51 protein-coding genes and 1 pseudogene (1 of these 52 running past the window's edge) are annotated in these 57,671 nt (G+C 59.5%); 25 read left to right on the top strand and 27 right to left on the bottom strand.

Annotation, left to right across the window (positions count from 1 at the left end):
* Positions 1-1,126 carry the 5' portion of an FAD-dependent monooxygenase gene (locus tag ACCD02_RS20175; protein WP_413305574.1) on the bottom strand. The gene continues 23 nt to the left of window position 1, outside the view, so the window shows 1,126 of its 1,149 coding nt (coding positions 1-1,126); the start codon lies at positions 1,124-1,126; its stop codon lies off the left edge, out of view.
* A 350-nt stretch (positions 1,127-1,476) separates the two neighbouring features.
* On the opposite strand from ACCD02_RS20175, the gene ACCD02_RS20170 reads away from it, so the two are divergent.
* The 4 genes from ACCD02_RS20170 (at position 1,477) to ACCD02_RS20155 (ending at position 7,394) form a co-directional block, all read left to right on the top strand.
* Positions 1,477-2,520 (top strand): 2,5-dihydroxypyridine 5,6-dioxygenase, encoded by a 1,044-nt coding sequence (locus tag ACCD02_RS20170; protein WP_413305571.1) that lies wholly within the window; start codon positions 1,477-1,479, stop codon positions 2,518-2,520.
* A gap of 150 nt (positions 2,521-2,670) precedes the next feature.
* Positions 2,671-3,129 (top strand): MarR family winged helix-turn-helix transcriptional regulator, encoded by a 459-nt coding sequence (locus ACCD02_RS20165; RefSeq protein WP_413305568.1) that lies wholly within the window; start codon positions 2,671-2,673, stop codon positions 3,127-3,129.
* A 204-nt stretch (positions 3,130-3,333) separates the two neighbouring features.
* Complete coding sequence (locus ACCD02_RS20160; RefSeq protein WP_413305565.1) at positions 3,334-3,840, top strand: (2Fe-2S)-binding protein; 507 nt, start codon at positions 3,334-3,336, stop codon at positions 3,838-3,840.
* The gene (locus tag ACCD02_RS20155) at positions 3,837-7,394 is read left to right on the top strand and encodes a molybdopterin cofactor-binding domain-containing protein (RefSeq protein ID WP_413305562.1); all 3,558 of its coding nucleotides are present in this window, start codon (positions 3,837-3,839) and stop codon (positions 7,392-7,394) included. The genes ACCD02_RS20160 and ACCD02_RS20155 overlap by 4 nt, the downstream gene beginning before the upstream one ends.
* 144 nt (positions 7,395-7,538) lie before the next feature.
* Here the strand turns inward: ACCD02_RS20155 and ACCD02_RS20150 are convergent, their stop codons facing one another.
* The 3 genes from ACCD02_RS20150 to ACCD02_RS20140 form a co-directional block, all read right to left on the bottom strand.
* Entirely contained in the window at positions 7,539-8,180 is a 642-nt protein-coding gene (locus ACCD02_RS20150) for a TetR family transcriptional regulator (RefSeq protein WP_413305560.1), read from the bottom strand.
* Between the two features lie 2 nt (positions 8,181-8,182).
* Entirely contained in the window at positions 8,183-9,526 is a 1,344-nt protein-coding gene (gene pssA, locus ACCD02_RS20145; protein WP_413305557.1) for a CDP-diacylglycerol--serine O-phosphatidyltransferase, read from the bottom strand.
* Between the two features lie 243 nt (positions 9,527-9,769).
* Positions 9,770-10,927 carry a glycerophosphodiester phosphodiesterase gene (locus ACCD02_RS20140; protein WP_413305555.1) on the bottom strand — a complete coding sequence of 386 codons (1,158 nt, stop codon included), beginning with the start codon at positions 10,925-10,927 and terminating at the stop codon, positions 9,770-9,772.
* Positions 10,928-11,168: 241 nt separating this feature from the next.
* Here ACCD02_RS20140 and ACCD02_RS20135 point away from each other — a divergent pair, with 241 nt between their 5' ends.
* From ACCD02_RS20135 to ACCD02_RS20120, 4 genes are all read left to right on the top strand, one after another.
* Positions 11,169-12,512 (top strand): diguanylate cyclase domain-containing protein, encoded by a 1,344-nt coding sequence (locus ACCD02_RS20135; RefSeq protein WP_413305552.1) that lies wholly within the window; start codon positions 11,169-11,171, stop codon positions 12,510-12,512.
* A 65-nt stretch (positions 12,513-12,577) separates the two neighbouring features.
* Complete coding sequence (locus tag ACCD02_RS20130; RefSeq protein ID WP_413305549.1) at positions 12,578-13,513, top strand: 2-hydroxyacid dehydrogenase; 936 nt, start codon at positions 12,578-12,580, stop codon at positions 13,511-13,513.
* A 206-nt stretch (positions 13,514-13,719) separates the two neighbouring features.
* Positions 13,720-14,415 carry a fumarylacetoacetate hydrolase family protein gene (locus ACCD02_RS20125; protein WP_413305546.1) on the top strand — a complete coding sequence of 232 codons (696 nt, stop codon included), beginning with the start codon at positions 13,720-13,722 and terminating at the stop codon, positions 14,413-14,415.
* Positions 14,416-14,585: 170 nt separating this feature from the next.
* Positions 14,586-15,500, top strand: coding sequence for an AraC family transcriptional regulator (locus ACCD02_RS20120; protein WP_413305544.1), 915 nt, complete (start codon positions 14,586-14,588; stop codon positions 15,498-15,500).
* Here the strand turns inward: ACCD02_RS20120 and ACCD02_RS20115 are convergent.
* Positions 15,478-16,347: a LysR family transcriptional regulator gene (locus tag ACCD02_RS20115; RefSeq protein ID WP_413305542.1), complete on the bottom strand. Its 870-nt coding sequence runs from the start codon at positions 16,345-16,347 to the stop codon at positions 15,478-15,480. The genes ACCD02_RS20120 and ACCD02_RS20115 overlap by 23 nt on opposite strands.
* 98 nt (positions 16,348-16,445) lie before the next feature.
* On the opposite strand from ACCD02_RS20115, the gene ACCD02_RS20110 reads away from it, so the two are divergent.
* Together ACCD02_RS20110 and ACCD02_RS20105 are read left to right on the top strand one after the other, a co-directional pair.
* A complete protein-coding gene (locus ACCD02_RS20110) occupies positions 16,446-17,165 on the top strand; it encodes a CTP synthase (RefSeq protein ID WP_413305539.1) in 720 nt (239 codons plus the stop codon).
* Positions 17,159-17,485, top strand: a complete 327-nt coding sequence (locus ACCD02_RS20105; RefSeq protein WP_413305536.1) for an antibiotic biosynthesis monooxygenase family protein — start codon at positions 17,159-17,161, stop codon at positions 17,483-17,485. The genes ACCD02_RS20110 and ACCD02_RS20105 overlap by 7 nt, the downstream gene beginning before the upstream one ends.
* A 201-nt stretch (positions 17,486-17,686) precedes the next feature.
* Here the strand turns inward: ACCD02_RS20105 and ACCD02_RS20100 are convergent, their stop codons facing one another.
* From ACCD02_RS20100 to ACCD02_RS20090, 3 genes are all read right to left on the bottom strand, one after another.
* The gene (locus ACCD02_RS20100) at positions 17,687-19,105 is read right to left on the bottom strand and encodes a short-chain fatty acid transporter (protein ID WP_413305534.1); all 1,419 of its coding nucleotides are present in this window, start codon (positions 19,103-19,105) and stop codon (positions 17,687-17,689) included.
* 146 nt (positions 19,106-19,251) lie between these two features.
* Entirely contained in the window at positions 19,252-19,908 is a 657-nt protein-coding gene (locus tag ACCD02_RS20095) for a CoA transferase subunit B (protein ID WP_259111190.1), read from the bottom strand.
* 33 nt (positions 19,909-19,941) lie between these two features.
* A complete protein-coding gene (locus tag ACCD02_RS20090) occupies positions 19,942-20,643 on the bottom strand; it encodes a CoA transferase subunit A (RefSeq protein WP_413305530.1) in 702 nt (233 codons plus the stop codon).
* A 128-nt stretch (positions 20,644-20,771) separates the two neighbouring features.
* Here ACCD02_RS20090 and ACCD02_RS20085 point away from each other — a divergent pair, with 128 nt between their 5' ends.
* The 13 genes and pseudogenes from ACCD02_RS20085 to ACCD02_RS20025 all read left to right on the top strand — a co-directional run bounded on the left by ACCD02_RS20085 (position 20,772) and on the right by ACCD02_RS20025 (position 32,273).
* Positions 20,772-21,671: a LysR family transcriptional regulator gene (locus tag ACCD02_RS20085; protein ID WP_413305528.1), complete on the top strand. Its 900-nt coding sequence runs from the start codon at positions 20,772-20,774 to the stop codon at positions 21,669-21,671.
* 130 nt (positions 21,672-21,801) lie between these two features.
* Entirely contained in the window at positions 21,802-23,172 is a 1,371-nt protein-coding gene (locus ACCD02_RS20080) for a gluconate:H+ symporter (RefSeq protein ID WP_413305525.1), read from the top strand.
* A gap of 220 nt (positions 23,173-23,392) precedes the next feature.
* Positions 23,393-23,668, top strand: coding sequence for a hypothetical protein (locus ACCD02_RS20075; RefSeq protein ID WP_413305522.1), 276 nt, complete (start codon positions 23,393-23,395; stop codon positions 23,666-23,668).
* 126 nt (positions 23,669-23,794) lie between these two features.
* Positions 23,795-24,403, top strand: a complete 609-nt coding sequence (locus ACCD02_RS20070; RefSeq protein WP_413305520.1) for a LysE family translocator — start codon at positions 23,795-23,797, stop codon at positions 24,401-24,403.
* Positions 24,404-24,647: 244 nt separating this feature from the next.
* Positions 24,648-26,684, top strand: a complete 2,037-nt coding sequence (locus ACCD02_RS20065; protein ID WP_413305518.1) for a type VI secretion system tip protein VgrG — start codon at positions 24,648-24,650, stop codon at positions 26,682-26,684.
* Positions 26,685-26,723: 39 nt separating this feature from the next.
* The gene (locus ACCD02_RS20060; RefSeq protein ID WP_413305515.1) at positions 26,724-27,224 is read left to right on the top strand and encodes a hypothetical protein; all 501 of its coding nucleotides are present in this window, start codon (positions 26,724-26,726) and stop codon (positions 27,222-27,224) included.
* Positions 27,225-27,451: 227 nt separating this feature from the next.
* Positions 27,452-29,113 (top strand): hypothetical protein, encoded by a 1,662-nt coding sequence (locus tag ACCD02_RS20055; RefSeq protein WP_413305512.1) that lies wholly within the window; start codon positions 27,452-27,454, stop codon positions 29,111-29,113.
* Positions 29,100-29,666 (top strand): hypothetical protein, encoded by a 567-nt coding sequence (locus ACCD02_RS20050; RefSeq protein ID WP_413305509.1) that lies wholly within the window; start codon positions 29,100-29,102, stop codon positions 29,664-29,666. Before ACCD02_RS20055 ends, ACCD02_RS20050 begins: the two co-directional genes overlap by 14 nt.
* A 74-nt stretch (positions 29,667-29,740) precedes the next feature.
* Positions 29,741-30,301, top strand: coding sequence for a hypothetical protein (locus ACCD02_RS20045; RefSeq protein WP_413305507.1), 561 nt, complete (start codon positions 29,741-29,743; stop codon positions 30,299-30,301).
* A gap of 70 nt (positions 30,302-30,371) precedes the next feature.
* Positions 30,372-30,932: a hypothetical protein gene (locus ACCD02_RS20040; protein ID WP_413305504.1), complete on the top strand. Its 561-nt coding sequence runs from the start codon at positions 30,372-30,374 to the stop codon at positions 30,930-30,932.
* 73 nt (positions 30,933-31,005) lie between these two features.
* On the top strand, positions 31,006-31,566 hold the full coding sequence (locus tag ACCD02_RS20035; protein ID WP_413305502.1) for a hypothetical protein: 561 nt from the start codon (positions 31,006-31,008) through the stop codon (positions 31,564-31,566).
* Between the two features lie 295 nt (positions 31,567-31,861).
* A pseudogene (locus tag ACCD02_RS20030) lies at positions 31,862-31,963 on the top strand (type II toxin-antitoxin system RelE family toxin); the annotation flags it as partial.
* On the top strand, positions 31,947-32,273 hold the full coding sequence (locus ACCD02_RS20025; RefSeq protein WP_413305499.1) for a helix-turn-helix domain-containing protein: 327 nt from the start codon (positions 31,947-31,949) through the stop codon (positions 32,271-32,273). The pseudogene ACCD02_RS20030 and the gene ACCD02_RS20025, both read left to right, overlap by 17 nt.
* A 36-nt stretch (positions 32,274-32,309) precedes the next feature.
* Here the strand turns inward: ACCD02_RS20025 and ssuE are convergent, their stop codons facing one another.
* The 17 genes from ssuE to ACCD02_RS19940 form a co-directional block, all read right to left on the bottom strand.
* Positions 32,310-32,891, bottom strand: a complete 582-nt coding sequence (gene ssuE / locus ACCD02_RS20020; RefSeq protein WP_413305496.1) for an NADPH-dependent FMN reductase — start codon at positions 32,889-32,891, stop codon at positions 32,310-32,312.
* Between the two features lie 255 nt (positions 32,892-33,146).
* Entirely contained in the window at positions 33,147-34,232 is a 1,086-nt protein-coding gene (locus tag ACCD02_RS20015; RefSeq protein WP_413305494.1) for a polysaccharide biosynthesis/export family protein, read from the bottom strand.
* Positions 34,233-34,376: 144 nt separating this feature from the next.
* Complete coding sequence (locus ACCD02_RS20010; protein ID WP_413305491.1) at positions 34,377-35,789, bottom strand: undecaprenyl-phosphate glucose phosphotransferase; 1,413 nt, start codon at positions 35,787-35,789, stop codon at positions 34,377-34,379.
* A gap of 13 nt (positions 35,790-35,802) precedes the next feature.
* Positions 35,803-37,020 (bottom strand): glycosyltransferase family 4 protein, encoded by a 1,218-nt coding sequence (locus ACCD02_RS20005; RefSeq protein WP_413305489.1) that lies wholly within the window; start codon positions 37,018-37,020, stop codon positions 35,803-35,805.
* Between the two features lie 31 nt (positions 37,021-37,051).
* Positions 37,052-38,083, bottom strand: a complete 1,032-nt coding sequence (locus ACCD02_RS20000; protein ID WP_413305486.1) for an acyltransferase family protein — start codon at positions 38,081-38,083, stop codon at positions 37,052-37,054.
* Entirely contained in the window at positions 38,080-39,180 is a 1,101-nt protein-coding gene (locus ACCD02_RS19995; protein WP_413305483.1) for a glycosyltransferase family 4 protein, read from the bottom strand. The genes ACCD02_RS20000 and ACCD02_RS19995 overlap by 4 nt, the downstream gene beginning before the upstream one ends.
* Before the next feature lie 135 nt (positions 39,181-39,315).
* Entirely contained in the window at positions 39,316-40,605 is a 1,290-nt protein-coding gene (locus ACCD02_RS19990; protein WP_413305480.1) for a hypothetical protein, read from the bottom strand.
* A gap of 8 nt (positions 40,606-40,613) precedes the next feature.
* Positions 40,614-41,840 (bottom strand): glycosyltransferase family 4 protein, encoded by a 1,227-nt coding sequence (locus ACCD02_RS19985; RefSeq protein ID WP_413305477.1) that lies wholly within the window; start codon positions 41,838-41,840, stop codon positions 40,614-40,616.
* Positions 41,837-42,838, bottom strand: a complete 1,002-nt coding sequence (locus tag ACCD02_RS19980) for a glycosyltransferase (protein WP_413305475.1) — start codon at positions 42,836-42,838, stop codon at positions 41,837-41,839. Before ACCD02_RS19980 ends, ACCD02_RS19985 begins: the two co-directional genes overlap by 4 nt.
* Positions 42,839-43,029: 191 nt before the next feature.
* Positions 43,030-43,536, bottom strand: a complete 507-nt coding sequence (gene rfaH / locus ACCD02_RS19975) for a transcription/translation regulatory transformer protein RfaH (RefSeq protein WP_413305473.1) — start codon at positions 43,534-43,536, stop codon at positions 43,030-43,032.
* The gene (locus tag ACCD02_RS19970) at positions 43,533-44,330 is read right to left on the bottom strand and encodes a WbqC family protein (RefSeq protein ID WP_413305470.1); all 798 of its coding nucleotides are present in this window, start codon (positions 44,328-44,330) and stop codon (positions 43,533-43,535) included. The genes rfaH and ACCD02_RS19970 overlap by 4 nt, the downstream gene beginning before the upstream one ends.
* A 47-nt stretch (positions 44,331-44,377) precedes the next feature.
* Complete coding sequence (locus ACCD02_RS19965) at positions 44,378-46,591, bottom strand: polysaccharide biosynthesis tyrosine autokinase (RefSeq protein WP_413305468.1); 2,214 nt, start codon at positions 46,589-46,591, stop codon at positions 44,378-44,380.
* Positions 46,592-47,044, bottom strand: a complete 453-nt coding sequence (locus ACCD02_RS19960) for a low molecular weight protein-tyrosine-phosphatase (protein ID WP_413305465.1) — start codon at positions 47,042-47,044, stop codon at positions 46,592-46,594. It lies immediately after the preceding gene.
* Positions 47,034-47,969, bottom strand: a complete 936-nt coding sequence (locus ACCD02_RS19955; protein ID WP_413305462.1) for a glycosyltransferase family 2 protein — start codon at positions 47,967-47,969, stop codon at positions 47,034-47,036. Before ACCD02_RS19955 ends, ACCD02_RS19960 begins: the two co-directional genes overlap by 11 nt.
* Before the next feature lie 3 nt (positions 47,970-47,972).
* A complete protein-coding gene (locus ACCD02_RS19950) occupies positions 47,973-49,493 on the bottom strand; it encodes a lipopolysaccharide biosynthesis protein (protein WP_413305460.1) in 1,521 nt (506 codons plus the stop codon).
* Positions 49,493-50,614 (bottom strand): DegT/DnrJ/EryC1/StrS family aminotransferase, encoded by a 1,122-nt coding sequence (locus tag ACCD02_RS19945; RefSeq protein ID WP_413305457.1) that lies wholly within the window; start codon positions 50,612-50,614, stop codon positions 49,493-49,495. Before ACCD02_RS19945 ends, ACCD02_RS19950 begins: the two co-directional genes overlap by 1 nt.
* A gap of 863 nt (positions 50,615-51,477) precedes the next feature.
* Positions 51,478-52,575, bottom strand: a complete 1,098-nt coding sequence (locus tag ACCD02_RS19940; protein WP_413305455.1) for a contractile injection system protein, VgrG/Pvc8 family — start codon at positions 52,573-52,575, stop codon at positions 51,478-51,480.
* Positions 52,576-52,864: 289 nt separating this feature from the next.
* Between ACCD02_RS19940 and ACCD02_RS19935 the strand changes: the two genes are divergently transcribed.
* Both ACCD02_RS19935 and ACCD02_RS19930 read left to right on the top strand, forming a co-directional pair.
* Positions 52,865-54,043 (top strand): aminotransferase class V-fold PLP-dependent enzyme, encoded by a 1,179-nt coding sequence (locus tag ACCD02_RS19935; protein WP_413305452.1) that lies wholly within the window; start codon positions 52,865-52,867, stop codon positions 54,041-54,043.
* 53 nt (positions 54,044-54,096) lie between these two features.
* A complete protein-coding gene (locus tag ACCD02_RS19930; RefSeq protein WP_413305449.1) occupies positions 54,097-55,905 on the top strand; it encodes an aminopeptidase P family protein in 1,809 nt (602 codons plus the stop codon).
* A gap of 44 nt (positions 55,906-55,949) precedes the next feature.
* On the opposite strand, the gene ACCD02_RS19925 is transcribed toward ACCD02_RS19930, so the two are convergent.
* Together ACCD02_RS19925 and rhtA are read right to left on the bottom strand one after the other, a co-directional pair.
* The gene (locus ACCD02_RS19925; protein WP_413305447.1) at positions 55,950-56,255 is read right to left on the bottom strand and encodes a hypothetical protein; all 306 of its coding nucleotides are present in this window, start codon (positions 56,253-56,255) and stop codon (positions 55,950-55,952) included.
* Positions 56,256-56,430: 175 nt separating this feature from the next.
* Positions 56,431-57,318 carry a threonine/homoserine exporter RhtA gene (gene rhtA, locus ACCD02_RS19920; RefSeq protein ID WP_413305444.1) on the bottom strand — a complete coding sequence of 296 codons (888 nt, stop codon included), beginning with the start codon at positions 57,316-57,318 and terminating at the stop codon, positions 56,431-56,433.
* Positions 57,319-57,671 lie beyond the last annotated feature (353 nt).

Raw genomic sequence — 57,671 nt, 5'->3', positions numbered from 1 at the left:
GTTCCTGACCGTAGAGGTCATAGCCATAGACCCAGGCCGGATCTTCCTGGGTGCGCAGCCAGGTGTTGGCGTTGGAAACCGCCTGGACTCGCGATGCACGTTCCTTGCGGTTGGCTTCGTAGAGGGCGAAGGCGGTGCGGTAGTCGCCCAGGCCGGTTTCCTGCAGGCAGCGGGTGAGCATGGCCGCGTCTTCGATGGCCATGCCTGCGCCCTGGGCCATGTGGGGTTTCATCGGGTGGCAGGCATCGCCCAGCAGGACCAGGCGGCCGCGGCTCCACAACGGCAGCGGGTTGCGATTGAGCAGCGGCCATTTGGTCACGCTGTCGGTGGATTCGATCAGGGCCTGGACGGTGGGGTGATAACCGGCGAACGCCTCGTACATTTCATCCTGGCTGCTGTCCACCCAGTTGCCCTGGAAGTCCCAGGCCGCATGGGGCACGCCGGTCACGTAGTAGTACTCATCGCGCTTGCCGGTGGTGTGATAGACCATCATGTGACGGTCTTCGCTCCACCATTTCACGCAGTTCTCGAAGTCCAGGTTGTACTTGCGCAGCACGTCGCTGGAAATCAGTGCGCGATGGGCGACCCAGCCGCTGTACAGCGGCTTCTCTGCACCCAACAGTTCTTCACGAATCTTCGAATTGATGCCGTCGGCGCCGATGACGATGTCGGCCTGGGCGGTGGTGCCATCGGTAAAGCTCAGGCGCACACCGGTATCGGTCTCTTCGAGGCGGTCCAGGCACTTGCTGAAATGCACGGTGCCGGGGGCGATGGTGGACATTTGCAGGGCATGCAGGTCGCCACGGTGCACGGTGATATAGGCCGCGCCGTATTCCTTGACGGCGAATTCGCCGAGGGCAATGCGTGACAGGTAGTCACCGCTGGCCCCGTCGCGGCTGAACCAGTAGTCCGGGTGTGAGCCCATGCCGCTGAGTGCCTGCTCGATGCCCATGCGACGGAAGATTTTCATGATGTTGGGACCCATGTGAATCCCGGCGCCGATCCGTGAGAACTCCGGTGCCTGCTCGTAAATATCGACCGTGAAACCGGCCTGCTGCAACAAGGTGGCAGCGGCGGCGCCACCCAGGCCGGCGCCGACGATTGCGATTCTTGGTGTGCTGGGCATGGGCATTTCCTTCATCTGTTCGTGTGGCTGTTCATGTTCGGTGGCGAGGTGAGCTCGCTGCGTTTTTAAAGTGTATACGCTGTTTTTTCGAAATTGAAATAGCACGTTTGAAAAATAATAAATCCCCTGTCAATGACCTGTGTCACGCAAGGTAACCTTATTTTATTGGGTTTGTGTTGATGGGTAACGAAGTGGTCTGGCTCTTGCAGACGGCGTTGATTTGATGTCTGATCGTTTATAAATGGTGTGTACACTATAAAAACGCACCGACCTGATGCGCCCATGCCTTGCTTTGGTGCGAATGTTCACCGCGCCGGGGCCACTGTTCAGTCGAAGAAGGAGACAAGAAGATGCCAGTCAGCGATTGCCAACTGACCCAGATGTTCGAACACGTGTTGACGCTGTCGAAGGTGGATGCGACCCAGAGTGTCGCCGTTCTTAAAAGCCACTATTCCGATGCCCGCACTGTGCGTTCGGCCATGGAGGCGGCGCAGCGCCTGGGCGCCAAGGTCTACGCGGTGGAGCTGCCATCGTTCAATCATCCCAAGGCCATGGGCAACGACATGACCGCCTACTGCGGCGATACCGCCCTGACCGGCAATATCGCCGCGCAACGGGCCCTGGAAGCGGCAGATCTGGTTATCGACACCATGATGCTGCTGCATTCCCCGGAGCAGGAGCAGATTCTCAAGACCGGCACGCGCATCTTGCTGGCCGTGGAACCCCCGGAAGTTCTCGCGCGGATGCTGCCGACTCTGGCCGACAAGGAGCGGGTGCTGGCTGCCGAGAAGCGCTTGAAACAGGCGCGCTCGATTCAGGTGAAATCCAGGGCAGGCAGTGATTTCCGCGCGGCGCTTGGGCAATACCCGTCGGTGACCGAGTACGGTTTTGCCGACGAGCCGGGGCGTTGGGATCACTGGCCCAGTGGCTTTCTGTTCTCCTGGCCCAACGAAGAGACTGCCGAGGGCGTGCTGGTGGTGGACGTCGGTGACATTCTCCTGCCGTTCAAGAACTACTGCAGGGAAAAAATCACCCTGGAGATCGAAAAAGGCTTTATCACCTCGATCCACGGCGGCTTTGAAGCCGAGTATCTTCGCGACTACATGAAGTACTTCAATGACCCCGAGGTCTACGGTATTTCCCATATCGGCTGGGGCCTGCAACCCCGTGCGCAATGGACCGCCATGGGTCTGCACGACAAGAACGACGGCATGTGCATGGATGCGCGGGCGTTCGAGGGCAACTTCCTGTTCTCCACCGGGCCCAATACCGAGGTCGGCGGCACGCGCAAGACGCCATGCCATATGGATATTCCGCTACGGCATTGCGATGTTTATCTGGATGATTCGGCGGTGGTGTTGGGCGGCCAGGTGGTGGAGACAATTGCCGGTTGACCCCCGTAGGAGCGAGGCCTGCCCGCGAAGGCGATGTCTCGGACAGCAAAAATGTCTCGGCTGTACCGGCCTCTTCGCGGGCAAGCCTCGCTCCAACGGTCCTACACGGTTAAGGTATGCACCTTCTTCAACCGGTTGACTGAGCTAATCGTGTCCCCCAATAACAATGACTCTAACGCAGACGCTTACGCTTTTTCCGAGCAGGTCGGCCATTTGCTGCGCAAGGTCTACCAGCGGCATATGGCGATCTTCCAACAGAATGTCGGCGACTCTCAGCTGACCGCCGTGCAATTCGTCACCCTTTGTGCTGTGCGTGATCGGGGCCCCAGTTCCCTGACCGAGCTGGTCAAGGCCACGGCCGTGGACCAGGCCACCATTCGCGGTATCGTCGAGCGGCTCAAGGCCCGCGACCTGATTACCCTGGAGCCGGACCCGGAAGACCGACGCAAGGTCATTGTCGGCCTGTCCGATAGCGGTCGGCTGTTGGTCGAAGAGACGGTGCCCCATGCCGCCCGCATCAGCGAACTGACCCTGAGCAATCTCAACCCCGGCGAACGGGTGGCGATGCTCTATCTGCTGCGCAAGATGCTCGACGACAAAGACGAGTAAACGCCCGGTCACAACGTCTGTATCGCTCCTGGATCCAGTGCCATTTTACAGATGGCACAGTTCCTGCTCTTGTTTCATGAAGTAACCACTACACAAAATGTGCGAATCACGGCGCGGCCCTGATTGCGCCTGTTTTATGAAGTGTTTACTTCATCAAATGCCTCGCACCGCCACGGTGCGGGCGGTAACACTGGGGAGTGGGGCATGAGTGAGCATCGGCTGGCGCCGGAGAAAACCCTGGCGTTGCGAGTCAATGGCCAGGTCAGCACGGTGACGGCCATGGCCGACACGCCACTGCTGTTAATACTGCGCAATGATCTGCAGCTCAACGGGCCGAAATATGGCTGCGGTCTGGGTGAATGCGGCGCCTGCACGGTGCTGATCGATGGCGTCGCCGCACGTTCCTGCGTGTTTCCCCTGGCCGGGGCTGAGGGCCGCGAGATCACCACCCTGGAAGGTATCGGCAGCCGCGAATATCCGCACCCGGTGCAACAGGCATTCATCGATGAGCAGGCCGCGCAATGTGGCTACTGCATGAACGGCATGATCATGACCGCCAAGGCCTTGCTCGATCGTAACCCCCATCCCAGCGAAGCCGAGATCCGCAACGAACTGTCGGCCAACCTCTGTCGCTGCGGCACCCATATTGAAATTCTTCGGGCCGTGCTGCGTGCCGCCCGCCAACCGTTTTGCCCGGATCCACGCCCATGACTGAAGCAACGCCTACCCGTGATCAACTGCTGGCCCGTAATGGCGTGCTGCTGATTGTCGACCAGATTCAGCCGCCGTCCGGCCCCGTGGCCAAGGGCGCGACCGCCCAGCTCAAGCCCAAGGAGCTGGGGCTGTTCATTGCCGTCTGTGACGATGGCCGGGTCTATGGCTTCAATGGTCATGTCGACCTGGGCACCGGGATTCGTACGTCCCTGGCGCAGATCGTTGCCGAGGAACTGGACCTGCGCATGGACCAGTTGACCATGGTCCTGGGCGATACCGGCAGCGTGCCGAACCAGGGTGCAACCATCGCCAGTGCCACCCTGCAAATCTCCGCGATCCCCTTGCGCAACGCTGCCGCCGAAGCCCGGCGCTATCTGTTGCAACAGGCGGCGAAGCGCCTGGCGGTGGATATCGCCGGCCTGCGCATCGACGCGGGTATCGTCCATGGCGAAGACGGTCGGCACCTGAGTTTCGCCGAGCTGGTGGCGGGTCAACATGTCGAGCTGAGTATTTCGACCACCGCGCCGCTCAAGGCTGTGGAGGACTATCGGCTGGTCGGCAAGGGCGCGGCACGGGTCGATATTCCTGGCAAGGCTACCGGCGAGCTGACCTACGTCCACGATATGCGCCTGCCGGACATGCTCCACGGTCGGGTGGTGCGTCCGCCCTATGCCGGGCTCGACAGCGGCGAGTTTGTCGGCACCAGCCTGTTATCGGTGGATGAGTCGTCCATCAGCCATATCCCTGGCATCGTCCAGGTCGTGGTGATAGGCGACTTTATTGGCATCGTCGCCCTGCGCGAGGAGCAGGCAGCCAAGGCGGCCCAGGCCCTGCAGGTCAGTTGGAAAGACTGGAACCACAAGCTCCCGGACATGAGCGACGTGGCCCAGGCGATTCGCGACAACCCGCGGATCGAGCGGGTGGTGCTGGACAAGGGCGATATTGGGTCTGCCCTGGAAAACGCCAGTGAGCGCATGACCCGCAGTTATTTATGGCCTTATCAGATCCACGGCTCCATTGGCCCGTCCTGCGCCCTGGCCGACTATCGCGAGGATGGCATTCGTGTGTGGTCCGGCTCGCAGAACCCCCATCTGCTGCGCGCCGATCTGGCCTGGCTGCTGGAGTGCCCGGAAGAGCGCATCGAGATCATTCGTATGGAGGCGGCCGGTTGCTACGGGCGCAACTGCGCCGATGATGTCTGTGCCGACGCGGTATTACTGTCCCGCGCCGTGGGCTTGCCGGTGCGGGTGCAACTGACCCGGGAGCAGGAACACCTGTGGGAACCCAAGGGCACGGCGCAACTGATGGAGGTCGATGGCGGCATCAATGCCGATGGCGGCGTGGCTGGTTATGACTTCCAGACCAGTTATCCGTCCAACGGTGCGCCGACCCTGGCGCTGCTGCTGACCGGGCGGGTTGATCCGGTGGCGACCCTGTTCGAAATGGGCGACCGCACTTCGATCCCGCCCTACGACTTCGAGCATATGCGCGTCACCATCAACGATATGTCGCCCATCGTCCGCGCGTCGTGGATGCGCGGGGTGTCGGCGCTGCCCAATACCTTTGCCCATGAATCCTATATCGACGAGCTGGCCTTCGCCGCCGGGGTCGATCCCATCGAGTACCGCCTTCGCTACCTGAACGACGAGCGTGCGGCCGAGCTGGTCCGATCCACCGCTGCCCGTGCCGACTGGAAGCCGCGCACTGCGCCGATGCAGACCCCGGCCGAAAACAATATCCTGCGTGGCCGCGGCTTTGCCTACGCGCGCTACATTCACAGTAAATTCCCTGGCTTCGGCGCCGCCTGGGCGGCCTGGGTCGCTGATGTGGCGGTAGACAAGATCAGCGGCGAAGTCTCCGTGACGCGGGTGGTGATCGGCCATGACGCCGGCATGATGGTCAACCCGGACGGCGTGCGCCATCAGATCCATGGCAACGTCATTCAGTCCACCAGCCGGGTGCTCAAGGAGCGGGTGACCTTCGAGGAGTCCACTGTGGCGAGCAAGGAGTGGGGCGGTTATCCGATCCTGACCTTCCCCCAGGTGCCGCAGATCGACGTCATGATGATGCCGCGCCAGAGTGAACCGCCCCTGGGTGCGGGCGAGTCGGCAGCGGTGCCCAGTGCGGCGGCGATTGCCAACGCCATCTATGACGCCACCGGGATTCGTTTCCGCGAGTTGCCCATCACCGCCGAGCGGGTGCTGGCGGCTCTGAAAGGCTCGGCCGACACGGCTAACGACAACCCGCAACAGTCACCTGAACGCAGACGTTCGAAATGGCTGTCTGGTTCGCTATTTGCCGCGTTCGGCGCCATCCTCGGCATGGCGGCAACCGCCTTGCCCTGGCGCGCCGAAATCGCCTCGATCAGTCGCCCGGCCAGCGATACCTGGTCGGCGGCGACCCTGGAGCGGGGGCGGCTGCTGGCTGCCGTGGGGGACTGCGCTGTGTGCCATACCGCGCCGGGTGGCGCGGTGAACGCCGGTGGCCTGGCCATGGAAACACCCTTTGGCACCCTCTATAGCAGCAACATCACACCTGACGAAAAGACCGGCATCGGTAACTGGTCCTATCCGGCGTTCGAACGAGCGATGCGTGACGGTATTGGGCGCGATGGCCGACATCTGTATCCAGCGTTTCCCTATACGGCTTTTCGCAATATCAATGACAGCGACATGCAGGCGCTGTACGCCTACCTGATGACCCAGGAGCCGGTCAGCCAACCGGCCAAGGCCAATGCCATGCGCTTTCCGTTCAATTATCGACCGTTGATGGCGGGCTGGAATACGCTGTTTTTGCGTCAGGGCGAGATTCAGCTGCAACCTGAGCGCAGCGCGCAATGGAATCGTGGGGCTTATCTGGTCAATGGTCTGGGCCACTGCGCGGCCTGTCATTCGCCGCGCAACTTGCTGGGCGCGCAGAAGGGCGGCGCGGCGTTTCTTTCCGGTGGCCTGGTCGATGGTTGGGAAGCCCCGGCGCTCAACGGCCTGTCGAAGGCGCCGACGCCCTGGACCGAGGATCAATTGTTCAATTACCTGAGCAGCGGTTACTCCGCCGAGCACGGCGTTGCCGCCGGGCCCATGGGGCCGGTGGTCAGCGAGCTGGCGAAACTGCCCAAGACCGACGTACGGGCCATGGCGGTGTACCTGGCATCCCTCAATGAATCGGCCCAGGCCCAACCAGTCACTGAAATCGTGCCTCAGGCGCAGCCGCTTTCCCTTGAGAACGGGCGGCGGGTGTTTGAAGGTTCCTGCCAGGGCTGTCATGCCGATGGCAAGGGACCCAAGCTGTTTGGTGTCAGCCCGGCCCTGGGCAACAACAGCAATGTGCACAGTTTGCTGCCGGACAATTTGATCAAGGTCATCCTGCAAGGCATCACCACCCCGGCGACTCCCGACCTGGGCTATATGCCGGGGTTCAAGGACAGCCTGTCCGATACCCAGATTGCCGAGTTGACGGCTTACCTGCGTAGCCGCTTCGCTCCGGCGCAGCCAGTGTGGGAGGGGCTGCAGAACAAGGTTGCGCATCTGCGGGCGAATCCGGGGACACATTGATAGTGCGGTCGTGCGGCAAACACAGATCTAATGTGGGAGCGAGGCTTGCCCGCGAAGAGGCCTGTATGTTCGACGCATTATTTCAAGCTAAAAAACCGCATTCGCGGGCAAGCCTTGCTCCTACAGGGAAGGTGATTTGTTATTTCAGCCGATCTTCATCACGCCACGCACCACCAGGTCGCTGATAAACCCCAACCAGTCCTGCTGCGGCTCGCGGGCGCCGAGGTCTTCGTCGAGAAACGAGCTGAGGGTGTGGAGGTTGGAGTTATAGAAGTAGCAGAGCGAGGCGATCATCAGGTAGACGTGCTTGAGGTCGATATCCTCGCGAAACAGACCCCGGGCCTGACCCGCTTCGATGATCGGCTGCAGCACGCCCACGGCTTCCCCGGACAGCCGCCGCAGCTCACCGGACTGACGGACATGCTTGCCCTTGTGCAGGTTCTCGATGCTGAGGATGGCGACAAATTCCGGATGCTCGACGTAGTAACGCCAGATGAAAGCCACCAGGGTCTGCAGCGCCTGTACCGGCGCCGAGACATCCAGACGTAGCTGGCTTTCGGCCTTGTTGAATTCTTCGTAGGTGTGTTCAAGCACCTTGATGAACAGTTTCTCTTTACTGGCGAAGTAGTAGTAGATCATCCGGTCGTTGGACTGGGCTTCGCTGGAAATCTGCTCGATGCGCCCGCCCGAGTAGCCATCGCGGGTGAAGACCTTGATGGCTGCCTTGAGGATGCGGGCGCGGGTTTCTTCCGCCTGTTGTGCGCGGATGCCGGTTTTTTTGCTCACCCTTAGAGGATCCGATAGAGCAGGCGTTCGATACGTACCCGGCTGACCCGGCGCAGGAAGGTACTGACCGCTGTCGGGTATTCCTTCAGAGTATCGAGTTCGTCGTATTTTTCGACGCGCCGGGTGTTCTGCATCAGGCGCTCCAGCTCGGCCGCCCGGGGTTCGGCCCACTCTGCCTTGGGATCGTCGATCAGCAGGGCGTTTTCCAGGTCCAGATTGAAGGCTCGCGGGTTGAGGTTATTGCCGGTCAGCAGGGTATAGCGTTGGTCGCACCACATGCCCTTGAGGTGAAAGGTGTTGTCGCCGTCCTTCCACAGGTGCAGGTTGAGCTGATTGCGTTTGATTGCCTTCTGATGCTTCTGGGCGAAATGGCGCAGGCTGATTTCGTACAGGTAAGGCAGCGCCGAGATCACCTTGAAAGGCTCATCCGGTGGGATAAAGAAGTCGTTGGCGGTCTTGTCGCCAATGATGATATCGACCTTGACCCCGCGCTTGAGCGCCCGGTTGATCTCGCGTTTCACCGCCAGGGGCATATTGAAGTAAGGGGTGCAGATGGTCAGCTGCGTCTCGCTGGCCGCGATCAGGTCGCAGATGGCCCGATTCAACGGGTTGCGCGGGCCGACGCCGAGCAGCGGGATCACGCGCATTTCACCGTTTTCCAGCTCGCCACGCGTCGTGTCGTAGCTGCTGCGCTTGAGATGGCTGCGGAAGAGCTTGATCTCGCCGCGCAGGCTGCGTGAAGTCGGTGGTGACGGCAGGTCCAGCCGGTGTACGGCCCGGGACGGCAGGATGTCGCGCTGCACCAGTTGCTCGAAGGCATCGGCCAGGGCCGGGCTGTGCAGCAACTGGTAGCGATCCAGGCGGTACTTGTCGAGTTTATGCAGGTAGACGTTATTGATGCTGGCGCCGGTATAGATCACGCAGTCATCGATCACGCTGCCCTTGAGATGCAACACGCCGAACAGCTCGCGGGTCTGCACCGGTACGCCATAGACGGGCACTTCCTGGTCGTATTCCAGGTTCTGTGCCTGATACCAGGTCGAGTTGCCCGGCTGGCGACCGGCTCCGATCAGGCCGCGCTGGGCGCGAAACCAGTCGACCAGGACTACGACTTCAAGCTCTGGCCGTGCGGTCTTGGCGGCATACAGGGCATCGAGGATTTCCTGGCCGGCTTCGTCCTGTTGCAGGTACAGGGCAATGATGTAGATGCGCCGGGTAGCGCTGGCGATCTTCTCCAGCAGGCAGCGGCGATAGTCGGCAGCCGTGGGCAGAATCGAGACTGCATCGGGGCTCAGGGCAAAGCCGCGCAGCGCTGCAAGGGTAGAGCGTCGGAAGTTGGACCGCATAAGCCTCTCGAAGGGGTCAATCAGCAGCGCACGAGCTTACACCAGAGTCTGACGCTGTAGGAGCGAACTTATTCGCGAGGCGACGTTTCCTGGCTGGCGAGTGCAGCCAGATATTGCGGGAGCGAATTCATTCGTGAAGGCGATGTTTTACACGCAACACTTGTGTCGGATGTTTCGGCCCCTTCGCGGATGAATCCGCTCCCACAATTGCCCTTGTCTCGTGTTCAGACTCTCATTTTCGGCTCAGTAACCATTACGCTTGAGGATGGTATCGATACTGTCCTTGCTCGGCCGGCCATAGAACTTCAGCAGCACCGAGGCGCGGTTGGTGAAGAAACCGTCGGCGCCCTGAGCCTTGAGGGCCTTGAAGTCGACCGGGTCGTCCACGGTATAGGGATGGATCACCAACCCCTTGTCGTGGGCCATTTTGGTCATCCAGGGCTTCATCATGTCCATGTAGCTCTGGTCACCGCCGTGGGTGAGTTTCGACGCCGGACCGATGCCGTTGGCGCCGTGGGCCTTGGCCCAGTCCAGCCACGCTTCGAATTCGGCCGGGGATTTGACCTCCTGGGCCGCGTAGAAACTGGCGTAGTCCTTGTAGCCGGAATCCTTGTAGGCCACGTTGGACTTGGCTTCCATGTAGCCATCACCGATCCACAGCAAGAGGATCTTGGGCACGTTGGGCATTTCTTTCTGCAGCAGTTCCAGGCTCGGTTTTTCGAAGGTTTGCAGGATCACCCGGCCCGGCGTGCTGGCGACGCTGACATGGCCCTTGGCCGCTGCCGGACGCTGGCTCAGCCAGCCGCCTTTTTCCAGTACCTTGTGTACATCGGCCTCGATGCCGGGAAACTGCGCCGGGACCTTGGTTTCCACGTACAGCCCCGGCTTGTTGGCACCGCCGTCGGCGATGGCCATGACTTCTTCCAGGGTCAGGATCTTCAGGCCGACAAAGCCAGGGCGGGCGCGCTCGGGGTAGGCCTTGTTGAACCAGGAACCGGCGTCCAGTTGCTTGAGTTCGGCCAGGGTAAAGGTGCTGACCGGATCCTTGGCGCGCTCCGGGAACACTTCGGCAATGTTGGTGGTGCGGCCGAGTTTGTCGTCATGCAGGGCGATCAACACGCCGTCCTTGGTGCGCTGGATGTCCATTTCCAGGTAGTCGGCGCCCAGATCACGGGCCAGGGTGTAGGAGGCGATGGTCTCTTCCGGGGCATCGTAGGAAGCGCCGCGATGGCCGATCACCGCAGGCCAGGGCAGGCCCAGCTTGCTGCTGATGATCTTGCCGGGGGCTTCGGCGGCCATGGCCGGGGTCGCGCAAAGCAGCGCGCCAGCCAGGGCCAGGCTGGCGAAGGCTTTGGCCAACGGCGTCTTGTGCAAGGCGGTGAAGGTCGTTCCGTTCAACATGAGGGCAATATTCCTTGATTGGCGTTCAAAAGCGTTGCGGCGACCAGCATTAGCAGCATCGATACGGGCCAGCAAGCCGCCTGTCGCTCAGTGATCAGTTGTGTCGCGGACGAAGGTATTGTTCAGCACGGGTGATGGCTGAAAGCCACGCAACAGGGCACTATGGCGATCGATTCCCGGCAGTTTGCTCAACTAATGCGACGGGCGCGTGAACGCTTCAATTTTCCAGGCAGTCCCGATTATGCAAACAGACACTTGCGCGGCCCTGATGGGCTTTGTCGACATGTTGATGGATGCCATTTGCGTGGTCGACAGTGAAGGGCGCTACGTCTTTGTCAGCGCAGCGGCCGAGCATATTTTTGGTTACGCCCCCGACGAACTCATCGGTCGACAAATGCTCGAACTGGTCCATCCCGAGGACCGCGAGCGCACCCTGGTCGCTGCGGCGGACATCATGTCCGGCAACCCCAAGCTGCACTTCGAGAACCGCTACCTGCGCAAGGACGGCAGCATCGTTCACATCATGTGGTCGGCGCGCTGGTCGGCGGTGGACCGTCTGCGCATTGCGGTCGCCCGGGATATCACCGAGCGCAAGCGTGCCGAAGTGATGCAGGTCGCGCTGTTTGGCATTTCCGAGGCGGCCAACAGTGCCGAAGACCTGTTGAGCCTGTATCAGCATTTGCACCAGATCATCGCGCAGCTGTTGCCTGCCCGGAGTTTTTCAGTGGCGCTGTACGACACCGTGCAAGAGCAGTTGCTGTTTCCCTATCACGTGGACGAGCAGGACCCGACGCGCCAGGACCCGACTGCCGGAGCACTGGCCAGTGAAATCGCCGCGAGTGGCCAGGCGCTGTTGCTTTGCCCGAGGAATCGCGAGCGGCTCCCTCAGCACCTCAATTGCCTGGTCAATGCCGATTCCCTGTGCTGGCTGGGTGTGCCGCTCAATACCCAGCGTGGCACCATCGGCGCCCTGATGATCAAGAGCCATGTCGGCGGCGCGCCCTATACCGACAAGGATCAGGAGCTGCTGCAGTTTGTTTCCAATCAGGCGGCCGCGGCCATCGAGCGCAAGCAGATGCACGAGCGTTTGCAGCATATGGCGCAATACGACCAATTGACCCGTTTGCCCAACCGTATGTTGCTGCAGGAGCGTCTGCTCGGCGCCCTGAACCGGGTCCGGGCCGATCAGGGCTTGCTGGCAGTGCTCTATCTGGACCTGGACAAATTCAAGCTGGTCAACGATACCTTCGGCCACGCCGCCGGGGACCTGCTGCTGCAGGAGGTCGCCTGGCGTCTGAGCCAGTGTGTGCGCGAATCCGACACTGTGGCGCGAATCGGCGGTGATGAGTTTGCCGTGTTGCTGGAGCGCATCAGCAAGGTCGAGGATGCTGCGCGGGTTGCGGAAAAAATCCTCGAGAAAATGAATGCGCCCATGCTGTTCGGCGACACTGAATGGCCGATCCGGCCGAGCATCGGTATTGCTCACTTCCCCGGCAATGCCGCCGATCTTGCCCAGCTGTTCAAATACGCCGACGAGGCCATGTATCAGGCCAAGAAAGCCGGAGGTAATCGATTTCAGGATTGAGCCAGGGCTCTAAGTCGCGCTACTGTCACATTTTGTGACCTCTTTAGCCCTGCCTGGAGCAATGCATGACAACCTCGGTGCTGGTGTTGGTGGAAAACCTCAATGCGTATTTACCGATCCTCGAGCAGAGCGGTTTCCACCTGATTCTTGCCCAGACCCCGGCCGCTCGCGCCGAAGCCCTGGCGACCCGACGTGAAGATATCGTCGCTGTAGTCACTCGCGGTCCGCTGGGGTTCTATGCCGCGGAAATGGATGCCTTGCCCAACCTGCGGATCATCTGCGTCAGTGGCGCGGGTTACGAGAACGTCGAGTTGCCCGCTGCCGAGGCCCGAGGCATCACCGTGACCAACGGCGCCGGGGTCAATGCCTCCACTGTGGCCGATCATACGATGTCGCTGTTGCTGGCCCTGGTGCGGGACATCGCCCAGGCCGATGCCTCGGTGCGCCGTGGCGAATGGCGCAAGTTGATCCGGCCGTCGTTCGAGGGCAAACGCATCGGTATTCTTGGCCTCGGCGCCGTGGGTATGGCGATTGCCCGGCGTGCCCTGGGGTTCGGCATGTCCGTCAACTATCACAGCCGCTCGCCGCGCCAGGGCGTGGACTTTCACTATTGCCCGTCGGCTTTGGCCCTGGCCCTGGAGTCGGACTTCCTGATTCTCGCGACCCCGGGCGGCGCCGGAACGCGGCATATGGTCAATGACCAGGTGCTCGAAGCCCTCGGCCCGGAAGGCTTTGTGGTCAATATTGCCCGAGGCAGTGTGATCGACACCGCCGCCCTGATCGCCGCCCTGCAACAGCGGCGTATCGCCGGCGCCGCCCTGGATGTATTCGACGACGAACCTCGGGTCGATGACGCCTTCAAAACCCTGGACAACGTGCTGCTGTCGCCTCACGTAGGCGGTTTCTCGCCTGAGGCGTCGGAAGACAGTGTGCGGCTGGTAGGCAAGAACCTTACGGCTTACTTTGCCGGTGAACCGGTGCTGACGCCGATCCATAGCTGAGTTGTTTCGTCCAAGAGTGTGGTGGTTACGTACAAGCCCGTGCAAAGCGGGTCATTCACAATGGCACCCATGACGTGGTGGTACCGGCTTTGGCCGGGAAGGAGCCGGGATATACGCTGGATTTTTAAGCTCTGCGCCGCCGCTTTCCCGGCTAAAGCCGGTACCACAAAAAAGCATCTTGAGTGCATTAATGAAGAGAACGGACCATGACTGACTTTGTAATTGCCCCCGTTGCCACCCCATCCCTGGCGGTACAAGGTACCTCTGAGCGTTTCCCCATTCGTCGGGTGTTCTGTGTCGGCCGTAACTATTCCGAACACGCCCGGGAAATGGGCCATGACCCGGATCGCGAGCCGCCATTCTTCTTCATGAAACCGGCCGATGCCGTAGTCCCGGCCGAGGGCACCATTGCCTACCCGCCGCTGACCCAGGATCTGCATCACGAAATCGAACTGATCGTGGCCATCGGCAAGGACGGCGTCGATATCGACCCTGAACAGGCGCTTGAACATGTCTGGGGCTACGGCGTCGGTCTGGACCTGACTCGCCGCGATTTGCAGGCCCAGGCCAAGAAAATGGGTCGGCCATGGGAGTTCGCCAAGGCTTTCGACCAGTCCGGCCCGGCCACGCCGCTGCTGCCCGCCAGCCGTATCGGCCACCCTGACAAGGGCCTGGTCTGGCTTGACGTCAACGGCGAACAACGTCAGCGCGGCGACCTGGCCGATCAGATCTGGTCGGTCAAGGATGTGATCGCCTACCTGTCCCAGTCGGTCGGCCTCAAAGCCGGGGACCTGATCTACACCGGTACTCCGGCAGGCGTGGGCGCGTTGCAGAAGGGCGATGTGGTGACCGGCGGGGTCGAGGGCGTCAGTCAGTTTTCCCTGACTATCGGTGCTCGCTGATTGCCGCCCTCCGTTGGAGCGAGGCTTGCCCGCGAAGGGCTCACTGGGGTGTACTTGATGCACCGCATCGCCTGATTCGCGGGCAACCTCGCTCCAACGGGCCCTCGGTGTTGGTCCCGCTGCGGCTCATGCCCTACCATGCACCGGTCAGGGCACAGTGAGCTTGAGAGATGGTTGATTTATCCCGCGTCCCCACCTACGACATGCAGCAACGCAGCGACCGTCCGGACTTTTATATCCGCGACAAGTCGGCGCGTCCTGCCCTGACTTCGCCCCATCGGCATGAATACTTCCAGATCCAGATCAATCTGGGCGGCGACACGGTGCAGCATATCGGTGGCGCCGTGCGGCCATTTCCGCGCAATACCCTGGCCTTTATCCTGCCCCATCGCCTGCATGTGATTCCTCATCCGGAAGACGGCAATTTCGTGCTGATCAACTTCTCTCAGGAGTTTTTCCTGCAACAGATGCAGTGCGATCCGCTGGATCTGGAAGACGTGTCCATCAACGACGCGCCGGAGCTGGCGCCGTTCCGTTTTCAGGAGCATCTGGACTTCATTCTCGACGATCAGGCCTTCGCGGCGGTCTTGCAGTTGCTCGATGCCATGCGCGAGATCGACCGTGAGCGTCACCTCGGTTCGGGACTGATCCTGCGCGGTCTGCTGCTGCAACTGATCGGTCAGGTCTGCAACCTGTTTCATGAGCCGCTATGGGCGCTGTCGGCGAGCAAGGCGCACAAGCGCGGGCGCCGGGATGCGTTGGGGCGCGTGATGGACTACATCCGCGAGCATATCGCCGACCCTGGCATGACCCTCAAGGACGCCGCAGCGGCCGCGTTTCTCTCGCCCAACTACCTGACCCACCTGTTGCGCAAGGAGACCGGCCACACTTTCTCCGAGCTGGTGCTGGAGCGACGCATGCGCCTGGCCCGCACCCATCTGATGAACAGCACCCAACCCATCAGCCATATCGCCCAGGCCTGCGGTTTTGCCGACGAAGCCTACTTCTCCCGGCGTTTTCGCCAGGCCAATGGTCTGCCGCCGGGGCAGTTCCGGCGTAATCTCAGTGCGGCGCCGACAACCTGATATTGCGCGTCAGCTCGCTGAACAGCGTCGCCACCGAGCGCAGGGCGCGGCAATCGGGGCGGGTCAGCAGCCACAGCGCCGTGTCGTAGCCCTGCAGCGGTTCGCTCAGGCGCTCCAGATCACTGAGCAGAAAGTCCGGCAGGGCCGCTACGCCCATACCGGCGCGGACCATTTCCGTCACCGTGATCATCGAGTTGCAGCGGTAGTTCGGTACCACGCCAGGGAGTGCCTGCCGACGCCAGGCCACGGTCTCGTGATCGGGTAGGAAGTCGTCAGGGGCTATCCAGTCCATGGCAGCCAGCTCGCGGTGCCCGCAGCGTTGCAGATAGGCCGCGCTGGCGCAGACCACGAAACTGACGCTGCCGAGACGATTCCCCACCAGGTGCTCCGGCGGCGTGCTGGTCAGGCGCATGGCGATATCGGCGTCGCGACGGCTGAGGTTGGCGAAGGCGCTGGACGTGGTCAGTTCCAGGCGCAAGGCCGGGTAGCGCGGCATGAAGCGGCTCAGGGCGGGGAGCAGCAGGCTTTGCAGCATGGTCCCGGCGCAGGTCACGCGCACCGTACCGCTGACGGTTTCCCGACCCTGTTCGAGGCTGATCTGCGCCAGCTCCAGGGCCTGCTCGGCACTTTCCGCTTGCTGCGCCAAAGCCAGCGCGGCCTGGGTCGGCTGATAGCCGCTGCGGTTTTTCTCGAACAATGACGTGCCGAGTGCCGCCTCCAGTTTGCGCACCGAGCGAAAAACCGTGGAGACATCGACCTTGAGCAGTTCGGCGGCCCGGGCCAGGGTTTTGCCCCGCACCAGGGCGAGGATCAGGCAAAGATCTGAGTGGTTGATTCGATAGTGCATGGCTGCATAGATCACTTGTCTGAATGCCAATTTTTAATGCGCAGGCGCAATCATATAGTTCCACCCGAAAGACAGCCAATACAACATCGGGGTGGGACATGAGCGGCATCGGACGGGAAGTGCGGGTGGCGTTGATCGGGGAACAGAACCAGGGTGTGGCGGCGCATCGGGCGATCCCCATGGCGCTGGAGGGGGCGGCAAAACTTGCTGGAGTCAGGCTGTCGGCGCAGTGGTTAAGCACCGAAACCATTGGTACTGAACAGGCATTGGAGGGTTTCGACGGTATCTGGTGCGTACCCGCCAGCCCTTATCGGGATATGGACGGTGCGCTTCGGGCGATTCGCTATGCCCGTGAACAGCAAGTGGCCTTTCTTGGCACCTGCGGTGGTTTTCAGCATGCACTGATCGAATATGCGCGCAATGTACTGGGCTGGAAAGATGCGGAACACGCCGAGACCCGTCCGGATGCCGAAGAAGCGATTATCACGCCCTTGGCCTGCGCCCTGGTCGAGGCCTCGGCGGCGATTCGCTGCACGCCTGATTCGCGCCTGGGCAGGGCCTATGGCAGGAGGGAGATCGTCGAGCGCTATCGCTGCAGTTATGGCCTCAAGCCGGGCGTCGAAGCGGCGCTGATAGAGTCCGGCATGCTGATCAGCGGGCGCGATCCGGTGGGCAGCGTGCGGGCGGTAGAGTTGCCGGGGCCGGGGTTCTTCGTCGCCACCCTGTTCCAGCCGGAGCAGGCTGCGCTTCAGGGGCATGTGCCGCCGCTGGTCTCGGCTTTTGTTGTGGCTTGTGCGGGGGAGGGTGCGCCATGCTGACTGCGACCTTTGCCACGCCTTACTACGCCGTGATCTTTACCTCGCTGCGGGTCGCTGATGACGGTCACACCTATGAAGAGGCAGCGCAGCGCATGGTTGAACTGGCGCGCGAGCAGCCGGGTTTCCTCGGGGTTGAATCGGCCCGGGGCAGTGATGGCCTGGGGATTACAGTGTCCTACTGGACCGATGACGCCGCCATTGCCGCCTGGAAGAATCACGCCGAGCACAGTGAGGTCCGACAGCAGGGGCGCAAGGATTGGTATCGCGGGTTTACTACGCGAGTGTGCAGGGTTGAGCGCAACTATGCGCAAACATCCTGACTTGAAATGAAATCCCGTAGGAGCTGGCTGCGGGCAATGGCATCAGGTCAGACACTGGGTCCATTGCGAGCGCTTCGCACTCGATCGCCACCAAGGCTGCTCCTACAGGATCGTATTCCAGATGCACAAATAAAAACGCCGAGGGTCGTGGCCTCGGCGTTTCTATTTCAGCGGCTTACCGCCAAAGGCTTGCAGCTGCTTTTAAGGCATTACCGGCGGCAAATAAGCCAGGGTAGTACCGAGGAACCACAGCAGGAACAGCACCAGCGGTGTATGCACCAGCAATTGCACGAAGGAGAAACCGATCAGATCGCGGGCCTTGAGACCGAGCACACCGAGCAGCGGCAGCATGTAGAACGGGTTGATCAGGTTCGGCAACGCTTCGGCGGCGTTGTAGATCTGTACCGCCCAGCCGAGGTGGAACTTCAGATCATTGGCCACTTGCATCACATACGGCGCTTCGATAATCCACTTGCCGCCACCGGACGGAATGAAGAAGCCGAGGATCGCCGAGTAGACGCCCATCAGCAGGGCATAGGTGTCATGGGAGGCGATGCTGGTGAAGAAGGTCGAGATATGGTGAGCCAGGGTCTGGGCGTCGCCGCCTTTGACCGTGGTCATCAGTGCGGCAATGGAGCCATACAGCGGGAACTGGATCAGCACGCCGGTGGTGGTCGGCACGGCGCGGGCCACGGCATCGAGGAAGCTGCGCGGGCGCCAGTGCAGCAGGGCGCCGGCCATGATGAACAGGAAGTTGTAGGTGTTCAGGCCGGAAATCGCGGTGATCGCCGATTTGGTCGAGAACTCGTTGAACAACCAGCCGCCAGCCAGCAGCACCATCAGGATGATCAGCAGCGGGCTGTATTCCAGCCATTCGCCGGGACGCGAGCGCGGTGGCAGCGGCGGCAGGTTGAAGCTTGGGTCGACGCCGCAGGCCTTGGCATCACGGGCGCTGTTCGGGCCGGGGGCGGTGGCGTAGGCGACGATGATCGAGATCACCACCAGGGCCGCCAGCATGACGCCGGACTGCCAGAGGAAGATGGTCTGGGTGAACGGAATCACCCCGGTGATCGCCAGGATCGATGGCGGCAGGCTGGCCGGGTTGGCCTGCAACTGCGCCGCCGACGACGACAGACCCAGAGCCCATACGGCGCCAAGACCCAGGTAGGCAGCGGCGCCGGCGGCGCGATAGTCCATTTTCAGATCGGTGCGGCGGGCGAGGGCGCGAACCAGCAGACCGCCGAATACCAGGGACAGGCCCCAGTTCAGCAGCGACGCGACCATGGAAATCAGCGCAACCCAGGCCACGGCCGAGCGGCCGTTTTTTGGAATCCGAGCCAGGCGGTCGATCAGCTTGACTGCCGGTGGCGAGCTGGCGACCACATAGCCGCCGATGACCACGAAGGCCATCTGCATGGTGAAGGGAATCAGGCTCCAGAAACCGTCGCCGAAAGCCTTGGCGGCATCGGCGGGCTTGGCGCCCATGGCCAGGGTGCCGACAGTGACGATGACCACGGCCAGGGCGGCGAACACCCAGGAGTCGGGAAACCAGCGTTCGGCCCATTTGGCGCAACGCAGGGCAAATCGGGCATAGCGGCTTTCTTCAATATCAGCGGCCACGTGTGTTACCTCTTTGGAATTATTTTTGGAGAGCTTTTTAGTGTTGGCAGGTGACGCAAAAAACGGCTGTGGTTAAAACGCAGGCTGCCCCTTCGTATCCGAAGAGGCAGTCATATGCAGCATGAAGACCCAATATTACAGCGGTATCAGAAGCTCATTTCCACAACATCGTCAGGCACGATCAGCTTGCCGGCGGTCTTGGCGATGATCTCTTCAACGCTGACACCAGGCGCTCGTTCGCGCAGGATGAAAGCACCGTTTTCGATTTCCAGGTAGGCCAGGTCGGTCAACACCTTGCGGATGCAACCGGCGCCGGTCAGCGGCAGGCTGCAGCGCGACAGCAGTTTGGACTCGCCGTCCTTGGACGCGTGGGTCATGGTGACGATGATGTTATCGGCACCGGCCACCAGGTCCATCGCGCCGCCCATGCCCTTGACCAGCTTGCCAGGGATCATCCACGAGGCGATGTTGCCCTCGACGTCCACTTCGAAGGCGCCGAGCACGGTCAGGTCGACATGGCCGCCACGGATCATGGCGAAGGATTCGGCAGAGGAAAAGATCGACGCGCCTTTACGGGCGGTCACGGTCTGTTTGCCAGCGTTGATCATGTCGGCATCGACGGTTTCTTCGGTGGGAAATTCGCCCATGCCAAGCAGGCCGTTTTCCGATTGCAGCATCACGTCGATGTCATCGGGTACGTAGTTGGCGACCAGGGTCGGGATGCCGATACCGAGGTTGACGTAGTAGCCGTCCTTCAGTTCGCGGGCGACGCGCTGGGCCATTTGTTCGCGGGAAAGTGCCATGGTCTGAAATCTCTTTGTTGTTATGGACAGTGATCAGGCTTTCTTCAGGGTGCGCTGTTCGATGCGCTTCTCGAAGGTGCCCAGGATCACGCGGTCGACATAGATGCCAGGGGTATGGATTTCAGTCGGCAGGAGCACGCCCGGTTCGACGATTTCTTCCACCTCAACCACCGTGATGCGGCCTGCGGTGGCCACGACCGGGTTGAAGTTCTGCGCTGTGTGGCGGTAGACCACATTGCCGAAATGGTCGGCTTTCCAGCCCTTGACGATGGCGAAGTCACCGGTGATGGCTTCTTCCAGAATCACGTTGCGGCCGTTGAACTGACGGGTTTCCTTGCCTTCGGCAACGGGGGTGCCGTAACCGGTGGCGGTGTAGAAAGCGGGGATGCCGGCACCGCCTGCGCGCAATTTTTCCGCGAGAGTGCCTTGGGGGGTGAGTTCGACTTCCAGCTCGCCGTCGAGCAACTGGCGCTCGAACAGAGCGTTTTCGCCGACGTAGGACGAGATCATCTTGCGGATCTGCCGGTCTTCCAGAAGGATACCGAGGCCGAAGCCGTCGACGCCGCAGTTGTTGGAGACCACGGTCAGCCCCTTGACGCCCATGCGCTTGATCTGGGCAATCAGGTTTTCCGGGATGCCGCACAGGCCAAAGCCACCTGCCAGTACGGTCATGTTATCGGTCAGCCCGGCAAGGGCTTCTTCGTAGGTTGCAACTCGTTTGTCGAGTCCGGCCATGATGATCTGCCTTTTCTATTTATTAAATGACCAACAGGTCTGTCGGTGGGGCGTTGGTTGCATCTTCTCTCGCACGCAATGATTTGTTAATTTTGTTTTTTTGATCAATTGATAAGAAATCTAAATATATGAACGTCAAGCAACTGCGTGCATTTCTGGCTGTGGCCCAAAGCCTGAGCTTTGCCCAGGCCGGGGAGCGTCTGCACCTGTCGCAACCGGCCCTGAGCCTGACGATCAAGGCCCTGGAAGAAGACCTGGGCGGCCAGTTGCTCAGCCGCACCACCCGCAGTGTCAGCCTGACCCCGGAGGGTGAAACCCTGCTGCCCCTGGCCCGGCAACTGCTGGCCGACTGGGACAATACCGAGGAACTGCTGCGCCAGCGTTTCACCCTGCAACTGGGACGGGTTTCGGTGTCGGCCATGCCGTCGTTTGCCGGGACCTTGCTGCCAGCGGCTCTCAAGGTGTTTCGCGGGCGGTTCCCGCGGGTCAATGTCGCAGTGCATGACGTGATCAACGAGCAGGTGCTGGAAATGGTTCGCCATCGCCGGGTCGAGCTGGGGATCGGTTTCGAACCGGAGTCTAGCAACGAGCTGTTGTTCACGCCGTTCTACATGGACCGCTTCGTTGCTGTGGTGCCCAGGGAGTCGCCGTTGGCCGGGCGTGGGGAAGTAACCTGGAGTGAATTGCTCAAGGAGGATTTCATCGCCCTGCAACGCCCCTCTGCCGTGCGTCTGTTGCTTGAGGAACATGTCCAGGCGCAGCACGGCAAGCTGTCCGTGGCGTTCGAAAGTCATCAGCTGTCGACAGTCGGGCGCATGGTCGCCAATGGCTTGGGGGTCAGTGCGGTGCCATCACTGTGCATCCAGCAAATGCAGGAGCTGGGCGCCTGTTGCGTGGCTTTGTCCGAACCGCGTATCGAACGACGCATCGGCCTGATGATGCTCGCCGATCATCAGCTGTCGGCAGCTGCCCAGGCCTTGCGCGAGGTCTTGATCGAATGTGCGCATAATCCCGGAGAAACCCTTTAGATAGAGGGGTTAAAGCCAATCTTTATGTAAAGAATTTCCTGTAATCGTTAGGGGATAAGGTATCGTTTCGAAAAAAAAACTATAACTAAATGTTTCCGTCGAAACCCACACAACGATAAGGAGTCATCCCTTGGATGTATCGTCTGCTGCCTGGTTGGTGCATGACACCCGTCTGATCATCTGTTGTCTGGTGGCCATTGCCACCATCATCGTACTGATCAGCCTGACCAAGCTCCCCCCCTTTCTATCGATCCTGATTGGTACTTTCATTGCCGGTATTGGCGCTGGTTTGCCCGCTGAAGCGGTGGCCAAGGCGTTCAGTAAAGGCGCGGGCGGCATTCTCGGCGAGGCCGGGATCATCATTGCCCTGGGCGCCATGCTCGGTGCGTTGATGGCCGAGTCCGGCGCTGCCGACCGTATTGCCAGCACCCTGCTGGGGCTGGGCAAGGGGCGCATGCTGCCTTGGGTCATGGCCCTGGTGGCCATGGTCATCGGTCTGCCGCTGTTTTTCGAAGTCGGTTTGGTGATGATGGTGCCGATCATCTTCGTCATGGCCCGGCGTTCCGATCAGCCGCTGCTGAAAATCGCCATCCCGGCGCTGGCGGGGATGACCACTCTGCACGCCCTGATGCCACCTCATCCGGGGCCGTTGATTGCGGTAAGCGCGCTGCATGCAGATCTTGGCCTGACCATGCTCCTGGGTTTGTGCATTGCGATTCCGGCAGTGATTCTGGCAGGTCCGATCTATGGCAACTGGCTGTCCAAGCGCCTGCATATTGAAGCGCCTGCCGAGTTGGGCGAGCTGTTTTCGGCCAAGCCTGTAGCCAAGCGTCAGCCGAGCTTTGGCGTGTCGCTGCTGATTATTCTGCTGCCGGTGATCCTGATGCTCGGCAGCACCCTGGCCAAAGTGGCCATGGAGCCGGAAAGCAACGTCGCCCTGACCCTGAAATTCCTCGGCGAACCGTTGGTTGCCCTGGGTCTGGCGGTGATTGCTGCCGTGATCTGCCTGGGCTGGGCCAACGGTATCTCCCGGGAACACGTCGGCGGCACCCTGCGTAAAAGCCTCGCACCGATTGCCGTGCTGCTGCTGACCATTGGCGCCGGTGGCGGCTTGAAACAGACTCTGCTCGATGCCGGCGTCAGCCAGACCATCAGCAAGGTCGCCGAAGGCGCCCACATGCCGTACCTGCTGCTGGCCTGGCTGATTGCCGTGGCATTGCGCCAGGCCACCGGCTCGGCCACGGTCGCGACGACCACCACGGCGGGCATCCTTGCGCCGATGATGGCAGGCCTGGCGGCGACGCAAAGCTCCCTGGTGGCTCTGGCCATCGGTGCCGGTTCGGTGTTCTTCTGCCACGTCAACGATGCCGGCTTCTGGATGGTCCGCGAATACTTCGGCCTGCAACTCAAACAGACCATCTGGGTCTGGTCGGTGTTGCAGACCATCGTGTCGGTGGTGGGGCTGGTCGGGACCTTGCTGTTGTGGCACTGGTTGACCTGAGTCTAGGCAAGCGCATTCATAGATGTGGGACCGGCGTTAGCCGGGAAGGCGGCGGCAACATCGATACATTTCTATCGGCTGTCATATCGTCTTCCCGGCTAAAGCCGGTCCCACGTTCGTATCCCGATATCGACTATCGAGCGCAGTGATTTCTACCAGAACGGCCCCGGGCGTAGCCTAGGTTCATTCCCGAAATGAACCGACTTCAGAGGCTTGCACCATGAACCGTCTTCTCACTCTTGCCATGTTACTCAGCGTTGCCATTGTCACTGGTTGCTCCACCCACAACCCGGTGGAACTGCGTCCTTACACCGCTGAGGAAACCCATCAGTTGGCCCTTGAAGACTTGAACCGTCGCGGTCTGTCCTTCGATGAATACCAGGCTCAGAAAGCCCGCCTGATGGCCCAGCCACAGATGCAGGCTGTTCACGAGTTCGACAATCGTGGTGAAGTCAGCGTCGACAGCGGCGTGGTCAAAGCTGATCGCCAAGGCTGAAACAGTCCCTGTGAAATTTGATTTTTTGGAAACTGTGCCGGTTAAAGTTCGCTGAACTGTCCATGTGTTTTCAGGATGTGCTTCGCTACGGTGACGCTCCTGACTGATTGAACCCTGGACCTGTAGATGCCGCTTTCCGTTGATCTGCTTCTGGCATTCGCCCTGTTTGCCTTTGTCACCTCGGCCACGCCCGGCCCCAATAACACCATGCTACTGGCCTCGGGGGTGAACTTCGGGTTCAGCCGCACTATCCCTCACATGTTGGGCATCAGTATCGGTTTTTTCGTATTGGTGCTGGCAGTGGGCTTCGGCCTGGGCACGGTGTTCCAGACCTGGCCGTTGCTCTACACGCTGCTGCGTTATGTCGGCGCGGCCTATCTGCTGTATCTGGCGTGGAAAATCGCCACGTCCGGCCCCGCTTCGGAATCCTCCGACAGCATCGGTAAACCCCTGACGTTTATCGGCGCCGCACTGTTCCAGTGGGTCAATCCCAAGGCCTGGATCATGGCCATTGGCGCCATCAGCACTTACACGCCCCTGCAGGGCTACTTCACCAATGTCGTGGTGATTTCGGCGGTGTTCGCCCTGATCAACCTGCCCAGCGTCGGCATGTGGGCCGGTTTCGGCAGCCTGTTGCGCAATGTACTGCGCAGCCCGCGGGGGCTGCGTGTGTTCAACTGGGGGATGGCGACGTTGTTGGTGTTGTCGTTGGTGCCGTTGTTGCTGGAGCACTGAGACCTGACGACATTGGAGCCGGATCCGATAGGTTGAGAAGCCACTCACGCCGTCAGGCCCAGCTCCATTGGCAGCCCTAAAAAGTAAAAACCTTACCTCAAGAAGTTTCCTAGCGGTCTTTAGGACTTTCCCTACAGAGTCGCTTGCTCCGTTCGTTTAGTGTCCTTCCTTTCGCTGTGTTGGGAGCCGATGTCAGGCCCTTCCTCACGCGCAGGATCGACACCAAGCCAAGGAGCACCAAGGGATGTTAAGCACTGCCAACCAGACTCACTTCCGGCTAACCATCAATGATCTTGAGCACGATCTGCAAGTGCTGTCGTTCACTGGCACCGAAGGCATCAGCCAGCCCTACCGTTTCGACCTCGAACTGGTCAGCGAGCGCAGCAACCTGGACCTGGAAACCCTGCTGCACAAGCAGGCGTTCCTGGCTTTCGATCAGCACGGCGCCGGTATCCACGGTCAGATCTACAGCGTCGCCCAAGGCGATGCGGGCAAGCGCCTGAGCCGTTACAAAGTCTCCCTGGTGCCGCAGTTGCAATACCTGCATCACCGCACCAACCAGCGCATTTTCCAGCAAATGTCGGTGCCGACCATCATCGCGGCGATTCTCGAAGAACATGGCATTCTCAGCGACGCCTACCGATTCAACCTCGCTAAGGCCTGCCCTGAACGTGATTACTGCGTGCAATACGATGAAACAGATCTGCACCTGATACAGCGCTTGTGCGAAGAGGAAGGCATTCACTACCACTTCCAGCACAGCCGCGACGCCCACGTGCTGGCCTTCGGTGACGATCAGGCCTTTTTCCCCAGACTGGGCCAGCCCACGGCGTATGTGCAAGACAGCGGCATGGTCGCCGATGAACCGGTAATCAAGCGCTTCAAACTGCGCCTGGAAACCCGTACCGGCCGAGTCACCCGCCGCGATTACGACTTCGAGCAACCCAGGCTGCAACTCGAAGGCGCCTGCAAGCTCGAGGGCCAAAGCAAGCAACCGGATCTGGAAGACTACGACTATCCCGGTCGTTTCGACGACGAGGCACGAGGCAAATTGCTCAGCCGGCGCGCACTGGAGCGCCACCGTGCCGACTATCAGCAAGCCGAGGGCCACGGCAACCAGACCCGACTGGTCAGCGGCCACTTCCTGGAGCTCAGCGACCATCCCCGCAGTGAGTGGAACGACCTCTGGCTGCTCACCAGGATCGCCCACGAGGGCAAACAGCCGCAGGTGCTGGAAGAGTCTACGCCCAGCGATACCAGCGCCAACCAGGACGACTTCCACCAGGGCTACCGCAACCATTTTTTCGCCACGCCGTGGACGGCGTTCTACCGCCCCGCGTTGAACCACCCCAAGCCTCGCGTGCTTGGCAGTCAGACCGCCATCGTCACCGGACCCGAGGGCGAAGACATCCACTGCGACCCGTACGGTCGGGTGAAGGTGCAATTCCACTGGGACCGCGAAGGCCGGGGCGATGACCAGGCCAGTTGCTGGCTGCGGGTGTCCTCCGGTTGGGCGGGCGACCGCTATGGTGGCATCGCCATCCCCCGTGTCGGCATGGAAGTGCTGGTGTCCTTCCTGGAAGGCGACCCCGATCAGCCCATCGTCAGCGGCTGCCTGTACCACAAGCGAAACGAGACGCCCTACGCGCTTCCTGCCCACAAGACCCGCACCGTCTTCAAGACTCTCAGCTCACCGGGCGGCGTCGGTTACAACGAAGTGCGCATCGAAGACAAAAAAGGCGCCGAACAGATCTTTATCCACGCCCAGCGTGACTGGGATGAGCGCATCGAAAACAATCAGAGAATCCACGTCGGCCACCAACGCCACGACACCGTCGAAGCCGACAGCTACAGCGAATTCAAGGCCGAAGAACACCGCACCACCGACGCCGACCGCAAGGTCCAGGTGCGCATGGACGATCATCTGACCGTCGGCGCGAATAAGCACGTCAAGCTCGGCAGGGCGCTGCTGGTCCGTGCGGGCAACGAAATCCACATCAAGTGCGGCGACAAAATAGTCATGGAGGCGGGGATGGAATTCACCGCAAAGGCCGGAGGCAGCTTTCTCAAGCTGGATCCCGCTGGCGTGACGGTGCAGGGGCCACAGGTGAAGGTCAACGCTGGCGGCTCACCCGGGTGCGGAAAGGGAATCGCCATTAAATTGCCCAGGTTGCCGGGAGTGGCTGATCAGGACAAGGCGGGGGATGTGTTGGAGCAGGCGCCGGTCAATTCGCCGTCAGACAAGGACGAGCCGACTGACGATTACCTTTTTTCGTTATGAACCGAACAGCAGCGTCAACATGGACAAGGACTTTCCCCAGTGATTATTAGCCCTCCCTTTTTACCGGCCCCGGTTGCCGGCGAAACCGACGACGAGTTTCTGGCCCGCGCCATGGTCGGCGGTGCTCCTGGCGATGGCGGTTATCCGCTGAGCTTTGACCTTAACTGGCACGGCGGCATCCATCTGACTGCGCCTCAAGAAGGTGGGAGAGCTATTCCTGTTCGCGCCATAGCTGATGGGACCTTGGCTTACTTTCGCAATCCCACCCCCGCGAGCACGGATCCGAATCACCCCCTGCGCTACACCGGTAAATGGACGGATGACGGGTGCGTGGTTATTCGGCATGAGACGGAGATCGGTGAAGGTGACAACGCCAAAGTCGTTTTTTATTCGATTTACATGCACCTGTCGAAGATTAGTCTGACGCCCCTGCAAACAGGCTCGGCGGTCTTGCGCAAAGATGCTATTGGCGAAGCGGGCAGCATCTACGGCAAGGGGGGCGTATCCATTTCGAGATCATTGCCGATCAAAGTCAGATAGCGCATTTGATAGGTCGAACCACTCGGGAGCTTAACTACCAGGCCCATAACGGCCGCAGGGAGAGTTGCTGGGGCGATCTCTATTTCTTTGTCGCTCCTGAGGTACTCATTTACGAGGCTGCGCCGCCTGATCGCCGCCAATCGTTAAACAATAGCGGGGTAGCTTATCGCCCTCCCGCGATGCCGATTGACCCACCCATCCAGGCCGGTGGCAGTGCAATATCGTCCATGGAAGTCCCTGCTACAATCAATGGCTACGAAGCGGCGGTCGCGTCGCAATTACAGGCCGGTATTTTCGTTCGCATGCGCTATGAAAAAGGCGACTGCACACTGACGTCGTTTTACCTGAGCGGGATAGAAATAGGCGCACATAAGGAAGAGGACAAATACGAGTACAAACTCTACGACAAAGCCAAGCAATACTACCCGCAGTCCCCGAGTGCGGGTTATGAACTGTTGCGCTTTGGCCGGGTTCTGGGGCCTGATGCACTTCAACCTTTCAACGATGCACACTGGCGCCAGATCAAATTCCCTGGCAAGGCAGGCGAACAAGCCAAAACCGGTTGGGTCAACCTGAATGCCAGCAGCGTCACCAAATTCAGCGATGCGGATTTTCCGCATTGGCAGGGCTGGCACCTGGTTGACGATGACGCGGATACCGACAGTCATTGCCAATCCGGCTTTATCAGGAACTTGCTGGGCTTGGGCTCAAGCACCGTACAGCCAGGACGCAATGATGCGGTCAGCATGGCAAATTCCCCCGGCTACGCGGCCCTTTCCGGGGAAGAAAAACAAAACCTGTCAACGCGCTATAAAAACGAGCGACAACTAAGCCTGTCTCGCCTGGGCTCACCGGAAACCCGGGAGCGCATGAAGCGTTTGGTGTGCAAATTCCCAACGGAATGGACCGCAAGCGATTTTGATACCCGCTACGGATGGCTGTTGAAAGTAGCGAATGAGGGCTCGATGCCTCAGGAACAGTATGAAACCATAAAAAAACATCAGAACAAGTTGGCATTTTGGGAACAGGCCAATCTGCCTGACATTGACGGCGCCCACTGGCACTTCCCGCCTGTCGAATTTATTAGAATATTCAGAAAGTGCGGCTGGTTCAGTAGCGCGGAACTTGTACGGGTATTGAAGGCAGCTCCTGCGGCGGGTAGGCAGCGCGCTGAAGAACTGAGAGTGAGCATGAACAAGATGCTCTCAAAATATTTGATAAATAGCTCACCGCTGCGGGTCTCTCATTTTTTTGCGCAAGTCGGGATTGAAACGGGGTGGTGGCAGCACCGAGAAGAAAGAGGAGATGTAAACTATTTTCGTAAAATGTATGAAGTCATCACGGTTGCTGAGGCTGGCGCAGATTACGATCAGGCCGTTAATCTAAGGCGTGATCTGCCAACTGGACGTCGCCCAATTGAACTGCATAATCCTGGGCCAAATCCAAGGCAGCCCATAAGTAGATCGGATTATATGGCGTCACGGCCCGGCCAGATAGCCACTAAAGCGGCAGGCATGAATAATGGCATCGCCAATTCGGCCCGTGGTGGCATGACCGGGGATGGTCAAAGATTTCGTGGTCGCGGTTTCCTGCAAATCACCGGCAGAAAAAACTATAGCAGTTACGAAAGCTACAGAGGCCGGAACTTTACTATGGACCCTAATCCCCCTCTTCTTGCCAGCGATGATTACAACGCCTGTGATGCGTCGGGTTTCTTTTGGGTAAGGGAAAAAATAAATAAACATGCAGACACTGGATCAACTTCCACCGAAGTGACGGCGGTTGGCTCAGTGATTAACAGAGGACGCGCCGACAGAATTCCCGCGCACAATGCTGAAAGACAAAATTCTTTCACTCCTATCTGGGCCATACTAAATGATCAGATTTAAAAACACTCTTCCTATGCTTGGTTTGCTATTCTCTTTTGCGGCTACCGCGCAAAATAACGGTAAAGGCTGCGCGTTAGACGTGTCGCGGTCGAAGTTGGAGGTATCCAGCTGCACCCAGACTCGCGGTGTGACCATATGGAAATTGATCCCTCGTGATCAGCCGCCTCCATCTTACGAGCAAGATCTTGGCTTCCTTCCAACCTTTATCCTGGCTGGAGATGATCTTGATGTTATTTTAAAGCTAATGAATGACGGCGATTCTCCATATAACAATTTCATAAGATTGCCGGGCCCCGAAGAAATTCTGAGTACTACTATTATCCCTGGCTCGGCAAAAGCGACGATGGAAAAAATAAACTGGAGGCTGACAAATACGACTATTTCGACCTATAAAGGGGCAGGTGATAATGAAGGACCGTTTGTGGTTTGTGGTACATATGACAGAAAAGGCACCTCGGACTATGTCGTCGTTTCCCAATGCAATAGCTATGATAAAAAAGATAGATCAGAATTGAAAGACTTGTTAGATTTATTAGAGGTGCAGTTTAAATAGTTTTCGGGTGAGCTTCAGAAAGAGGGTTTTCAAAGAAATAGACTCTTCCTGAATATCTTTAGGGGACATACTAAATGATCAGATTTAAAAATGCCCTTCTTATTTTTGGCTTGCTGTTCTCTTTCTCGGCCTTTACGCAAGGTGATGGCAATGTATGCGGATTAGATATTTCGCAGTCTAGGTTTGACATTTCTGGCTGCACCCAGACCGACGGTGTGACTCTACGGAAGTTGATTTCTAGCGGTCAGCCGGTTTACGAAGGGAATCTTGCACGCCTTCCAGTATTTATATTGGTCGGAGATAATCTTGATGTTATTTTAAAGCTGATAAATGGTGGTGACTCGCCTTACAGTAAATTCATGCAATTGCCAAGCCCATATAAAATCCTGAGCGCTATCGATGCCTCCAGCGCGGTAAAGACTATGTTAGATACAGAAAACTGGAGGCTGACGAATGTGATTGATTTTACATACGAAGGGGCTGGCGATAACCAAGGCCCGTATATGATTTGCAGTACGCTTGATAAAAAAGTCGACTCGGGCTACGTTGTTGTTTCCCAATGTAATGACATTCAAGAAGAAAATATAGCAACCTTGAAGGATTTGCTAGATTTGGTAGAGGTGCAGCTTAGATAATTGTCGGGTAATTTCGGAAGATATCTCTAAATAATAGACTCTTCCTGAATTTTTATAGGGAGCATAACTAATGATCAGATTTAAAAACTTCCTCTGTATTCTTGCCTTGCTGTTTTCTTATTCGGCTGTTGCGCAAGATAATGGCAAGGGGTGCGCGTTAGACGTGTCGCAGTCGAAGTTCGAGACTTCTGGCTGCACCCGGACCGACGGTGTGACTATATGGAAATTGATTCCCCGCGATCAGAAACGCTACGCAGGAAACCTTGACGGTCTGCCGACTTTTATCTTGGTAGGGGATGATCTTGGTGTCATCTTAAAACTAATGGGGAGTGGCGAAACACCTTATAATAATTTTATAAAATTGCCAACCCCCGACGCAATCCTGAGCACTACCGCTATCCCTGTCGAGGCAAAGGAAGTGATGGAGAAAATAAACTGGAGGCTGACAAATACAGTTCTATCTATCTACGAGGGAGCTGGCGAGAATGAAGGGCCGGGAGTGGTTTGTGGTACATATGATAGAAAAGGCAGTTCGGGCTATTTCGTCGTGCTCCAATGCATTGACTTTCAAGAAAAGAACAGAGATGCTTTGAAGGATCTGCTTGATTTAGTATGGGCGCAGCTTAGATAGTTTTCGTTTGGATTTCAGGAAGAGAGTGCTAAACAAATAGACTCTGCCTGAATTCCTATAGGAAATATACCTAGTGATCAGATTTAAAAGCACTCTTTCTATTCTTGGCTTGCTATTCTCTTTTGCGGCTACCGCGCAAGATAACGGTAAAGGCTGCGCATTAGACGTGTCGCGGTCGAAGTTGAAGGTATCCAGCTGCACTCAAACCAGCGGCGTAACTATATGGAAGCTGTTTCCTCCCAATAAGCCGGTTTACGCAGGAAATCTTGACGCTCTTCCAACATTTATCCTGGCTGGAGATGATTTTAATGTTGTTTTAAAGCTAATGGATGGCGATAGCTTGCCTTACGTCAATCTCATAGATTTGCCAAGCCACGGAAGAATCCATAGGAGCATCGATGCGTCTGCCGCGGTAAAAGCTCGGATGAATAAAGAAAACTGGAGATTGACAAATGTAATTGATGTTACATACGAGGGGGCTGGCGATAACGAAGGCCCGTATGTGATTTGCAGTACATACGATAGAAAAGGTATCTCTGGCTATATCGTCGTCTCACAATGCAATGATTTTCAAGAGGAAAGTATAGCGGCCTTGAAAGATCTACTAGATTTGGTAGAGGTGCAGCTTAGATAGTTGCTAGGTAAGCTTCATGAAGATATCTCTAAAGAATAGACTCTTCCTGGGTTTTTGTAGGGAGCATACCCAATGATCAGATTTAAAAACATTCTTCCTATTCTTGCCTTGCTGTTAATTTTTTCGGCTACTGCGCAAGATAACGGTAAAGGCTGCGCATTAGATATTTCGCAGTCGAAGCTGGAAGTTTACAGTTGCAGCCAGACCCGAGGTGTGACCATATGGAAATTAATACCTTGCGATCTAACTATTTACGCAGTAGATCTTGCATGCACTCTCTCTTTGACATGACAACCGACTGCGGCTAGGCAATTACCGCGTCCTGTTCAACTGGGACGGCGCAGTCAAAATCATCAGCATTCAAGAAGTGAGCAAGCGTGATGAACGCACCTACTGATATTCAAGTCATCAACGGACCGGATGGCAAACCAGCCTTCGTGGTGATTCCCTACGCGCAATATATTGCGCAGTATAACCACAACAGCGACCTGATCCCCCATGACATAGTCAGCCGCATTGTCGATGGCGTTTCACCGATCCGCGCCTGGCGGGAACACTTGGGCCTGACCCAGGATGACGTGGCGGGGCGCATGGGCATCAGCCAACCGGCCTATGCGCAGCAGGAAACGGTCGCCAGGCCACGCAAGGCCACTCGCGAGAAAATCGCTGCGGCGTTTGGTATCAAGGCGGATCAGTTGGAGCTGTGAGCAAGCCCTGCGCCACTGGAACCCAAATCCAGCTATTTACAACGCCAACCGCAAATGCCCACCTGCCTGGATCTGCCGGGCCTGATGGCGGCGCTGCAAGCCATGCTGGAAATGCTCCAGGCCTTCATGCAAACGCTGGGTCAGAATCTCGTCGAGCACGCCGCCCTGCGGATTGTCGCCATAGGTGATCTGGGTATCGATAGCGAAGATGCCATGCAGCACTTCCTGGCATTTGAGCGCTGACAGTACCGGCTTGAGGGCGTAATCCACTGCCAGCATATGGGCCATGCTGCCGCCGGTGGCCAGGGGCAGGACCACCTTGCCCAGCAGTGAACGTTCGGGGAGCAGGTCGAGCAGGGTTTTCAGGGCGCCGGAGAACGACGCCTTGTATACCGGCGTGGCGATCAGCAGACCATCGGCCTGGCTTACGGCCTCGATAAAAGCCTTGACCTGAGGGCTATCGAAACGGGCGAAGAGCAGGTCTTCGGCGTTGAAATCGCGAATGCGCAGGGTACTGACTTCGACGCCCTGGTTTTCCAGCCAGCGCGCGGCATGGGCCAGGACCACGCCGGAGCGGGATTTTTCGGTGGGGCTGCCTGAAAGTGAAACGACCAGCATGGGCTTTGTCCTTGGGAAGAGCGTGTTATGCCATAGCAGCTTGCATGCCAGCTCTTTTTATTTCGTTAACTTATTGAAATAAAACAAATTTAATAATTTTTCTCAGCGCCGGTTACCCGTCGAATCTGCCGATTGAGAGGCCAAGTGTCGATTCACTGTTGCCAGGGAAACACTTGGGCAACAAACGCCAGACAAAAAAATCCCCGCAGTCGGCAGATGCGGGGAGGCGGTTGGGACTTGAAGGGGAGGCGACCGTCAGTTTCTGAAGGCGGCCCCGGTCTGGATGACGCTGGCTGACCCCAGCAACTGGCTGATGAAGCGGCTCCAACGGGTGATATTGGCCGGGCCGACGAACACTACGTCCTGGGCTTGCAACTCAAACTGCTTGGCCAGTACATAGGCGGTGGGTTTTTCCGCGTTCAGATGAAAGACCGTCGCGCTGCCGATGTTGTTTTGCGCGCCGCGAATCACATAGACCGCGTCACCGTCGGCGCTGTCCGGGCTCAGGCCACCGGAGTTGCCGAGGGCTTCGAGCAGGGTCACGCTGGTGGTGCTGAATGTGATTACCTGGGGTCGCTGAACTTCGCCCAGCACGTAGATCTTGTTCTTCGAGTTGCTGTTCAGGTGCAGGTAGTCGCCGTCCTTGAGGTAGACCTTGCTCAGTTGCGAGTTGGGTCGGTTGAGGGCGTCGACGTCGATCGGGTAGTCCTTGCCATCACGTCTGAGGGTCAGGCCGGCGAGGTTGGCGTCGCCGAGGTCAAGCCCGGCGACGCTGATCGCCTGGACCAGACTCAGGGGAATATTGTTGATCGGTTGTGGTCCGGGGTTCTTGAAGGAGCCGGACAGCAATATCCGCTTGCTGTTGTAGCGTACTACTTTGACGTCGACCTTGACCTCAGTGTATTGCGGCGAAAGGCCCATACGCAACTGGTCGCGGATTTCCCGCACGGTCTTGCCGCCTGCCTGGATGCGGCCTACGTAAGGGAAGAACAGCGTGCCGTCGCTGAGGACTTCCCGGGTATTGGCATCGAGTTGATCGTTGGAGCCTGGCGCGGTCAGTTCCGGGTGTTCGAAGACCACCACCAGCAGGGCGTCACCGGGGCCGACCACGTACTCAGGCGGTACGTAGTTGAGCAGTTCCGGCGGCAGCGGTCGCGCCACGGCAATGGCCTGCTGTTGTTGTTGCTTGAGGGTTTGCGGGGTGATGTGGACGAGATGCACATCGGGACCGTCCGGGTCCTTGGCTTGGACGTCATCAGGGGTCATGTGCTGTCCGGGGGCAAAAGCGCAGCCTTGCAGGATCAGGCTGGAGAGCAGCACAACAGCTAGCGTTCGCTTCATAGAGGTGTTCCTTCCTAAAAAGGTGCTCAAGGCACCACAGTGATTTCATTGCTTCCTTTACAAACACCGAACAGGGTTATCAGGCGTGCACGCACCTCCCTCCGGTCTGTATGCCGGGGTGGGTAGTCGTTGAGGGGAGGGGACTTAAAACGCGTTCTTGTTGAGAAAGCCTTTGAACAGCGTCAACAGGATGATTTTCAGATCGAGCCACACCGACCATTGCTCGATGTATTGCAGATCGAACTCGATCCGCTTGCGCATCTTGTCCAGGGTGTCGGTTTCGCCGCGCCAGCCGTTGATCTGCGCCCAGCCGGTGATGCCCGGCTTGACCTTGTGGCGCAGCATGTAGCCGCTGACCTGGCGGCGGTATTGCTCGTTGTGCGCGACGGCGTGGGGGCGCGGGCCGACGATGGACATGTCACCGCGCAGCACGTTGAAGAATTGCGGCAGCTCATCCAGGGAGGTACGCCGCAAGAAGGCGCCCAGGGGCGTGATGCGCGCGTCGTTGCGGGTGGCCTGGCGGATCACATCGCCGTTTTCCTGCACGGTCATGCTGCGGAATTTCCAGACCATGATCGCCCGCCCGTCCAGACCGTAGCGGCGCTGGCGAAACAGCACCGGCCCCCGTGAGGTGAGCTTGATCGCCAGGGCGATCAGCAACATGGGGACAGCGATCAACAGCAGGATCAGGCTCGCCAGCAGGATATCTTCCAGGCGCTTGACGATGCTCCAGGCGCCGTCCATGGGCGAGTCAAAAATGCTGATGCTGGTCAGGCCATTGATGCTTTCGCTGCGTGCATGCAACAGCTCGAACATGAACACGTCCGGGATCAGGTACACCGACGCGGTGGTGTCGCTCAGCCCCTCGATCAACTGCGGCAATTGCGGGTGGCCGCTGAGGTCGAGGGTGATATAGATCTTGTCGATCTTGCCGGCGCGGGCATCCTCGATCAGTTGCTGCAGATCACCCAGTACCGGGATGCGGCGGCCGCTGTCGGTGAGGTCCATTTGCTTCGGTTGTGCATCATAGAAGCCGAGCAGGTTCAGGCCCATCCACGGCGCGCTGGAGATGGACAGGGCCAGCCGGGCGCCGACCTGACCGGTGCCGACAATGGCTATGCGCCGAGTGTTGAAGCCGCGTCGGCGCATGCCGTGGAGCACGCTGCGGATCAGCAGGCGGTAGCCGCAGAGCACTGCCAGGACACTGGCGAACCAGGTCATCTGGTCGTTGCTGGGCAGATCGCCCCGACGCAGCAGCAGGTAATCTGCCGAGAGCAGGATGACGAAGGTCAGCGCCCAGTAGTTGGAGACCTTGACCAGCTCGCGCAGGATGCGTTCGCCACGCCATGAGCCATATAACTGATGCAGCTCGCTGAGCCAGTGGAAGACCAGCACGGCCAGGAGGATCTGCATCCAGGCTTCGCTGTCGCTGGACGTTGGGCCCTGGCGGTTGAGCCAGTAGCCGACCGAAACGATGACCGCAAGATCAAGCAGACGATGAGCGATCGACAGGGCAGATTGGTGGGCATGCAGAATGCCGCGAATGGGGGTACGCATGGACGTTGCTCGCTTAGACGGGCTTGATCGGGACAACACGCGCAGGCAGGTCGCTGCCGACGACGATGGGTGTCGCCTGGGGCATGCGGTAATGCGCAGGGCTGCGGGCCAGGCGTGCTGCGGCCAGGCGGCTCTCGACGAAATTCCTCATTTGTTCCTCGAAGCGTTCGCCGGAAAATCGCTCGGCATTGCTGCGACAGGCCTGAGCGCTGATGCGCCCCTGGGCGTTTTCAAACTCGCTGACGGCGGCGATCAGTGCCGCGGCGGTCTGTTGCTCGTAGAACACGCCGGTCGGCTGCGGATGATCCAGACCGCAGACGGTCTCCAGCACCCCGCCCTTGCCGAAGGCAATCACCGGCGTGCCGCAGGCCTGGGCTTCCACCGGGCTGATGCCGAAGTCCTCCTCGGCGGCGAAGACAAAGGCCTTGGCGTTGCGCATGTGCTCGACCAGTACGGCATAGGGCTGATAGCCCATCAGCGTCACATTGGTTGGGCACAGGGCCTGGATCCTGGCCATTTCCGGGCCGTCGCCGATCACGATCAGACGCTTGTCCGGCATGGCCGCAAAGGCTTCGACGATCATCGGCATGCGCTTGTAGGGGACCATGCGCGAGGCGGTGAAGTAGTAGTCCTGCTTGTGCTCTTGCAGGCTGAAACCACGGGTGTCGACCGGCGGATAGATCACCGTCGATTCACGTCGGTAAGCCTTGGCCACCCGTGCGCCGATGAAGCGTGAATTGACCACAAAGTCGTCAACCCCGGCCGAGGTGCGCTGATCCCACAGGCGCATGTAATGCAGAATCATCCGCGCCAGGCTGCCCTTGAGGCCGCGGCTCAGCCCCGCTTCATTGAGGTACTGGTGCTGCAGGTCCCAGGCGTAGCGGATGGGCGAGTGCACGTAGCTGATATGCAGTTGGTCGGGTCCACTGAGCACGCCCTTGGCCACGGCATGGCTGCTGCTGATGATCAGGTCGTAGCCGGACAGGTCCAGTTGCTCGATGGCCAGAGGCATCAGCGGCAGGTAGCGCTGGTAGTGAGTCTTGGCCTTGGGCAGGCGCTGGATAAAGGTGGTCTTGGCCACCTTGCCGCCCAAGTGGGCGCGGTCTTGCTCGCTGAGAAAGTCGATGACACTGAACAGGTCGGCTTGCGGCCAGATATTGAGCAGGCTGGCGAGCACGCGCTCGGCGCCGGCATAGGTCACCAGCCAGTCGTGGACGATAGCAATTTTCATGGGCGTTCTCTGCGGTTGGCCCGGCTCTACTTCAGGCGCGTGCGGCGTGCGTCTTGGCGTGGCGTTGGTTAAGGCGTTGGCCGAGTTGGATGAACGGGGTTTCCAGGTAGCGAAAGCACAGATGGGCGGCGCCGAGGCTGAGGATCAGGGTCGATAGCGCCGCCAGCGCGCCCGCTCCGAACAGGTATTGGCTGAGCAACAGCAGGCTTGGATGCAGCAGGTACAGGGAGTAACTGATGCCGCCAAGCCAGACCAGCAGGGGATGATTCAGGCGCCATTTTTGAGTCAGCAGGAGGAAGCTGGACAGGGCCAGGACGTAGGTAAACAGGTAGCGTCCCCAGCTTTCGCCGGTGCCCATGTCGGTGTTGTAACCGAGGATCAGGGTCGGCGGCAGCAGCAGGGTATAGCCGAGCAATAGGTGGCGCAGACTGCGCGCCAGTTCTGCGCTGTGCTCTGCCAGCAGCCACTGACGCCAGATCGAGCCGCTGAACATCAGCGACAGCGCCAGAGGCAGGGCCACCGGCAGTTTGCTGTCACTGATCGCCCTGGCCGCCGCCATGACCAGCGCCACCGCCAGTGCGGCGAGGGCGAAGTGGCGGCGTACCCGCAGCTCATACAGGCGACCACTGAGAAACAGCAGCAGGCACAGGGCGTAGAACACCAGTTCGATAAACAGGGTCCAGTACAGGCCGATCACATCCTCGAAACCCAGGGCAGCCTGGACCATGCTCAGGTTCGCCACGATCTGCGTCCATGGCGGCAGCGGGCCGCCGGTCAGGCGCAGCATGGCCAGCCAGGCCAGCAAGGACAGCCAGTACGCAGGATACAGGCGCATGAACCGCGACACTACAAAGTGTCGCGCGCCATCGGGGCCGGGGCGCAGGCTGTAAGGGATGACCACGCCGCTGATCATGAAGAACCACAGCACCCCCAGCTTGCCCGGATCGAACAGTACGTCGAACAACCAGATATGCCCCGGATACATCAGCGGCAGGCTATGGGTGAACACCACCAGCAATGCGGCGATGCCACGCAAGGCATCGAGATAGGCGAGACGTTTCATGGACGCGCCTCGGGGCTGGCTGGGGGGACTGTCGCAGTGTGTCCGGCGAGCAGGGTGTCGATACGCAGCGACACACGCCGGGCCGATTCTTCCCAGGAAAACCGCGAGACGTTATTGAAGCCGCGTCGCCGCAGGGCTTGGCGCAAGGGCAGATCCTCGAGGATGCGCTGCATGGCCATGGCCATATGACCGATGTCCAGTGGGTCGAAATACAGGGCACTGGCTTGCAGCACTTCGGGAATTGACGCCGCATTGGCGGCCAGCACCGGGCAACCGCAGGCCTGGGCTTCCAGGGGCGGAATGCCGAAGCCTTCGTACAGGGACGGAAAGACGAACGCCGTGGCGTTCTGGTATTGCTGAATCAGCTCGGCATCGTTGAGACGACCGAGAAAACGGATACGTGGATCGCGACAAGCCAGGCGTTGCAGTTCCGGGTCGGAGTGGATTTCGCTGGCAGCGCCGACGATATGCAATTGCAGGTCGGGATAGCCGCGCAGGGTCAGGAAGGCCTGGATCATGCGATTGAAGTTCTTGTGCGCACTGGGCGACGACACTGCCAGCAGGAAGTGCTGTCGGGCATTGAGTGGCGGGCCGGGTTGAAAGGCCGCGCTGACGGCATTGGGCACAACGAAGATGCGTTGTTCGGGAAAGCCGTAATGCCCGGCGATTTCGCCACGGGAGAAGCTGCTGACGGTGAGCAGTGCACGCAGGCGTGACAGGAGAACGGGCATCATCAGTCGATAGAGCGTACGAAAACCCCGGGAATAACTCTGCGGGTAGCGCACGTAGTTGATGTCATGGTGCGTCGCCAACTGGTTGCGATAAAACATCGGCGCAATGCTGCCCAGAGATACCAGCAGCGGGCTGCCGTGGCGCAGCAGGTAAAACGGCAGGTCCAACTGCTCCCACAGATGGCCGCGGTTGTGGCCGATGCACTGCACGTCCAGCAGGCGAGCACTGTCGTGCATCTTGATGTCGTGGGGCGCGACAAAGATCAGATCGTCACGCAACGCCTTGAGCGCCAGGCAGATCTGTTCGGCGAAACGCTGGACTCCCCGCAGTTCCTGGGTGAGAAAACGGGCATTGATTACGATCATCGGGTGCGTCCTGCAAATAATAGAATGGAAACGTGCTGGTTGGAGCGAGGCTTGCCCGCGAAGGCCTCAACGCGTTTTGCCTGATACGTCGCATCGTCCATTTCGCGGGCAAGCCACGCTCCAAGGGGCGGCAGATCACTGGGCAAACAACGGCGGCTTGCTGCCCAGGCTGATGATCTTGGGGAAGCCATCAAGGCCGATCTGGGCGCTGCAGCGGCCGTCGTTGCATTGCCAGGCGATGCCGCTGTCGAACCGGCCCTTGAGCGGTTGACTGCTGTCGATCAGTTGCACATTGCCGCGCTGCATGCTGCTGGCATCGACCCGGATGGTGTTGCTGGCAACGCTGGTCCAGGCCACCAGCACCTGATCGGTGCCCTTGGCGAAACGCAGCAGATAGTTACCGTCCAGCTCGCGGCTTTTTTCCGGGTCGTAGCGGTACTCATGCAGCGTCGGGCTGATTGCCTTGAGGGTCAGGTAGGCCGGTTTGGGTGTCAGGTCTTCTTTGAACAGGCCGAGGTTCTGTTGCGGGTCGCGTCGGTCGTTGCCATCCAACAGATCGGCCCACCACAAACCCTTGATATCCGGCAGGGTCTGGGCAAGGAAAAAGCTGCGCGCCAGGTACGCGGCCTGGGTCTGTTCGCTCAGTCCGCATTTGCCGTTGTTGCTGGGCCAGCCCATCCGGCTCAGGTACAGCGGCACGGGGCGCGCGGCCAGCGTGCGCAGATCGCTGTCGATCCAGCGTAGCCAGCCCATCCAGCGCTCCGGCGTGCGGCGTTCATCGTGGCGGCAATACACGAACGGGTGCAGGGACAGGCCATCGACATGCTGCAGCACCCCGGTCTCGATCAGACGGTCGGCGAAACCCAGGTCCAGGCCCTGACTGGTCACGGCACCGGCAAGAATGGTCTGCGGCTTTTTCTGCTGGCGAATGCGTCGAGCACTGTCTTCGACCAGTTGGCTGTAGTCCTGGCTGAACTGCTCGGCCGCCGGATTTTCCTTGTCCCACTCGTTCCAGATTTCATAGAAGTCGACATTGCCACTCAGCTCGCGGCTGACAAAACTCACGTAATTGCCAAAGGCTTCCCGGACTTCGGGTTGCCGGGGCTTGGCATAGTTGTCATAGAACGGGCTGCCATAGCCCAATACAAGCAAAGGCCGCAGGCGGTGCTCCCGCGCCTTGCTCAAATACGTCTGCCAGGCCGGGTCGATACGCAGCATGCCGCGCCGGGGTTCGGCGACAGACCACCAGGCATCGTCGCGAACCGAGTCAACGCCAGCATCTTCGAGCAATTGCAGGATCCTGGCCGGTGACGCCGTTTTATTCATCAGGTCGGTGGTGACACCAATAATGAAAGGTTCTTCGGCCGGAGCGCAGGCGGTGTAGAACAGACTGACGAGCAGCAGCATCAACAGGGGCCTGGGCATGATGTTTCTCAAGCAAGCGGCAAGGGCTGGGGTAATCGGTTGCGGTCCAGGGTCTGGCGGAAAATGCGCTGGTAGCTGTCGAGCATGCGCTCCAGGTCCAGCAGGGCCAGGACACTGCCCCGGGCCTGGCGGGCGAGCCTGGCCAGCAGTTCCGGTTGCTGATGCAGTTTGAGCATCGCCACGCCCAGGGAGTCGCGGTCGTCGGGGCTACACAGCAGACCGTTGTGCTGGTCCTGAATGATTTCCGGCAGTCCGCCCATGCGGCTGGCGATCACCGGCACGCCATGGGCGCAGGCTTCCACGGCAACCATGCCGAAGGGCTCATTCCACAGCGAGGGCACGACGGCCACATCGATCTGGCCGTAGAAGGCCTGGGGCGTCTGGTAGCCGACGAACTGGATGCGCGGTGAACTGACCATGGCCTTGAAACGCTGCTCGTCTTCGCTTTGCCCGCGCCCGGCGATCTGCAGGGTCGCATCGAACGGCAGCTGTTGGAACTGCTCGATCAGCCAGTCCAGCCCTTTGGCCCCTGACAGCGTGCCCATGTAGCCGAAGCGCAATGGCGCCTTTGATGATGGCGGCGGCAGTGCCTTGAGTTGTGCCGGAGTGAAGGGGCTGGCGTTGTACACCACTTCACTGTGGGCGCCATGGAAATAACCCCGGCTCTGTAAGGCATCCAGCAGGAAGCGACTGACCCCGATCACGGTCGCGACCTGTGCGGAACGCCGCCCATGGTCCTGGCGCAGGCGCCCGCAAAGCCCGCACGGGTTCTTGCACGCCTGGCCCTTCTTGAACAGGGTGCTGGACGGGCAGAGCAAGTAGTAATCATGCAGGACCTGGACGATGGGCAAACCGCTGGCGCGGATTTCATCCCAGGCCGAGATCGACCAGCCGGTGAGGTTATGGCACACCACCAGGTCCGGTTTGACCCGTTCTATCACCTCGCGGATATACCCTCGCATGCCCTGGTTGTCGCGATCGCGCAGATGCCAGCCCAGACGCAGCAGGCGGCCGGGGCGCCGGTCGGTGTAGTGCCAGTAGAAGTTGCGCAGCCCGGCGCGATAGACCCTGACCCGGTTCAGCGACTCTTCGCTCAACCCCAGGTCAGGCCCGGTGACCAGCACGCTGACCCGACAATCGCGCCTGGCCAGGCCTTCTACCGTGCGTTGCAGGATGACCTCCGCGCCGCCGCCGACATGGGGCGTATACAGACTGCTGAGGAACAGAATGTTCATAGTGGATACGCCCTGTTCAGGCCGAGGCGGCCGGACTCGCCGTCGTCTATGGCTTTTTCGATCAGGATCAGGCGCTGTTCCGCCCCACGGCGCCGGGCGATCAGGCGCAGCAGGCGGAAGAATACCCAGCGATTGAGGCGGTAGAGCAGCTCGGATCGGGCCCAGATATTCTTGTCGAACCAGGCCTGGTTACGCGCACCGTAGTAGGCGCGCAGGTCGGAGCTGCCGAGCAGATAGGTTTCGTAGATGTTGGCGGTGCGGGCCTTGATGTTCCAGGAGTCTTCCAGATCGTCGAGCAGGGCTTCAGGGACCAGGAAGATGCGCCCACCGCCGGCAGTGATGCGCCAGGTATATTCGCTGTCGTCGGCATACAGCATCAGTGCGTCCAGAGGCAGCCCGATCTGATGGAACAGGCTGCGATGGGCAAGCAGGCCGCCATACGTGGCGAAGGGCAACTGGACCATGGGCGCCATCTTGTGTGTACGCTGGGGTTTGCCCCAGGGCAGGCGCCGCCAGATCTTGTAGGGCAACTGGGCGATGTGAAAGCCGAAGTAACTGGAGCGCCGCTGAATGGCAAAGCGCTCGGGCACCCCGGCAGCGATGTCGGCCTGATGGGTCGGCCGAAAGCCCAGCACAGCGGCCTTGTCCAGGCCGTCTATACGTTGCCGTTCGTGCAAGTGCTGATGCAGGATCGCGATCGCATGGATGGTCGGCGCATTGTCGTCGTCCATCAGCCAGATATGTTCGGCACCGGCATCCAGCGCAGCCTGAATTCCCACGGAATAGCCCTTGGCCGAGCCGCTGTTGTGTTGCAGGTAAATGATCTTGATCTGCCCGGGCCAGGCGCGGCTCAGGGATTCCAGCGGCGCGACCGAGGCATTGCTGACGATGATCACCCGCTCGATCAACGGGCTTTCCAGCGAACGACTGATCAGCGTATGCAGGTAATTGAAACGGTCACCATAGGTGAGCGTCACCAGGGTTGTCAGGTTGGGCATGCTGAGGTTCCGCAATAGTTAGGGAGCAGGGCTGCCGGAGCGAGCTTTGGGAGAACGTTGGGCGATCGCGAAGACTGTTTGAACACAACACAAATGCGGCGGATGCCCCCGCCACTTCGCGGATGAATTCGCTCCCATATCGGCTCCCATGGAGGCCGCCCGCTAAAATTCTGAAAAGTGAACTTCAGCGCTCAAACCCTGACTTCCATCCGCGACAGGCTGCTGATCGGCAGGATCACTTTCTGTTCGCGTTGCAACAGGTTGAGCAGGATCACTGCGCGTTCCTCGCCATCGCGGGTGAGGAAAATGGCTTCGATGTCGCACAGTTCCCCGGCCTTGATCAGCACCGCCTCGCCTTGACGAAATTCGTGGTGCGGCGCGGGGATGGCCAGGCGCTGGCGGATCTGTTCGATCAGGGCGTCCTGTACCGGCACCGGATGACCGCCGAAGGTGACGATGCGCGAGACCCCGCGGGTGGAGCGGATCGGATACCAGTTGTCGTGCACTTGATCCATGCGAATGAACAGATAGCCGGGGAACAGGGCTTCTTCGCTGGTCGTGCGCTTCTTCCCGGCATCGGGCCGTAGCGGCCGGTAGCACTCGAACTGCTGGCGTTGCAGATGTTCCTCTGCGCGGGCTTCCTGACGCGGTTTGGTCTGGATCAGGTACCAGCGGGCGGGGCTGTCGAACTGATTCATTGGGGGCACTCCGTGGCCATCGCGCAGGAAGTCGGCTCGTTCGGGCCGACCCGTCTCGGGGAGAACTCACCGGGGACATCCTGGCTGTCCGTTATCCGGTAGCACTGGAGCATCTCCTGCACATGCTCGACGCAGTTGAACATCAGCACATCGATGATCGACAGGTTGGGCACGAAGCCCTGTTTGAGCTGGCGGTAGACAATCGTGTCCATCTGGAAGAAACGCACCAGCAGGCCACGGCGGGCGAAATAGTCACGGTTGTACAGCTCGCTGCCGCCGATAGGGTTGAGGAAGATTGTGGCGGAGAAGGTTTGGCAGATATTGGCGACTCGATCCTGCTTGTCCTCGCAGGAGTTGAGGCGCAGATCTGAGCCACGCAGGATCGGTGTGACGATATGCAGATAGGCGCAGAGTTCGCGGATCGTATGTTCGGTATACAGCGCCAGATTCTGCTGGGGGAAGCGGATCAGGCGTTCCAGTAGCGGCATGACCTGAGCGAAGTAGGGGGCCTTGCGATAGCACTGGGTGATCAGGTTGATCAGGCGCTCGGCTTCGTTGGTGAACGGGTCGACCAGTTGCCGTGCCACGATGGGCAGCTCGAAACCGGCTTTTTTCAGCGGGAAAGTCAGTAGCCGCGCTTCGCCGTTTTGCAGGATACGATTGCGATTGACCCAGCCGGAGCGGATGTATTGCAGATCATCACCGAGCACGAAGACATCGGCTGCGGCGATCAGCTGGAAATAGCCGAGGTAGGGAAACAGGTACGGCTGCATCATTGCAATGGTCCTGGCCATTTGTAGCTCCTTGACGGATGTTGGGGGGGGCGCCTGAAGGTTGGGGGTTATTTGCGTACAGGTGTGTAGTCGTAGCCGTAGGCGGCGCAGTCGTAGTCGGCCGTGGAGGCTTTGCGCAGCACGCCGTTGAAGATGGCGCCCTTGATCAATACGCCGTTCTGCCCCAGGCGGCGCTTGCAGGCTTCGACTTCTTTGATCGTGCTCAGGCCGAAGCGGGTGACCAGCAGGCAGGTCCCGGCCTGGCGGCCGACCAGGGTGGCGTCGGTCACGGCGAGGATCGGCGGAGTGTCGATCAGTACCAGGTCATAGAGCGGCGAGAGTTCGCTGAGCAGCTTGTTGAAGTTGTCGTGCATCAACAGCTCCGACGGATTGGGCGCGGCGAAGCCACAGGAAATGAAATCCAGGTTGCGTACTTCGGTGTGATTGATCACCTCGGAGAATTTCAACCGCGCGGCGAGGGTGTCGGACAGGCCGTGCTTGGGCTGCAGGCCGAATACTCGTTGCAGGTAACCCTTGCGCATATCAGCGTCGATCAGCAGCACGCGCTTGCCGGTCTGGGCAACGATGACCGCCAGGTTGCTGGAGACGAAGGACTTGCCGACGCCCGGTGACGGGCTGGAGATCATCAGCACGTTATTGCGTGCTTCGAGCATGGCGAAATGCAGGCTGGTGCGCAGGCTGCGCAGGGACTCGATGGCCAGCTCCGTGGGTGCTGACAGGCTGAGCAGACGCGACTCCCGGGCCGAGCGGTGTTGGGTGTTTTTGTCCAGGCGTTCCTGCTGCCGTGAATAGGGCAGCGAGGCATATACCGGCATGCCGCTGTGTTCGAGCAGCTCGGGGTTTTCCACGCCGCGGTAAAAGGCCTGACGCACGAATACCAGGGCAACGGCCACTACGGTGCCGAGGAGCAGGGCCACCAGGACGATGAGCTTTTTCATCGGTTTGACAGGGACCTCGACGTTGGCGTCGGCGTTGTCGATGATCCGCACGTTGCCGATGCTGCCGGCGCGCAGGATGTCCTGCTCCTGGCTTTTGTTCAGCATCAGGGTGTAGGTCTGGCTGGTGACCTGCATGTCACGGGTCAGGCGCAGCAATTCCTGCTGGGTCACGGGCAGGGCTTCGATTTTCTTCAACAGCCCTTGTTTCTGGCTTTCGAGCTGGCCCATCTGTGTCATCAGGGCGCGGTAGGTCGGATGTTCAGGGGTATACAAGCGCTCGACTTCCACGCGCTTGAGCTTGAGTTCTGAAAGCAGCGAGTCCAGATGCACCACCTGATCGAGCACAGCCTTGGTCTCGATGCTCAGGTCCACCGATTTGGCGCTGGTCTGGAAATTGTTCAGCGCCGTCTCGGACTCTTCGAGCTGCTTGCGTACACCCGGCAATTGCGAGCGCAAAAATTCCAGGCGCTGAGCCGCCTCAGCAGAGCTGCGTTCAACGTTCTGCCTTACATACAGGCGGCTGACTTCGTTGAGCACCCGGTTTGCCTTGTCCGGATCGGGGTCCTGGATGGCCAGGTAGACAATCCCGGAGTCCTTGCCGACTTCGCTGATTTTCAGGCGGTCCTGGTAGGCCAGGGAGGCACTCAGAGTGCGCAGTTTGCTGACCAGGAACTCGGTGCCGGGCCTGGCCTTGAGGGCGGCGACCTGGATTTTTACGCCATGGCCTTCGACCACCTGATTGATCGTGCCGCTGAGCAACGGCGTGCGTTCTTCATCATAGAGGGTGAACAGCCCGGGCTTGCCGGCCACCAGGGTCAGCTCCTGGCCCAGCAGGCTCTCGGGGACGTCCAGCTGGAAGACATCGATTTGCTCGCCGCCCCAGGCATAGCCGGTCAGGCCGAACAGCGGCTGACCGAAGTCGCCTTCTTTGGCTGGCTTGAAAGTGCGGTACAGATAGCGGCCGACCACCGGCAGGAATTTCGGGCCCTGCACGATGTTGAGCTTGAGGTCGGTCACTACCTTGCCGAGTACGGCGCGGGACTTGATCAGTTCGATTTCGGTGGTGGCCGGCGATACAGAAAAGGGTTTGCTGCTGATATCGGGGGTGCCGGCGATACCGACTTTCTTCTGTTCGATCTGGATCATCGCATTGGCCTGGTAGACCGGCGTGGCGAGCAGGGCGTAGGCCAGGCCGACCAGGCCAAACAGAGTGACGATGGTGATAATCATGCCCTTGTGATCAAACAATGTACGCAAGATAGTTGCCAGGTCGATCCGGGAGTCCTGGTGATAGTCCAGGGAAGAACGAGTCATGACGGTCATTTATCTTGTTTCTCCTGACGGTAGATAAGGCAGCCAGTCGTCGACGCATCGCGAGAGCTGCTCAAAGGTCTGTTCGAAGGCGAGTTGCGGGCGTCGGTACGGATCGGCGATGGCCAATGAGTGCTGCCATTTACCGAGCAGGAAGGTCTTGCCACGGACTTCCGGTGCCAGCTTGAGGATGTACTGCGACTGGTCCGGCTCCATCACCAGGATCAGCCCGGCGTCATGCAGCATCTGGCGGTCGACCTGGCGGGCCTTGTGCGGGCCGCTCGGTACGCCATGGCGTTTCAGCACCGCCTGGGCCAATGATTCAATGCCCGCGCCGCGCACGGCGGCGATACCGGCCGAGGCGATCTGCACGCTGCGGTCGGGCAGGCGTTGGCGCATCAGTGCTGCGGCCATGGGGCTGCGGCAGATATTGCCGACACAGATCAGCAAAACATTACTGAACATGGGGCTTGCCATTGATGCTCAGCAGGCGTTTGCCCAGGTTGGTGCCGAAGTTGCGCAGCACCAGCGCCAGGGCCTTGAGCTTGTGCCAGGGGCTCAGGGCTGCCAGCGCCAGGCAGACCACCTGGATCAGGAAGTATTCGTAAAGATCCTGCTTGCCCATGCGGCGGTAGTAGCAGGCCAGGCCGGAGTAGGTCTGCAAGGTCATGTGCAGCTTCTGTTTGCTGCTGCGCATGGAGAAGATCCCGCCGGGATGAACGCGATAGGCCGCCGGCTTGATCTCGGCCATGAACTTGCCCTTGCCGTGGGCGCCCAACAGCGACCACCAGCACAGGTCGCCCAGAGGGGCGACGGCCATCTGCAACTCTGCGGGTAGCGGGCTCATCACGTTGCGAAAACATACCGTCAGGGTGGATATGGCCCGGGCCCGTTGCAATTGCAGGGCGCTGGCATCGCTACGCAGCGCGCCGGTGAGCTGAACGCCGTACTGGCCATCGTCATCGAAGGCCACGGCGTCGTGATAGGTGATCACGTAGTCGGGATGGCTTTCGAGAAAGTCCACTTGCAGTTGCAGCTTGCGCGGATCGGTCCAGTAATCGTCACCTTCGCAATAGGCGATGTAACGGCCGCGGGACTTGAGGAACAGGCCGGGATTGGGGTTTATACCCTGGCGGAACTGGTTCACCTCCTGATAGAAGGCGCGGATTATCGTCGGATAGCGCTCGGCGTACTGGGCGATGATGGCGGCAGTGTTGTCGGTAGAAGCATCGTCATGGATCAGGATTTCGAAACTGAACGAGGTCTGTTGCGACAGAAATCCCTCCAATGCCTTGGCGATGAAGGCTTCATGGTTGTAGGTCGGGCAGATGATGCTGAGCATTGGCTCGCCCGACATGGCACTGATGTGGTTTTTTATTGACTCATCCATGACTCATGTACTCGGTTTACGAAACAGAATGTAAAGGCGTGTCCTCAAGGGCCGGTCGCTGGCCATTACCAACAGCAGGGTCAACAGGCCGCTGAGCGCCAGGCCCGCCAGAAGACCGAAGCGGCTGTCGTCGGCAATCAGGCTGAACAGCGGAGCGCTCAAGGTGACGCCCATGGCGCTCATGGCGCTGATGCGCAGCAGGTCGCGCAGCCACGGCCCCTGGACATCCGGTGCCAGGCGCTGATGGACGATGCTCGGCCAGATGGCGAAGGACAGTGCCCGCAAGGCGAACCAGGCCAGGGCCGCGCCATAGGCACCCTGATAAGCAATGGCGAAAAACATCACCGGCACGGTAATCACGGCCGAAGCCACGCTGTACCAGACGTGCAACTGGATCCTTCCGTAGGCGTATTGCAGGTAGAACTGGAAGGCGCTGATGGCCATGATCACGCTGCCCAGGGCGTACCAGGGCAGGATCGAGCGGCTCCATTGCGCGGCGTCGAAATCGCCGCTCCAGGCGTAGATCACCGCTTGCCCGTGGGCCGCGATCAGTGCGGCCAGTGGAATCAACAGGGTGCAGACAAAACGGTTGGCGGACAGAAAAAGCTGCTGCATTTCCTCTTGCCGGCCTTCGGCGATTAATACCGTCAGGCGTGGCAGCAAGGTCTGCACCAAGGGGTTGCTGAGCATCATGATGCCGGTGCTGATCAGCGCGACCAGGGCGAAATAACCGTAGTGATCCAGGGGCAGGCGCTCGGACAACAGCACCTTGTCCAGCTGCGTCAGGACGATCCATAGAATGCTGGTCAGGGACAGGCTTGCGGCAAACGGCAGGATCGGCTTGACCAATTGCCAGGCGAACCCGCTAAGGGCATAGGGCGCGGGCATCTGCTGATAGGCACGCACGGCGAAGATCAACGCTTCCAGCAGACCGACGGCTACCTGGAACTGGAAAAAGTCCCGAGGTTGCTGGGATATCTGGCTCACCAGCAGCAGGCCGCCGAAGTAACGCAGGGTGGCAATGATTACATTGGCGCCGTTGAGCCAGGCATGCTGCTCCAGCCCTTGCAGGCCACTTTTATACAGCGTCGCGTACAGGCGCAGGGCGATGATCAGACCCATCAGACTGATGCAGTCGACCAGCGTCTGGGTCGGCAGCGTCTTGGCCTTGAGCCACTGCTCGGCAAGCCATGGGCTGGCCGCAGCGATGGCGGCACAGCACAGTCCGGCCAACGGCAGGAACAGCAACTCGAACGAACGCAGCAAATGCCCGGTGTTGCGCTGATCGAGGGGCAACCCCTGCTGGTGGGCGACGGCCCTGACCAGACTGGGTGACAGGCCTGCGTCGAGCAGTTGCAACCAGGCCTGCATCACTGCAAAGAAACCGATCAGGCCATAGGCTTCCGCCCCGAGATGGCCGAGGTAGAAGGGCATGATGAGAATACCGACCAGCATGGCGTAGGCCTGGCCGGCATAGCTCAACGCAGTGTTGCGCACCACCGAGCGTTTCTGCGAAGTGACCATCAGATGACCTGGGCCAGAACTGGGTTTTGATAGAACGCCCTGGTCAGGCTGCATTCTTCCAGCAGGGCCTGGATCACCCGGTCCTGATCTTCCCGTGCCAGGCCAGGATAGATCGGCAGGCACAGCACTCGCTCGCTCAGGCTCCGAGACTCGCTTTGAGGAGTCTGCGGTTGCAGGTATTCCAGGGTGTCCAGCGATGGGTAGAAGTAGCGGCGCGGGTTGATGCCCCGGCTGTTGAGCACGGTGCGTATGCGCAGCAGCTGTTGCTCGTTGCGCAGCCCCACGGGGTAGTAGCTGTGATTGAGCAGGCTGTTGTCCTGGGGCTTTTGCAGGTCAAGGTAATTGCCCAGCCTGGCGGTGTAGCGATGGGCGATTTCGGCGCGCTCTTCGAGGATATTCTCAATGTCGTCGAGAATGCACAGGCCCATGGCTGCCGAGAACTCATTGAGCTTGGCGTTGATGCCGATGCCGTCGATGCGGTCGGTGTCGGCGATCCCGAAGTTGCACAGCAGGTAGATACGCCGGGCCAGTTCGTCATCGTTGGTGATGATCGCGCCGCCTTCGATGGTGTGGAACAGTTTGGTGGCGTGGAAACTCAGGGTGCTGATATCGCCCCAGTTGAGCACCGATTGCCCTGCGTGGCGCACAGCGAAGGCATGGGCACCGTCATACACGACCTTGAGGCGGTGCTTGCGCGCGATCTGCTCGATGCGTTCCACGGCGCAGGGGTTGCCGAACACATGGGTGCCGACGATGGCCGTGGTGTCGGACTCGATTCGCCGCTCGATCTGCTGCGGGTCAATGTTCCAGGTGCAGGGGTCGATATCGGCGAATACTGGGCGGATGCCTTCCCATTGCAGCGAGCTGCTGGTGGCGACGAAGCTGAACGGTGTGGTCACCGCGCTGCCGGTCAGGCCCAGGGCGCGGTAGGCCACTTGCAGTGCCAGGGTGCCGTTGTTGGTCAGGATGATATGTTTGACGCCCAGATAATCCTTGAGCCGGGCCTCCAGTTCACCGAGCAACGGCCCGTGGTTGGTCAGCCAGCCGCGCGAGTAGATCCCCTCGACATAGCCTTTGAACTTGTCGATATCCCCCAAGTACGTCTTGGTCACGTTGATCATCGAAGCCTCCATGTGCGTTACGCGCTGTCGTTGCGAGAACTGCATGGCCGGATGGCAAAACGGAGGGGGAGCGGGCTGGCGAGTGTTCGTCCATGCCGCAGGCGATTCAGATGAGAGAACGTGCGCCTTTAGGCACGCCTGATCCTGCTTCGCACTCCGTGTGCCAGGTGGGAACAGGCCGGCGGCCTAAAACGTCCGTTTTTTGCTGCTTGTAGACGTGTCTGGGCACGCTACCGCCAAATCCTTTCAGCCAGGACTTCGAGTCAATCATTGCCGGGGCATACATGGCTTCGTGCAAACTAATGTGTTCGTCGATCAGCCATTTTTCGGCAACGCTACCGCCATGCCGGATGAACTCGGCATTTTCTCAAAAAAGGGTTAATCAACAGACGGCCACAGGCGCAGCGAACGCACCTTGCAATTAACTAACATGTGGGCAGAGCAGGACAGTGTTGGCTCGATATTCTCGCGCATCGCTCTGTGGCAATGCTGCACATGCTGAGAATGATCTGACACGCATATATATCGGTGGCGTCGCCTGTTCTGTCAAATTATTTCGTCAACTTTCTGTTAAATTTTTGATAAGCGGTTTTGGGCTGATCGTAACCAATTGATTTTAATGTAAGTCAAAAAAACATCGCGTGCACTAGGGCGGTGCAGTGACGTTTTTCAGACGCGTTTACATTTCGTCCTTTCGTATTGCACAAAAGCCGGAAGGCGGCTTTCCAACGCCAGAAGTTAGTCGAAAAGACCTGTAGAAATGATCGATCCTTAATATTGCAGGCAGGCGTCAATCCGAATGCGTGTCGCATACAGGTGCACTATCGGATTTTCGCTATTAAAGAATTTTGCCAACTAATAAATCACGGCGTACGAATCAACGGACGGTCCGGGTCACCCTCTACAAAACACACATAGAGCTGGCTACCCATTGCGGGTAAGGACGCCCTGTTCCAGGCGGCGCTCCTGGAGAGCGATGCCCAGCAGACGGCGTTTTCCCCTGCATCCCAATCCAGGCGAACCTTGATGCGTTCGGCCGATGTCGGGTCGTGGTCAATCACCCGTGCCAAGTGCAGCCCATGGATGCGCGGCTTGGGATATTTGTGTCGTGAGGTGAGGCTGCGATCCCAGGCACAGGCACGGAAATGATTGCTGTAGTGGCTGTTATAGAGATCCGGTGGGTTGTCCTGATGGTAGTGATGGTCGATTTCGGTCAGCAGCCACAGGCTGTTGCATTCCGCTCGGACATGACCTTGCAGCGGCATCAGATGGCCGCTGGCCAGATAAGGCTGGTTGCTCTGCCCCATGGCGCTGGCGACCTGACCGCGGCCGTCATCCTCGACCTTGAGCTCGAAGCGTTGCACTGCCGCAGCCCCGATCTTGCCAAAATCCTGGGCGGGGATGCGGCGGAAGGTCTGGTTGTCATTGAACACTTGGCGATGACCGCTGCGGCTGTGCTCGAAGCGGTAGTGCAGGCCTTCTTCTTCGCACAGACGATGAATGAAATGCAGGTTCGATTCGTCGTACTGCACGCAGTGCTCGCGCGGCGGGTAGTCGCCTGAGAGCTGAAACAGGTAGGTCGAAGGCGCCAGGCCCTGCTCCTGCAATATCTGGCCGATCACCTGCGGTGCCGACATCTGCGTAAAGATGCGCTTGCGTGGGGGCATCGCCAGAGTGGTCAGATGCGGGCTGAGGGTTACCAGGTAATGGCTGGGTTCACCCACCGCGCTGATCATGCCGGCCTTGCTGATCTGGCCGTGAATGCCGTGCCCGGGTCCTGCAAGGTGGAGAAAGGCGCTCTGATAGAGCAGATCGGCGACATTCAGCACATCCGGGGCGCACGTAACAGCGACGTGGAAGGCAAAGGGCTCGTTGATCGCTTCCGTGCCGCTGAACGAGAGCACGCGCAAGTCCTGCTTGACGCCGTCTATATGCAATCGAAAGGGAGCGGGCTCGCGCATGTTGAAAATCATCCCTGTTGCCTTGAAAGCCAAGAGTTGTCCGTAACCCGCAACATTAACGGGAAGGCACAACGATAGCTTGGGAAAAAGCTTCCATCGAAAAAATGATCGGCGCAGTACATTGTTATTTTATTCTTTTTTGATCTATATAAATTCAAAATTAGAATTTTTTAATCTATTAGAAGGCGTGCATGATAGCCCCTACGAAATATCGGCTCGTTGGCTGTAGCCATATCGGGCCGATTCGCTGACAACCCGCAGACCGGGTGACGCACTTCAGGTGAATCTCATGACCACGAGTCCGCTGTACCTCGATTACGCTGCCACCACACCCGTGGACGAGCGGGTCATTCAGGCCATGGTGGGGTGTCTGGGAGCGACAGGTAACTTTGGCAATCCCGCATCCAGTTCCCATGCCTTTGGCCGGCGTGCCCGCTCGACGGTGGAGGAGGCTCGCGCTCAAGTGGCCGCACTGGTCGGGGCCGACGCGGCCCGGATCATCTGGACCTCCGGGGCTACTGAGTCGAACAATCTGGCGCTCAAAGGTGTCGCCCAGGTTTATACAAGGCAAGGCGCTGAGCGTGGCGGTCATATCATTACCAGCCAGATCGAACACAAGGCCATTCTCGATACTGCCACTCAGTTGCAGGGCGTCGGATTCGAGGTGACGTTCCTGGCCCCGGACAGCGATGGGCTGATCAGTGCCGAGGCTGTCAGTGCGGCCTTGCGCGAGGACACCTTTCTGGTTTCGCTGATGCTGGTCAATAACGAATTGGGCACGCTGAACGATATTGCCGGGATCGGCGCGCGGGTACGGGCCCATGGCGCATTGTTCCATGTTGATGCCGCGCAAGGAGCGGGCAAGGTGGCGATTGATCTGCAGGCGCTGCCGGTGGACCTGATGTCCTTCTCGGCGCACAAGGTCTATGGCCCCAAAGGCATCGGCGCCCTGTATGTCGGGCCGCGCGCCGAGCGCCGGGTATTGGCACAGATCCACGGTGGCGGTCATGAAAGCGGCCTGCGCTCCGGTACGCTGGCAACCCATCAGATTGTCGGAATGGGCACCGCCTTTGCCCTGGCGGGTGAGCTGTTAGAGGAAGAAATCGCCCGGACCGAGCGCTTGAACCATCGTTTGCTTGCCCAACTGGCCGATATTCCGGGCCTGCGCCTGAACGGCAGTGCGACTGAGCGTATCGCCCACACCTTGAGCCTGACCTTCGAACACGGCGATCTGGATCTGGCGGTGCTGGCGCGGGATCTGGCGTTCTCCTCCACCTCGGCCTGCAACTCGGCAAAAAATACCCCTTCCCACGTCTTGCTGGCCCTGGGGCTTGATGCGCGAGAGGCGCAGCAGACCATTCGCCTGAGCTTCGGGCGCTTCACTGGCGAGCAGGATATCGACCATGCGGCAGGGCTGATCAGGGCCGCCATTGTGCAACCTGCGTTCTGGGCGGTTGCTCAGGCCTGAGTGGTGCTCCATTATTCCCGCTGTCGCTTTTTTTCGGGTCAGCAGGAGAAACAATGAGTACGCAACCGAAAACCAACGGAGTGGTCGTCGAACGCCTGGCGCAAACCCGTGCTTTGATGCGCCGTGAAAACATTGATGCTTACCTGGTGCCCTCGGCGGACCCGCATCTTTCCGAATACCTGCCAGGCTACTGGCAGGGACGGCAATGGCTGTCCGGTTTCCATGGTTCGGTCGGCACGCTGATCGTCACCCAGGACTTCGCCGGCCTGTGGGCCGACAGCCGTTACTGGGAGCAGGCCGAAAAAGAGCTGTCGGGCAGTGGTATCGAACTGGTCAAACTGCAACCGGGACAAGCGGGACCATTGGAATGGCTGGCCGATCAGGCCAGCGCCGATAGCGTCGTGGCGGTGGACGGTGCGGTGTTGGCGGTGGCTTCATCGCGCACACTGGCGAGCAAGCTGTATGACCGCGGCGCTCGCTTGCGTACCGACCTGGACCTGTTGACCGAGCTATGGACGGATCGTCCGGGTCTGCCGGCCAAGGCCATCTACGAACACCTGCCGCCCCAGGCGACGGTCGAACGCTCCGAAAAACTTGCTCGCCTGCGTGAAACCATGGACGAGCGAGGCGCTGACTGGCATTTCATCGCGACTTTGGACGATATTGCCTGGCTGTTTAACCTGCGTGGCGCTGACGTTTCCTACAACCCGGTATTTATTGCTTTCGCCCTGATCGGCCCCCATAGCATCAGTCTGTTCGTCGACTCGAACAAACTGGATGCTACGGTGCGCTCGAGCCTGGAGCGGGATGGCATCAACCTGTTGGAGTACACCCAGATCGGCGCGGCGCTGCGTGCGGTCCCGCGATCTGCTCGTCTGCTGATCGATCCAGCCCGGGTTACCTGTGGTCTGCTGGATTACCTGGACAGTGAAGTGAGTCTGGTTGAAGGGCTCAATCCCACGACTCTGTTCAAGTCACAGAAAAGCGAGGCCGACACCCAGCACATTCGTCAGGCGATGGAGCAGGATGGCGCAGCGCTGTGCGAATTCTTCGCCTGGCTGGATTCGGCGCTGGGTCGGGAGCCGGTCAGTGAGCTGACCATTGATGAAAAACTCGGCCAGGCCCGCGAGCGACGTCCCGGTTATGTCTGTCCGAGCTTTGCCACTATTGCTGGTTTCAACGGTAATGGCGCGATGCCGCACTACCGGGCGACCGAGCAGGAGCATGCCCAGATCGAGGGTGATGGCCTGCTGCTGATCGATTCCGGCGGCCAGTATCTGGGCGGCACCACTGATATCACTCGTATGGTACCGATCGGTACGCCGAGCACGGAGCAGAAGCGTGACTGCACGCGGGTGCTCAAGGGTGTGATTGCACTGTCGCGTGCGCAGTTTCCACGAGGGATTCTCTCGCCGTTGCTGGACGCGATCGCGCGTGCGCCGATCTGGGCCGAAGGGGTCAACTACGGCCACGGTACCGGCCATGGCGTCGGTTACTTCCTTAATGTGCATGAAGGGCCGCAGGTCATTGCCTATCAGGCGGCAGCGACTCCGCAAACAGCGATGCTGCCAGGGATGATCACATCCATCGAGCCGGGGACCTACAGGCCGGGGCGCTGGGGCGTGCGGATCGAGAACCTGGCGATCAACCGCGAGGCGGGCAGCACCGAGTTCGGTGAGTTTCTCAAGTTTGAAACCCTGACCCTGTGTCCGATCGATACACGCTGTCTTGAGTTGTCGTTGCTGACGACTGAAGAGCGTGCCTGGCTGAATGACTATCACAGTCAGGTCAGGCTGCGTCTGAGCCCGCTGGTACAAGGGGCGGCACTGGATTGGTTGAAGTTGCGTACTGCTGCGGTCTGATGGTCCGGGGTGCCGTAGTCTTTGCTGCGGCGCCCTGGGTTTGTTCAGGGCTGGAGTGCCGGCTTTTCAGGCTTTCTGCACAGAATGATCATGCTGCGGCTGGTATAGCCGGCGGGATTGATGCCGAAAGGGTAGTCGCCAGGATCTTCCACGGCATCGCCCGACTTGGCAATGACCCTGTAGTTTCTCGACTCACAGGAATTGGTCGCCATTTCGTAGCACTTGTCCCAGGAGGAAGAAAGGCCCGAGCAGTTGATATGGATACCACGCTTGCCCTGCTTGACGGGTTTTGAGGTGGCTGCGCATCCCGTAACTGCCAGGATAGTCAGCGCGATCAAGATGTATTTCATTCCCTTCCTTAATCTGGCTGCCATGGGCGGCCAGTACCTAGCTTGAATACTCTCGTTCTGCTCAATGCTGCAACGCATTTCCCACGACGGGAAGGCTCTTGGAGATCGGCCAGGGGTTTAACATGGCTCAAGCGCGAGACAAATGCTAGTCACAATTGCCTTTGTGAAACAGTGATCAGTCGGCAGGCACCAATTGGGGGCTATCGGGACGTGACGTCAGGGTCGCTCCGGCTGAAGCCAGAATGATGGCAGCGATGGCCAACCATTGGGTCAGGGACAGCTCCTCATGAAGGAACACCAGGCCACAGATCGCACCGAACGCCGGTTCGATACTGGCCAGGATGCCGAAAGTCCGGGTGGACATGCGCGTCAGGGCAATCATCTCCAGGCTGTAGGGCAGGGCTGTAGAGAGTATCGCCACGCCGAGCGCCGCAGGTAGCAGGCCGATGTCGAGTAAGGCAGAGCCTGCATGGAAGGCTCCGATCGGTCCGATAAACAAGGCTGCTATAAGAACGCCGAGGGCTGCTGTCTGAATGCCATTGTCGGCTCCGGCCTTGTGCCCGTAGATGATATAGGCCCCCCAGAAGACTCCGGCGCCCAGGGCGTATGCTACTCCCGTCAGATCAAGATTGGCGTTGGCCTGGCCCATGGGTATCAATAGAAGGATGCCGCTGGCGGCAAGGGCGATCCAGACGAAATCCAAAGCCTTGCGCGATGAGTACAGGGCTACGACCAGTGGTCCGGTGAATTCCAGAGCGACGGCAATACCCAGAGGCACGCTGCGCAATGACATATAGAAGAGGAAGTTCATCCCGCCCAGAGCTATGCCATAGATGAATACGGTGCGCAGGGAGCGCGCGGTGAAGCGTGCGCGCCACGGGCGCAGGATGGCGAGTAGGATCAGGCTGGCGAAGAACAGGCGCAATGTCGTTGCGCCCTGGGCGCCCACGACAGGAAATAGCGTCTTGGCCAAGGATGCGCCGGATTGAATCGACGCCATGGCAATCATGAGCAGCCCTACGGGGAATAGCGTCGAGGCAAGGCTGTTACGGGGATTGTTCATTTAAAGCGGGGTATCCACGTCATGGGCAGGAAAGGACTCATGATGATGGGGAATAGGGTTTTGAGCAATATAGTGCGCAAAAGCAGTTAAGAGGTGTGAGCAAGGAGCAGATAATGGGTGCTCCGGCCTCGCTCAAGGCTCGCAGCTCGCAGTCTGTAACTTTTCTGAAATAACTGCTTGACGCCCCTCAGAATCTATCTATAATTCGCCCCACTTCCGGCGCAGGCGAAACGGAAAACTTCTTGAGAATCAAGCAGTTAACCGAAGTAAACAGCAAGGAAGGGTTTCGGTTTTCAAGGTGAATTCGGAAGCGGTGAAAAAGGCGGTTGACAGCAGGTTGTAACGCTGTAGAA

The sequence above is a fragment of the Pseudomonas sp. Pseusp88 genome (assembly GCF_047303955.1).
GTDB lineage: Bacteria > Pseudomonadota > Gammaproteobacteria > Pseudomonadales > Pseudomonadaceae > Aquipseudomonas.
This window is presented reverse-complemented; position numbering and strand designations above follow the sequence as displayed.

Bases quoted from the DNA above. Each gene is read 5' to 3' on its own strand.
- ACCD02_RS20170 (WP_413305571.1), top strand. From the start codon at position 1,477: ATGCCAGTCAGCGATTGCCAACTGACCCAGATGTTCGAACACGTGTTG.
- ACCD02_RS20160 (WP_413305565.1), top strand. From the start codon at position 3,334: ATGAGTGAGCATCGGCTGGCGCCGGAGAAAACCCTGGCGTTGCGAGTC.
- ACCD02_RS20155 (WP_413305562.1), top strand. From the start codon at position 3,837: ATGACTGAAGCAACGCCTACCCGTGATCAACTGCTGGCCCGTAATGGC.
- pssA (WP_413305557.1), bottom strand. From the start codon at position 9,526: ATGCGGTCCAACTTCCGACGCTCTACCCTTGCAGCGCTGCGCGGCTTT.
- ACCD02_RS20140 (WP_413305555.1), bottom strand. From the start codon at position 10,927: ATGTTGAACGGAACGACCTTCACCGCCTTGCACAAGACGCCGTTGGCC.
- ACCD02_RS20135 (WP_413305552.1), top strand. From the start codon at position 11,169: ATGCAAACAGACACTTGCGCGGCCCTGATGGGCTTTGTCGACATGTTG.
- ACCD02_RS20130 (WP_413305549.1), top strand. From the start codon at position 12,578: ATGACAACCTCGGTGCTGGTGTTGGTGGAAAACCTCAATGCGTATTTA.
- ACCD02_RS20125 (WP_413305546.1), top strand. From the start codon at position 13,720: ATGACTGACTTTGTAATTGCCCCCGTTGCCACCCCATCCCTGGCGGTA.
- ACCD02_RS20120 (WP_413305544.1), top strand. From the start codon at position 14,586: ATGGTTGATTTATCCCGCGTCCCCACCTACGACATGCAGCAACGCAGC.
- ACCD02_RS20115 (WP_413305542.1), bottom strand. From the start codon at position 16,347: ATGCACTATCGAATCAACCACTCAGATCTTTGCCTGATCCTCGCCCTG.
- ACCD02_RS20110 (WP_413305539.1), top strand. From the start codon at position 16,446: ATGAGCGGCATCGGACGGGAAGTGCGGGTGGCGTTGATCGGGGAACAG.
- ACCD02_RS20105 (WP_413305536.1), top strand. From the start codon at position 17,159: ATGCTGACTGCGACCTTTGCCACGCCTTACTACGCCGTGATCTTTACC.
- ACCD02_RS20095 (WP_259111190.1), bottom strand. From the start codon at position 19,908: ATGGCACTTTCCCGCGAACAAATGGCCCAGCGCGTCGCCCGCGAACTG.
- ACCD02_RS20090 (WP_413305530.1), bottom strand. From the start codon at position 20,643: ATGGCCGGACTCGACAAACGAGTTGCAACCTACGAAGAAGCCCTTGCC.
- ACCD02_RS20085 (WP_413305528.1), top strand. From the start codon at position 20,772: ATGAACGTCAAGCAACTGCGTGCATTTCTGGCTGTGGCCCAAAGCCTG.
- ACCD02_RS20075 (WP_413305522.1), top strand. From the start codon at position 23,393: ATGAACCGTCTTCTCACTCTTGCCATGTTACTCAGCGTTGCCATTGTC.
- ACCD02_RS20070 (WP_413305520.1), top strand. From the start codon at position 23,795: ATGCCGCTTTCCGTTGATCTGCTTCTGGCATTCGCCCTGTTTGCCTTT.
- ACCD02_RS20065 (WP_413305518.1), top strand. From the start codon at position 24,648: ATGTTAAGCACTGCCAACCAGACTCACTTCCGGCTAACCATCAATGAT.
- ACCD02_RS20055 (WP_413305512.1), top strand. From the start codon at position 27,452: ATGGAAGTCCCTGCTACAATCAATGGCTACGAAGCGGCGGTCGCGTCG.
- ACCD02_RS20050 (WP_413305509.1), top strand. From the start codon at position 29,100: ATGATCAGATTTAAAAACACTCTTCCTATGCTTGGTTTGCTATTCTCT.
- ACCD02_RS20045 (WP_413305507.1), top strand. From the start codon at position 29,741: ATGATCAGATTTAAAAATGCCCTTCTTATTTTTGGCTTGCTGTTCTCT.
- ACCD02_RS20040 (WP_413305504.1), top strand. From the start codon at position 30,372: ATGATCAGATTTAAAAACTTCCTCTGTATTCTTGCCTTGCTGTTTTCT.
- ACCD02_RS20025 (WP_413305499.1), top strand. From the start codon at position 31,947: ATGAACGCACCTACTGATATTCAAGTCATCAACGGACCGGATGGCAAA.
- ssuE (WP_413305496.1), bottom strand. From the start codon at position 32,891: ATGCTGGTCGTTTCACTTTCAGGCAGCCCCACCGAAAAATCCCGCTCC.
- ACCD02_RS20015 (WP_413305494.1), bottom strand. From the start codon at position 34,232: ATGAAGCGAACGCTAGCTGTTGTGCTGCTCTCCAGCCTGATCCTGCAA.
- ACCD02_RS20010 (WP_413305491.1), bottom strand. From the start codon at position 35,789: ATGCGTACCCCCATTCGCGGCATTCTGCATGCCCACCAATCTGCCCTG.
- ACCD02_RS20005 (WP_413305489.1), bottom strand. From the start codon at position 37,020: ATGAAAATTGCTATCGTCCACGACTGGCTGGTGACCTATGCCGGCGCC.
- ACCD02_RS20000 (WP_413305486.1), bottom strand. From the start codon at position 38,083: ATGAAACGTCTCGCCTATCTCGATGCCTTGCGTGGCATCGCCGCATTG.
- ACCD02_RS19995 (WP_413305483.1), bottom strand. From the start codon at position 39,180: ATGATCGTAATCAATGCCCGTTTTCTCACCCAGGAACTGCGGGGAGTC.
- ACCD02_RS19990 (WP_413305480.1), bottom strand. From the start codon at position 40,605: ATGCCCAGGCCCCTGTTGATGCTGCTGCTCGTCAGTCTGTTCTACACC.
- ACCD02_RS19985 (WP_413305477.1), bottom strand. From the start codon at position 41,840: ATGAACATTCTGTTCCTCAGCAGTCTGTATACGCCCCATGTCGGCGGC.
- ACCD02_RS19980 (WP_413305475.1), bottom strand. From the start codon at position 42,838: ATGCCCAACCTGACAACCCTGGTGACGCTCACCTATGGTGACCGTTTC.
- rfaH (WP_413305473.1), bottom strand. From the start codon at position 43,536: ATGAATCAGTTCGACAGCCCCGCCCGCTGGTACCTGATCCAGACCAAA.
- ACCD02_RS19970 (WP_413305470.1), bottom strand. From the start codon at position 44,330: ATGGCCAGGACCATTGCAATGATGCAGCCGTACCTGTTTCCCTACCTC.
- ACCD02_RS19965 (WP_413305468.1), bottom strand. From the start codon at position 46,591: ATGACCGTCATGACTCGTTCTTCCCTGGACTATCACCAGGACTCCCGG.
- ACCD02_RS19960 (WP_413305465.1), bottom strand. From the start codon at position 47,044: ATGTTCAGTAATGTTTTGCTGATCTGTGTCGGCAATATCTGCCGCAGC.
- ACCD02_RS19955 (WP_413305462.1), bottom strand. From the start codon at position 47,969: ATGGATGAGTCAATAAAAAACCACATCAGTGCCATGTCGGGCGAGCCA.
- ACCD02_RS19950 (WP_413305460.1), bottom strand. From the start codon at position 49,493: ATGGTCACTTCGCAGAAACGCTCGGTGGTGCGCAACACTGCGTTGAGC.
- ACCD02_RS19945 (WP_413305457.1), bottom strand. From the start codon at position 50,614: ATGATCAACGTGACCAAGACGTACTTGGGGGATATCGACAAGTTCAAA.
- ACCD02_RS19940 (WP_413305455.1), bottom strand. From the start codon at position 52,575: ATGCGCGAGCCCGCTCCCTTTCGATTGCATATAGACGGCGTCAAGCAG.
- ACCD02_RS19935 (WP_413305452.1), top strand. From the start codon at position 52,865: ATGACCACGAGTCCGCTGTACCTCGATTACGCTGCCACCACACCCGTG.
- ACCD02_RS19930 (WP_413305449.1), top strand. From the start codon at position 54,097: ATGAGTACGCAACCGAAAACCAACGGAGTGGTCGTCGAACGCCTGGCG.
- ACCD02_RS19925 (WP_413305447.1), bottom strand. From the start codon at position 56,255: ATGAAATACATCTTGATCGCGCTGACTATCCTGGCAGTTACGGGATGC.
- rhtA (WP_413305444.1), bottom strand. From the start codon at position 57,318: ATGAACAATCCCCGTAACAGCCTTGCCTCGACGCTATTCCCCGTAGGG.